Raw genomic sequence first — 57,468 nt, forward strand, 5'->3', positions numbered from 1 at the left:
GACTTTTTTTGGCTATTTTCGTAGCCATTGCCCGTTAATTCCCTGCACATACTCACCGTTTGCTGCACGATTCACCAGTTTTTCCCCGGCAATCCGTGCGACCTCAGTGGTGGTCAAATTGTTCTGCTGCGCCACACGCTGATACTGCTGGCTACGTCCCTCGTTAATACGTTTCACCAGCGCCAGCGTTTCACTATCCTGCTGACGAGCCGCAATATAACCGCTGAGCGTTTCCCCCACCCGTCCCTGTTGACGGGCCTGGTCGAGCGTTAACGCCCAGGCAGAAGGGATCAATAGCATCGCCAACAATAAGGCGATTCCTTTGCTTTTCATCGCCACCCTCCTCAAAATAAACCGCTTTGATTTTTCAGCAGTGCTTCCACATCTTTATCGACCTTGATATGGATTTCATGCTCAATTTTCACATTCATATTGATGGTGATCGGCTCTTTCGGCGCGGCGACTTCAATGCGCGGCACGCAGCCGATAAGTGGCAGCCCGGCTGCCAGCACCAGTAATGCCCTCAGGCTCATGGTTGGGGATCCTTCTTGGATGGCAGGGTGGCATTTTGCTCCACCCAGGATTGCAAATTATCGCCAAAACGCAGGCTGCGCCACAGCTGGAACAGGTTTTCCTGATGACGGTAGTTAAGATTGACTGACTGGCGGCGATTGCTGAACTGGCTGGTGCCCTTCACCTCGGATTGCATGGTCAAATTGCCGAAGTTATCCAGATCCAGCGTGGCCCACGACCGGGAAATCTCCATGTAGCGTAGCCAGTCCATCGCCGCCCCTGCGGCAATGTTGTTGCTGGTGATGGCATCGGCCATATCTTTATCCATGCGAAACGTCAGCGGACCGCTGTTGGCGATCCAGCCTTTTTCAATCAGCCAGCGCGGATTGTTCACCCACAACGGCAGCTCGCCATTTACCTTGCCGGACATGGCAAATTGCTTTGGTTTGATGGCGGTAATCAGGCGGCTGAGGTCGATGTCGCGCAGGGAAATCTGCGCCGCCTCATGCTGTGGCAAACGCAGTTCTGGCAGGCTGACGTGGCCGCCCAGCAGGTCAAGATTGACGTTTGATAGCGTCAGCGGCTTACGCTCCTGCCACGGATAATGCCCCTGCAAATCGGCGGTGATGTTCTGCAAGGCAAACTGGTTTTTCACCTCGGCAATACGCAGAGAAACCGGGCCGCGCCGCCCTAGCTGCCACTGGTGCGCCTTGAGGCGGAACGGTAGCGAAAAATCGATACCGTTGATTTCGCTATCCGGCATCCATACGCTGCCATTTTTCACCGTCCAGTGACCACCAGCCTCGAAACCCTGTTCGGCGGCGGCCGAGAACGCGACCTGCGCCTGAAGTTGACCAGACTGAATGCGCATCTTCAAATCGCGACTGAGCAGCGACTGAAATACCGTCAGCGATTGCGCTGGCCACCAGGCTTCGCCACGCAGACGCTCTCCATCCCAGCGTCCGTTGACGCGCAACGGGCCGATATCCCCTGCCTTGAGCTGCCCACGCCAGACAAACTGGCTGGGATCGCTGCCTTTGGCGGAAAACTCAAGTTCTGACGGCGGTAGCCAGCCGCCATAGCTGAATTGCGTCTGGCCGGATTTCAGCACAAAGCCACCCGCGAAACTGGGTTGTTGCGCATCGCGCTGCCAGCGCACTGGCGCGGTCAGGGTTAAGCGTGGTTTACCAACTTGCACCATGCCATACGCCAGTTGGTCGAAGCCGGTATCCAGCGTATCGAGGCTAATCAGGGTGTCCTGCCAACTGCCGGTGCCTTTGACATCCCATTTAGCGTTGAGCGGCACCATCCTACCCTCGCCCCAGTAGCGCCAGTTCCAGCGTCCGTTATCCGGCCAAAATTGACTGGCACGTCCATCAAGATGCAAACGTAAACGGCCAAAGCTGGGATCGTGCGCTTGCAGGATCGCCTGCAACCGTCCGTTAATGCCTTGGGTGCTGATCGTCACCCCCGCCAGCGGCCAGCGTGCCTCGTCCACCTCCAGCGTCGATAGCAACCGACCACGCAGACGTAGTAAGGCTCCGGGTTTCAGCACCAGTTGAGGATCGGTCAACATCCCCTGCAATTCGCCGGGGATCGCGCCATACAATTGCAGGCTGGCAAATTTGCTTTCACCCGTGAGTTGGAACGGCAAGGCGCTGTCGATCAAGCTGAGGGTGCCAGGTCCGACGCTCAGCACCAGGTTGCCTTTGCCCCCTTTGCCTTGCGTCAGCAGGTTGAATCGGCCGGCAATCTGGGTGTGCTCCACCCCCTGCTGCCAGCCGGTTAAGGTCAGCGCCAAACCACCCGACAGGGGTTGATCAGGTTGCGGCCAACGCCAGTGCCCCTGCGCAATCCGAATCTGTTGTTCATCAATCTGCCACGGCAGTTGCAGCAACGGTTGATCGTCGCCCTGTTGGCTTACCGTCAGCGTCCCTTGCTGCTGCTGCCAGTTCAGCGCCAGCCGCAGTGGCTGCGGCCATTGCGTCAGACTGAGATCGCCGTTCAACTCCCCGGCAATCGGCAGGCCATCGGCAAAAGTGGGTAACGTCAGCGTACCCTGTAAATCCAACGGTTTGGGAAGCAACGGCTGTGTCAGCGTCAGCCGCGAGATCTGGAGTTCCTGTCCTTGCAGACGGGCGTCAACGGTAAGATTCTCGCCCTGATAGCGCAGTTGCTGTGCTTTTTTATCAAGGGTGAGATCGAACTGCCCGGCATATTGTTGCCATGGCAGCAGAACCAGTTGATCGAGGTGGATGTCCGCGCCAGGCAGCATCGCCTGCCACTGTGCCAGCGTGCGTGGTGCATCACCTGGGGTGGTGTTTTGCGGCAGCGATTGCAGGCAGTTGCTGTCGAGTTGTACTTGCCGGGCATTCAGTTGCCAACGCTGTTGCTGCCAACCAAGGCTGACATCTCTGACTTTTGCCAGTTCGCAATCACCCGCGAGGTAACGCACTTCCGGGAAATGGAGGCCGCCCTGCTGCCAACCAGGCGCTCCGTTCAGCTCCACGCGGGTATTTTGTGGCAGCCAGATGCCCGCCAGCCGCGGCAGCCATTGTGTCACCGTCAGCAGCAATCCCAGTAGCAGCAGTATCAGCGCCAGTAGCGCAGCAAGTGTTCGGCGAAGGCCCCGCGTCATGGCAGCTAACGTTCCTGTTCCTTACAAAATCCTGACGAAGATGATGGCATGTTATGCCGGGTAAATGAAGGTTTTAGCCGGCAGCACGCGAGCATTGCGTGATAAATCGCGCTGTTTTGTGCAGAAAACGTTATCCTGTCCGCTGCCAACATTCCATTTTTCAGGAGCGAAACAATGAAAGTTGCCGTTTACAGTACCAAACAGTACGACCAGAAGTATCTTGAACATGTTAACGCCAGCTATGGATTCGAGCTGGTGTTCTTTGACTTTCTGCTGACTGAAACTACCGCCAAGAATGCCGTCGGCTGTGATGCGGTATGTATCTTCGTGAATGATGATGGCAGCAAAGTGGTGCTGGAAGAACTGGCCGCGCTGGGAGTGAAATATATCGCGCTGCGCTGTGCCGGTTTTAATAACGTCGATCTGGAGGCAGCAGCCGCCCTCGGTTTGCAGGTGGTGCGCGTTCCCGCCTATTCGCCAGAAGCCGTTGCTGAACATGCGGTTGGCCTGATGATGACGTTGAACCGGCGTATCCATCGTGCATATCAACGCACGCGTGATGCGAACTTCTCACTGGATGGCTTAACCGGTTTCAATATGCACGGTAAAACCGCCGGGGTGGTTGGCACCGGCAAGATTGGTGTGGCCGCGATGCGTATTCTGAAAGGATTTGGTATGCGCCTGCTGGCATTTGATCCTTATCCCAGCGCCCAGGCACTGGAACTGGGAGCCGAATATGTCGATCTTAAAACCCTGCTGGCAGAATCAGACGTCATTACCCTGCACTGCCCACTGACACCAGAAAACCACCATTTGCTCAATGCTGAGGCCTTCAGCCAGATGAAAGATGGTGTGATGATTATCAATACCAGCCGTGGCGGGTTGATTGATTCCCAGGCGGCGATCGATGCGTTGAAACAACAAAAAATCGGTGCACTCGGGATGGACGTGTATGAAAACGAACGCGACCTGTTCTTTGAAGATAAATCGAATGATGTGATTCAGGATGACGTGTTCCGTCGCCTGTCCGCCTGCCATAACGTTTTGTTCACCGGCCATCAGGCTTTCCTGACAGCAGAGGCGTTGACGGCCATCTCCGAAACCACGCTGGGCAATCTGGGCCAGCTTGAACGCGGCGAGAATTGCCCTAACCTGGTAAAAGCCTGATATGTAGCGCCTTGCGTTAGCGGGCGCAGCGTCCACCCATCAATGCCTGCTCGTCGCAGCGCCGACCATTGGCCATCTGGCACATACCGATGCGCGAACCATCTAACTGGCGTGAAAACGCCAGCGTTCCCCCGGCATTAGCGCAGTTGGTTTCCGCCAGGGACGACATCACTACCTGCGGTTGAATATGCGCGGCGGTCGCCTGTTGTGGCGGTTCATTATCACTATTGCTGCTGCAAGCGGAAAGTAACAGCGCAGCACCGGCCAGCAGGAAGGAAGCGGCTTTCATCGATCAGGCTCCGGGCGGTTGGGGGGAAAATTCGAACCAGCATATGTCAGGCGCAGCAAGGGGTCGAGAGGCGACACAGCTTTTTACAAAATTTTCTTTCACGCTTTGCAACCAGAATTATCCTGATTGCCACTTATTTTCCCCAGCCAGCGATGTAAAAAACAGCAATTTTAGTGAGCGGTGCGGCGGGCCACGGACATCACACGGATGAGAAAGTGATGCCTGGCTGCTTTGCTAGACTGAGATAATTAACCCCGGAAATTTCACGGGCATTCTCAGCGCAGCAAAGGACGATTTATGATTACCGTCGACGGCAATGGCGCAGTGGCTTCTGTCGCCTTCCGCACCAGCGAAGTTATCGCTATTTATCCCATCACCCCCAGCTCAACGATGGCTGAGTTAGCTGATGGCTGGTCCGGAGAAGGTCGCCACAATATCTGGGGCGATGTACCACGTGTGGTCGAAATGCAATCCGAAGGCGGTGCGATCGCCACCGTGCACGGTGCACTGCAAACCGGTTCACTATCCACCTCGTTCACCTCATCGCAGGGCTTACTGCTGATGATCCCCACCCTGTACAAACTGGCCGGGCAGTTGATGCCGTTTGTGCTGCATGTCGCAGCGCGTACCGTCGCCACCCATGCGTTATCCATCTTTGGCGACCACTCCGACGTGATGGCGGTGCGCCAGACCGGTTGTGCGCAGTTGTGTGCCTCCAGCGTACAGGAAGCGCAGGATTTCGCCCTAATTGCCCAGATGGCGTCACTTAATAGCCGCATCCCGTTTATTCATTTCTTCGATGGCTTCCGTACCTCACACGAAATCAACAAAATTGTGCCGATCAGTGACGAAACGCTGCTGGCGCTGATGCCGCAGGAAGCGATTGCACAACATCGCGCCCGTGCCCTGACGCCGGATCATCCCACCGTTCGTGGCACCTCCGCTAACCCGGATACGTATTTCCAGTCGCGTGAAGCGACCAACCGTTGGTATAACGCCTGCACCGGGCATGTCGAAAGCGCGATGGCAGCGTTTGCCGAACAAACGGGCCGCCATTATCAGCCGTTCGAGTTTTATGGGCATCCGCAGGCGGAACGGGTGATGGTAATGATGGGTTCCGCCTGTGGCACCGCTGAAGAAGCGATTGATGCGCTGCTGACGCGCGGTGAAAAAGTCGGGCTGGTGAAGGTGCGTCTGTATCGTCCTTTCGCCGCGCAGTATCTGTTAAGTGTGCTGCCGTCATCGGTGCAACGCGTGGCGGTGCTGGATCGCACCAAAGAACCTGGCGCGTTGGGCGAACCGCTGTTTCTGGATGTGATGACCGCGCTGGCAGAAGCCTTTAGCCGTGGCGAGCGCAGCACCCTGCCGCAGGTTTGTGGCGGTCGTTATGGCCTGTCGTCCAAAGAGTTTGCCCCCGATGCGGTGCTGGCAGTGTTCCGTGCTCTGCAACGCCCACAGCCGCCCGCGCGCTTTACCGTGGGGATTTACGACGACGTTACCCATCTCTCGCTGCCGCCCGAGGCTAACATTGTGCCGAATCGCGCCCATCTTGAAGCCTTGTTCTACGGGCTAGGCAGTGATGGCAGCGTCAGTGCGACCAAAAACAACCTGAAAATCATCGGCAATGCCACACCGTGGCAGGTGCAGGGTTATTTCGTTTACGATTCGAAAAAGGCGGGCGGCCTGACGGTGTCGCATCTGCGCGTCAGCCAGCAGCCGATTCAGTCCGCGTATCTGATCCAGCAGGCCGATTTTATTGGCTGCCACCAGTTACAATTCATCGACAAATATTCGATGCTCGATCAGCTGAAACCGGGCGGTATTTTTCTGCTGAACACGCCTTATGCTGCCGATGACGTGTGGCATCGCCTGCCGCAGGAGGTACAGACGCAGCTCAACGATAAACAGGCGCGTTTTTATGTGATCAATGCGGCGCGTATCGCACGGGAATGCCAGCTCGGCGCGCGCATCAATACCGTGATGCAGATGGCTTTCTTCCAACTGACGCAAATCCTGCCGGGCGACAGCGCCCTGAGCGAGCTGCAAAACGCCATCGCCCGTAGCTATCGCAGCAAAGGCGAAGAACTGGTGCAGCGCAATTGGCAGGCGCTGGCAATGGCGCAACAGGCGTTGGAAGCCGTACCGTTGCAGACGGTGGATGCAAGCAGTCCACATCGCCCACCGGTGGTGTCCGACAACGCGCCCGATTTTGTTAAAACCGTCACCGCCGCCATGCTGGCCGGGCTGGGCGATAAGCTACCGGTTTCTGCCCTGCCGCCGGATGGCAGCTGGCCCACCGGCACCACGCAATGGGAAAAAAGGAATATTGCCGAAGCGATCCCCATCTGGCAGCCCGACCTCTGTACCCAGTGCAACCATTGTGTGGCGGCCTGCCCGCATTCGGCGATTCGCGCCAAGGTGGTGGCCCCGGAAGCGCTGGCGGGCGCCCCTGCCAGCCTGGCATCGCTGGATGTCAAATCGCGTGATATGCGTGGACAAAAATATGTATTGCAGGTCGCGCCAGAGGATTGCACCGGCTGCAATTTGTGCGTCGAAGTCTGTCCGGCCAGCGATCGTCAGCACCCGGAAATCAAAGCCATCAATATGCAATCGCGGCTGGAACATGTCGAAACTGAAAAAATTAATTACGATGCGTTTCTCGCCCTGCCGGAAATCACCGCCGAGCAACTGGAACGCATTGATATTCGTACCTCACAGCTGATCACCCCGCTGTTCGAATATTCTGGTGCCTGTTCCGGCTGTGGTGAGACTCCGTATATCAAGCTGTTAACGCAGCTCTACGGCGATCGGCTGCTAATCGCCAATGCCACCGGCTGTTCCTCCATCTACGGCGGTAATCTGCCGTCCACGCCTTACACCACCAACGCGGAAGGGCGTGGTCCGGCGTGGGCCAATTCGTTGTTTGAAGATAACGCGGAATTCGGTCTGGGCTTCCGTTTGAGTGTGGATCAGCAGTGCCAGCGCGCCCTGCGTCTACTGGAGCAGTGCGCCGCTGAATTGCCAGAAACGCTGGTGGCGGCGCTTAAATGTGACAACGTCACCACATCGGTACGTCGCGAACAGATTAGCCAGCTACGCGCTGCATTGAAGAATGTGACGCACACTGCCGCGCAGGCGTTAATCTCTGCGGCCGATGCGCTAGTCGATAAATCGGTGTGGTTAATCGGCGGGGATGGCTGGGCCTATGACATCGGTTACGGTGGCCTCGATCATGTGATGAGCCTGAGTGAAAACGTCAATGTGCTGGTGCTGGATACCCAATGTTACTCCAACACCGGCGGTCAGGCATCGAAAGCCACCCCGCTTGGTGCAGTCACCAAATTTGGCGAACAGGGAAAACGCAAGGCACGTAAAGATCTCGGCATGGCGACCATGTTGTACGGACATGTTTATGTAGCGCAGATTTCCCTTGGCGCGCAGTTAAATCAAACCGTGAAGGCGATTCAGGAAGCCGAAGCCTGGCCTGGTCCTTCATTAATTATCGCCTACAGCCCGTGTGAAGAACATGGTTATGATCTCGCCTATAGCCATGAACAGATGCGTCTGCTGACCACCAGTGGATTCTGGCCATTATACCGTTTTGATCCAAGCCGGGCGGAACAGGGTAAAGCCGCGCTGGCGCTGGATTCGCGCCCGCCCACTTCCGAGCTGGAGCAGGCGCTGATGAATGAGCAACGTTTCCGCCAGTTGCAAACCGAGCAACCGGAAACCGCAGCACAGCTGTGGCGGGATGCCAGCGAGGCCGCTAACCAGCGTTATCAGCGGTTAGCGGAGCTGGCAGGAAAAGCAGAGAAGAACGAGTGATAAACAAAGCCCGGCGCAGAAGGCCGGGCTTAATAATAATTAACAGGGCTTGAGTTGGGTAATCGCCATCTCCACCGCCCGGTTGGGTGATCCGGTTAATTCACGGTAGCGGAGTTGCAGATTCTGTAACTCCGTCGCCAACACATCTTTTTCTGTTGCCACGCCACGCTGCGCCAGTTCCAGGTAACATTGACCGACTAACCGGCACGCTTCTTCAAAAACCATATCGTAAGTTTGCATCCGCCTCTCCTCACCCTTTAGAAACTAAAGTAACTCATGTCTTCATCCTGTCAGCGTGGAGCAAGCAAAATCTTCGCACAGATCAATAAATGCACGAATAATTCGGGTAAAGAATGCTGATCTTTATCCTGAGCGCCGATTAACCGGAAAAACGCGGTTTCTCCATGCGGAATCCCAGCCCGATCAGGCGGCCAAACACGAAACGTAAAAACGGGAAACGACGGATAATGGTCGGCATGTTGCTTTTCTTGCCGGGTTTGCGTTTATTGCTACTCATTTTAATTTGCAGGAACTGGGTCGCCACCGTCGGGAACTGACGCCGCTTCTGTACTTTCGCCAGGTCACGCAGGGTGACATCCCCTTTGCGCAACGGCTCGGTCAGATAATTGGCGGCAGCGACTGCGTCCTGTATCGCCAGGTTAACGCCGACACCGCCAATCGGCGACATGGCGTGCGCCGCGTCACCGATACACAGCACGCCGGGCTTCATCCAGCTATCGAGGCGGTCAATACGGATCGACAGCAGCTTAAATTGCTGCCAGTCGGTAAGAGAAGATAGACGCGACACGTCAAAGGGTGCAACCTGCGCAATCGCCGCTTTGAATTGATCGAGGCCCGCCGCTTGCAGCTCCTCAAACTCACCTTTGGGGATGGTGTAGCCACATTGCCAGTATTCACCCCGGTCAATAACGATAAAGTTTTGCCGTGGCCCTTTATGCCCCATGCCCCAGGTCGGATCGCCCTGCTGCTTATCCAGCCGGAACCAAACCACATCGCGTGAAGCACCAAACGCCCGGCTGGTTAACCCGGCTGCGGCACGTACCGCGGAGTTGCGGCCATCGGCCCCCACCACCAGCTGTGCCCGGATCTCCAGCGGCCCCTGTTCGGTGCTGGCGTGAATACCTGCGACGCGCCCCTGATGGTCGATAAAACGGTCAAACGTGGTGGATGGCAGCAAGGTAAATCCGGCATAGCCCGCGCTTTGTTGCGCGAGGAAGTTGAGGAAGTCCCATTGCGGCATAAAGGCGATAAAGCGGCACTGGACCGGAAGACGGGAAAAATCGGCCATCGTCACTTCCTGACCGGCGATTTCAGCCTGTAACTTTTCTGCCCGTTGATGCGGTAGTTGCAGCAGTTTCTCCAGTAAACCGAGTTGATGCATGATCTCCAGCGTCGAGGGATGAATGGTATCGCCACGAAAATCGCGCAGAAAATCGGCATGTTTTTCAATCACCACCACCCGCAAACCAGCACGCACCAGCAGATATCCCAGCATCAACCCGGCCGGACCGCCGCCTACAATGCAGCACTCGGTATTCAGGATCGCATTCGCTTCAGGCTTCATCATCGCTCCTTGGTCAGCACTAACTGAGTTTATGATAATAATTATCATTTGTGTATAGCGCTCAGTGCTGCAATAAGTGCTGGCGTTCGGCGCAGGTCTGGTCTGAATACCGTTTCGCAGCTCGCATAGAACGAGTTCACGTCCACCAGCGCGAACATCAGATGCCCCATTCGGGTTGAACACCTGGAATAGGCGTTCTTCCCCTTCGGCAGTAGAGATGTCGCGAAATGTCGTTGTGTGGGCCTCGATCCACTTGTTGGCAGCGCGCAGCGTGTAATGCCAGTTGAGCCGGTCGAGTTCACGCACAAAGTCGAGTGTGCTGATGGTGAAACGGCCAGCAGCATCGCGTTTTATCGCCTGCCTGAAGGCAATCATGATTTCATAGTCGCGGGGCATGGTTGGTAAACCTTAACAAGGCTGTATATAGATACAGTATTATTAATTGAGGTCATGGATCAAGATCAAATGAGGGGATTTCTGAGAAGGGATTGTGTGAAAAGGGATTTTAATTCAGGAACCTTCAAACTAAGCAACTTGAACTGACACGCTAGCGGCAGTAAAGTTGGTGAGATTTTTAAAGGCGCTGGTTAAGCTGGTAAAGAGAAGAGATATTATCACTTATTTAATCAGGCTATATGTCGAGAATTATTTTCGTGGCTTTTCCGAAGATAAAATAACAAAAATTGCAAGAGAACTGTCAGGCCTGGGTGCACACACTGCAAGCGGTGTTTTAACAAGTCGTTCAATCGTTTATGCTGTGACATCAGCTATTGCGCACTCTTTCGCTATATCTTCATTTTTTTCGCGGAAGAAAATCGGCAATTATACAAATTATGCTATTTGGCTCCTGACGGCTTACAGCTACGTGGACAAAGCAGCAAAGAAAGCCGACGAACCACATGCTATAAATCCGACTTATTACCGCATTTTGTATAGCCAGAATATTGAAATGCTCTGTTTCTAGTTGAACCAGTGCTTTATCGTAATAATCACTTCAGTACCTTGATGAAGTCAGAAAGAGAATTGGCTGAAGGATTATATAGGTTGATGCAATTACGCAATAAAATCAATTGGAATTTTCATCATATTCATTGGGATTGCGTATTTTTATGTTGTTAAAAAAACAAAGAGAATGAATAAATAAATTAAAACATTCTCGCTTATGCTCTTCAGTCTCATCTCAATCTCGATCTCAATCGTAGGGCATAAGGCCTGCCATCTCTAATTTTCAGAATGATAAAAGCCGGTCACAGACCGGCTTTTAGCGCGAAGAAAACCACCAACCAGAACAAACTACACAGCAGCATCACTATTAGCCACGTGTTACGACGAGACATTCCCTGTTTACCTTCCCTCTTAAATGGTGTTCAGAAATTAATCTTTTAAACCCACATTTTCAAAGCGGTTTTACAGATCAATTATCGCTGATTGATCGTTCAAAACGATCAATTACAAACACCATGCGCCTTCATTAACCAGAGAATATACAACCTAATAACCATCGCTCTACAACACAACCCAAATGACAATAACTATCTGGTTTTACGGTGTTTTCTCGGTTTTAAAGTTAAATTACCATGCTAAGTGGCTTAAACCGGTTAAGCCGAAAACAGGGAGATGCAGGGATGAAGATAGTCGGCTTACTTCTGTCACTCGGGTTAATGGCATGCACCTCAGCACATGCATCCGTACACCAGAGTGTGACTGTGGCTGAAGCAAAGAATATGCGTGATGACAGAAACGTTGTTGTCGAAGGGAAAATCACGGGGCGGGCCGGAGATGATGACTACTGGCTGGAAGATGCCACTGGCAAGATTCGCATTGATGCGGATGATGACGGCGACGATGAAGATGACGATGGAGGAAATTACAGACTGGTGGGAAAAACCGTTCGCGTAGCGGGTGAGATTGACCGTGATGACGGCCACGTCGAAATTGATTCAGACAGTATTCAGATACTGAATTAAATAGACTGCCCTGCATTCATTGATGTTTCGCAGGGCAGCATCATAATTAATCACTTTCGCGCATGCAGTTATGTGCTTTTAGCTGACTGATAAACCATCATCAGATAATTTTGCAATGCCAGCTCTGCCTCGTCTGCCGTGGGTTCCGTACTTTCATCCGACACGCCCAGTCGGTAAAACTTACTCAGCAGCACGCCATTCTCCGCCATAGTGAACCGGCACACAGCCTGGGCGTTTGACAGCTCCGCCACACACACAAACGTGAATGTCACATCGTAATATCCGGCGCTGTTCGCATCCCCGATATCGCCATAATCATCATCTGTAAACATGAGAAGTTTCTCATATATCACTTTAAAAAAAACCCGCTTGCGCGGGTTAACAGATACAGGAGTAGTCGCGGTTTCCCGCGTTTATTATCATTCAGAGAAATAACATTATTGCCACGATGCCGGGTGCCTCCCGGTGAGACAGATAGCCACTTCTGTCCCGTCGTTTGATCGTCGAGGTGCCTGGCTGACCCCGCCGCTGAGGGGGATTCATCGCTGCGGATTAGATATTTGACTAAGAAAGATTTAAAAGCAATAACAGAATACCCAGGATTGTAATAATAGGAATACCGGAACAACCGTTCAGAATTCATCAATAATTTATGGTCTGACATAGTTAACCTGATGTATTTATTTCTTCACACCCTGTTTTTCTTATCGCAAAAAAAACCTGCATACGCAGGTTTAAAATCTGGAGCCGATTAAGGGTATTTCAGAAATGCTTCTGTCCACCTGACTGAAGCAAGCTGTGTCACTAATCACGATTAATGCACAACAATCCTAATCAACCACCATTTTTTAAAGATGATTTATATCAATTTTGTCTTTCTCATTTAAAACCAATCAGCCTCAAATGAGTGTTGATGTTATTTATCAGATTTCCCTGGTGTCTGCTGATACGGTGCCGGATGCCTCCCGGTGGTTCAGGCAAGCCAATAACCTGAACCGCTCGTCTCACTTCGAGCCAATATGCCTTGCCCTGCAAACCAGATTTTCCCCTTCCCGCTTTGATTAAGGCCGTCAACAACTCGCATCAGAGCCTCACTGTTAGCCTGTGGCTGGAATTCATCAAACAAGTTGAGCTGCGCAACGCCCTGGCTGAAAAAGTCGCCCAACATGACTCCTGCTTTCATATAACGGTGTCCGGGAATCCAGATGCCATCCAGTGCCTCCATCGCCACCCGAATGATGTCCCTCGTATCGTTTGACGGCGTGAGCAATTTTCCCATCGCCTGGTTGCCGTAGAACACCTCATTTTCTGCGTGGGGGCTGGTGCGAAGGAACACAGCTATCTGCCGACAATACTGTTTCTCACCTCGCAGCTTCTCTGCTGCCCGTTCTGCATAGGCGCAAATCGCTTGGCGCATTTCTACATAATCCGTGATGCGGTGACCAAACGAACGCGAGCATACAATTTGCTGTTTTGTCGGAGCAAACTCTTCTATTGCCAGGCATGGCTCGCCGCGCTGCTCTCTCACCGTGCGTTCCAGCACCACATTGAAATGCTTCCTGATGATCCAGGTGCTTTGCTCTGAAAGGTCTTTAGCGGTCATTACACCCATAGCATTGAGCTTTTTACTGATGCGCCGACCAACGCCCCACACATCCTCGACCGGCACCAGCGCCATCAGTTTTCGCTTGCGGTCTACATTCGACAAATCGAGCACCCCACCAGTTTGCGTCCACTTTTTGGCGGCATGATTTGCCAGTTTCGCCAGCGTTTTAGTCTGTGCAATGCCAACGCCAACAGTAAGATGGGTATCACGTTTGATCCGTGCACGGCCCTGCCGCCCGAATTCCTCCAGTGAATGATTCCTCTCCATCCCCGAAAGATTCATAAAAGCCTCATCGATGGAGTAGATTTCCACAGCAGGAGCCATTTCCTCAAGGGTGGACATTACCCGGTTAGACATGTCGGCATACAACGAGTAATTCGAACTGAACACCTGCACTTTGTGGCGTCGTAGCTCATTCTTCATCTTGAAGTACGGATCGCCCATTTTGATACCCAGCACTTTAGCCTCGGCAGAACGGGCAATAACACAACCGTCATTGTTTGAAAGCACAACCACAGGCTTACCGCGCAGGTCTGGCCTGAACACCGTTTCGCAGCTCGCATAGAACGAATTCACGTCAACCAGCGCGAACATTAAATTCCCCCATTTGGGTTAAACACCTGGAACAGACGTTCTTCCCCTTCAGCTGTTGAGATATCGCGGAATGTCGTTGTGTGGGCTTCGATCCACCTGTTGGCAGCACGCAGCGTGTAATGCCAGTTAAGCCGGTCGAGTTCACGTACAAAATCGAGTGTACTTATGGTGAAACGACCTGCGGCATCTCGCTTTATCGCCTGCCGGAAGGCAATCATGATTTCGTAGTCGCGTGGCATTGAGATTACCCAAGAAAATTACTGTATATAAATACAGTACAATCGATCGATATGATCGATCAAGTCGGGTGTAAGAGGTTTCTGAGAAGGGATTGTGCTGAAAGGGAATTTTCTTTGGAGACCTATACAGACACATTCAGCACAAAAATTCTTTTTGGTGCCATAACCACCTCTTAACTTCTATTACTATTTGCTACCCATTAAGGATTTTCAACTATCACATCATTGATCCTGAACAGCATTGGTCGCTTTTAGAACAGTAAAAATCCCTTCTGTCTTCTCATGAAAAAAAGGGAACTTTATGCCTATTCCAGCTTACTTATGGTTAAAAGATGATGGCGGTGCTGACATCAAAGGGTCTGTGGATGTTCAAGATCGCGAAGGCAGCATAGAGATCATTGGCTTTAGCCACGGTTTAAACATCCCCGTTGACAGTGCGAACGGGAAAATTACAGGTAAGCGTTCACATTCACCAATGATGCTTGAGAAGGAGTTTGATTCATCTAGCCCCTATCTCTATCAGGCTGTGGCAAAAGGCCAGACACTTAAATCAGCTGAAATCCGTTGGTACCGCATCAATGATGCTGGTCAGGAAGTTGCTTATTTTATTATGACTCTGGAGGGAGTTAAGGTGACGGGCGTAAATCCGGGCATGCCTAACGCTAAGTTGCCGGGCAATTCTCAGTTCAACCACATGGAGTCAGTTGCCCTGATGTATGACAAAATCACGTGGCGCTATGTCGATGGCAACATTCAATACACCGACGACTGGAACGTCAGAACTTAGGATGCAATCTAATGGCACTGCATGGAAAATTAATTTTAAATGGTGCGGATTATGCCCCCTTTAATCTTTATGGCGTGGGCGTGTTCATGGCGTTCTCTGGTAACGGGGTTTACCGAAATAAAGGTGGATGCGGGGCCATCCCCAATGATGGACCCTTGCCTCCTGGTAAATATTGGATTGTAGAACGCGGCTCAGGCGGTATTGGTTCGTGGATTAAAGCAAAGTCTCAGGATCTGTTTAATAAACTATACTACGGTGCAGAGTTTGGCCGTGATGAATGGTTTGCATTGTATAAAGATGATTGGGCCATTGATGATAGTACCTGGATTAATGGTGTTCGTAGGGGATTATTCAGGCTTCATCCCGGCCATCTTTCTGAAGGTTGTATCACAATCGCTCACAACTCAGATTATGCACAGATCAGAAATGCATTGCTGAGAACACCACCGATGCAGGTTCCCTGCATGAAATCTCTGATGGCTCGTGGTTGGGTGGAGGTCGTAGCTAATGGCGATCGCAAAACTTGCCTGTAGGGTGTCGAAAATTATATTTTTCTTCCTCATATCACTTATTGTAGCCCGAAGCATTGGGAATCCTGAAGTATGGCTAAACGTTGATTTAGCCGTCCGGATAGGTCATTTCTTTTACCGCAATGATGATATAGGTGATGAGATTTTATATGATATTTATTTTTACATCTCTCTAATTACCGTATTCTCAATGACCACTGTGATTTATTTTTTTTCAATGTATATAATTAGAGAGTTGAAATCCATATTCAATTAACCCCTTACATTCATTAATTTCTTGCAAATAAAAGCCGGTCACAGACCGGCCACTTGCAGATGACTATTACGTGTAAAAATTGCTATGGATCAAATTACCCTCCGAAATCATTCCAGCTCACCACATCGCCCTTTCTCGTTTGGCGAATGTTTAACCAGGTGGATTTAAAGTCAGCCCCTTAAATTTTTCCGATCTGATATGAGCACTTCCGGAGGGTTGAAAATGAGATACTTAAGAGCAGATGTGTTTACCGCGATGATCCTGTTTTGCTTTTCATTCTGGGGGGTGGTGATATGGCATCTCTGTATTTTGTGGAAACACGTCTGATTTTCAGAGATAAAAAAGCCGGTCAGAAACCGGCTTTAAGCGCGAAGTAAACCACCAACCAGAACAAACTACACAGCAGCATTACCAACAACCAGGTGTTACGTCGAGACATTCCCTGTTTACCTTCCACTCTGAGCGGTGATCAAAAACAAATCGCTTTATCCCCTGATTTCAAAGTGGTTATACAGATCAGTTATCGCTGATTGATCGTTCAAAACGATCAATTACGCCGCAACAGTCGCGCTGCTGTACAGCGTCGAGAGGTACTTACTCAGTGCCGTTTCAGCCTCATCCGCCGTGGGTTCAGTACTTTCATACGCAACACCCAGTCGGTACAGCTTATTCAGCAGCACGCCATTCACCGTCATCGTGAACCGACACACCGCCTGCGCATTTGACAGCTCCTCCACGCACGCAAACGTGAATGTCACATCGTAATACCCGGCGCTGTCTGCCTCTCCGATGCCAGCCTGCGCTGGGAGGCAACCTCTTCATCGTGTGCCTTTGCCGCATCGCGCGCGGCTCTGGCTTCACCGTTTATTTCCTGCTTGGCCTGCGCCAGTGATTTGCTGTAGGCGTCGAACTGGCCGTTATCGATCTTGCCGTTTGCGAGGGCGGAGGCCAGCGCCTGCTGGTCACGCTCGATACTACGCAGCGCTGCCGATACCGGATCAATTTTGTCCAGCATGCGTTGTAAGGCTTGCGCCTCGGCTTCCTGCGCTGCCTGAAGCTGCTGCGCTGACTTCGCCGCATCACGCTGGGCCTGCGCCACCCCGGTTAACTCATCATCGAGCTTTTCACTTTTTTCAACGAGGCCGGAAAGGATATTGCTGTACGTCTGGTACTGGCTTTCGTTGATCAGCCCTTTAGAAAACGAGCGGGCCAGCTGTTTGTTCAGCGCATCAAGCTGGGCCAGCGATTTATTGGTGGGCCGGATGGTTTCCAGCAGGCTGTTAAGTTCATCGCTCTGCTTACGGGTCTGTGCGGTGTGCGTCCTGCTGGACGTTGTGGCGCGTCCTGTGGCGGCAGACACACCATCGATTGATTTTTCCGCCTCCAGCCCAACCTGCGTCATTTTATCCAGCACTGTCACCAACGACTCGCTGTTTTTCTGCGCGCCGGTGCTGTCGATAACCAGCGCAAGACGGGATTGTTGTTCAAGCATGGTTTTCTCCGGGCATAAAAAAACCCAGCAGATGCTGGGTTCTGATGAGAATCTTGTGAGGATTAGTTTTCTGAAGCCTTACCGCCTGTGCATTGATATTCAACGGTAACGTTAGTTTCTTCACATCCATACGCTCCCGACCGGGCACAGACTGAAGATTGCCCCCCAAATGCCTCGGCCCCCTCATATCCCCAGGTTTTACATTTCTTGGCAGCCAGATTTGCGGCCTGAGCAAGATCAACTTTGGGGGTCTCAAACATGCCGATTGTGTAACCCATTTTCACTGTTCCGTCAGCTTTGCTTCCTCCCATAGGCACCATATCCTTATGAGTGGCCGCGCAGCCCGAAAGAGTCAGCATCAATGCTATAAGTATGATTTTTTTCATTTCAGTTCCTTAAAATTAATCTCCGGACCGAAATGGTATCACTTACTTTTCCAGAAAAAATAATTACAGCAATATTTCGGATTTCATTTCCTCTGAATTTAAAATTATTTCTGATGCATGCTATTCAACGTATCGATGCATATATCAGACCTCACAACCCAATTAACATAAATTTCAACATCAGATAACTTTAGTGAGATGGTAATTATCATTTGAGCCTGTATAAATTTAAGTGCTGTAAGAATGTCAGGATTATCGGGCCTTTTCTGGGCGTATATTCAATGGAGCAAGAAACCCACACAAACTGTAAGGAAATTGTTAGTTATGAAGAAAGTTATTCTGGCTGTGGTATGTGCTGTCATCCTGCCACCCGCAATCACGTTTGCAAATGATAACCACCACGAAGGTGGGCAAGGTTCATCACATAAATTTGAGAAGAAAGGGAGACATGAGCATTCGGATAATAAAGGGCCGAATCGTGAGCATAGCTCAAAACATTCTGGCAGTGATGGAAACCGGCATGACGATCACCATAAACATGGTGAAAAGAAATTCGGTCAATCTGATGATCACCACGATGAAGATTAACAGAGGCAGAAAATACTGATTACGTAACCCGCAAATGCGGGTTACTTTTTTTTGACCTTGTATCTGTCCTCATTTTCCCGCTTTTTACCCCACTCTTCCCGATAAGCATTGTCCAGCGCAAAGATGCACGCCTCAAACTCAGCACGATCAATCAGCACCGGTTTTGATGACAGGTACAACGCGACATCACCGATGCCCAGCGGCAGCGGGACAGCACTCATACCGGCATACTGCCGCCCCAGAGATATCACCGCATAGGCATTCAGGACTTCGCGCACTACCGGATCGAATTCAGGTTGTTTAGCTGCTGGCAGCCCTAATTTTTCTCGCCGCCAGTGGGCCTTTTCTGCTGATTCGCCGCCGAACTCGTTGAACCACTTTTGCGCTTCAAGGGCTTTCCCACCGATCCCCGGATTTGTTCCTCCTTACCCTGCGCGATATCAGAGGCTACGCCCAGCACCTGCCAGTAAAGTTCCGGCTTCTGTTTCAGCATTGCCACGCCCTTCTCTGGCGTGTATTCAATGGCAACGGCTTTACCGTCCACCATTTCGCCCACACCCTCCCAGCCCAGCAGCAGAAACTGCGCACAGTTCTGCATCAGCAAATCATCCATCGAGTCAATATCACCGACGCTTTCAAGACTGAAACTTTCGGTACCGGCACCATACGTCATGTCCAGTTTGTCGATATGACGGCGGATCAGAGCATTGCGGCTGCGGTATTCATCATTTCCAATGCTGGCGACTTTGAGCCGCAGACCGGCTATCTCTTTTCCGTTCTCTTTCGGCGTGAACCAGCGCTCGCCATTCACATCGATGCGGGGTGCAATAATCAGCATGTTATCTCCAGAAGAAGGCCCGCCGGAACGGGCATAAAAGTTATGCGGTCACGTTAATTGCAGAGGTGGCGGTATATGCACCCTCCGTCGCTGTAATGGTGGCGTCACCTTCTGCAACGCCCGCCACGACGCCTGATGCATCGACGGTCGTAATGGATTCATCAGAGGATGACCAGGTCACGGCGGTATTTGCACCGGCAGGTGTGAGAGTGGCCGACAGCTCCGTCGTTGCGCCGACGGCGACAGACGCAGAATCCGGGTTAACGGTAATGCCGGTCGCATCGATGGCCGCAGCCGCGCGCGTAATGGTCGGCGATTCATCTGCCGCGGTGATATCGAGCTGCACCTGGATGATGTCGGTATTGCCGCCGTCGGGCCAGTCACCGGCCACCTGCACTTTGGGGAAATCGAAGGTATAGGAGCCTTCATCGTTCCCCACCATAAAGCTGAACGGCACGGTTTCCCCGGTAAGAGTCTTGTTCCACAGGTTCCAGGCTTCCTTTGACCAGGACAACGTAACGGAGCCGGACGGCGTGAACGTGGTCGGGATATTCGCCCCGGCAAACGCCGAGCCGGTCCCGATACAGCGTTGGGTTTGCAGGTTGTTATCGAAAGAGATATCGAACGAATCCACACAGAAACCCGTACCGCCATCGATACCGTTCAGCCGGATATTACTGACCTCCTTGAACGAGTAACGCAGATCACCGGCGTTATCGACGGGGTCAGAAAAATAACTGACATCGTTTGCCTGAGATGCCCAGTCCAGCCCTGCAACCGTCACCGTGGCGGTGATCTCGCCGTCGTTAGGAATGGATAATTTGAACGTGCCGACCTGGCAGCCGCGCGCGATCGAGGCCACGCCAATATCTGACGCATACGTGGCCATACTGAAGGCGATACGGTCATTACCCATTGTCAGCACGTCGTTCGCCCATTCCGTGCCGAAGCAGGACGCCAGAAAATCATCATGATGGCCCCAGCGGAATTTGGTTTCGACATCCCCGCCGACGTCGATGGTGCCGAGGCTTTTTCCCTGTGCCATGCGGGTGCCGCCGATTACATCGTTATCATCGGTACTCTGATCCGGGGCGATGCCCCAGCTTGTACGTTTTAACAGGCTCCAGCTACCGTCAACCGGCGTCACACCTGCTGTATTTTCCCGGATAAAGGCCGAGACTACCTTAGCGCCGCTCGACATGCGGGCACCTCCATTGTTATGCGCTACTGAGCGCGGTAAGGGACCTGAAGATTCATTTGCTGCCAGCCGTTGTTTTCACCCGCGTCGATCGCTGACACGGCGAAATAATCCAGGCGACCGTCGTGCTGAAACTCGAAAAGCTCACGGATTTGATCGGCGGTTTCGGTGATCAGCAGCGAACCGGCACCGACGGGAACAAATAACTGGATAATCACCACGCCCGTTCGGTGCACCACCGGGCCATTGCCGATTTCATTCGCCCCCGACTGGCCGGGAATGTTGGTTATCCCTGCCAAAATAGGAGGCTCTGATAATCGCCATCACCCCCGAAGTTGCGGCATAGCCAGCCTCGTTCTTGTGGGCATAAAGCCAGGCAAGAAGACTGGCCCAGAACCCAACATCATTTTCCGGCATTCGTTTCATCTCCATCTCCCGCATGCAGGGGCGGCTGCCAGTGTTAAAAGGAATTATTTGCGGAGTCGCAAAACGAAAAAGGTCGCCTTCAGGCGACCTATCGAAATTGATACGGAAACATTTATGGACAAAGTCAGTTGTTAAAATTTCTTAAAGTCACGTTACAATATGTATGTTCAGAATATCTACAGAACTGATGTGCTCAATGCTTTTTGAATGGATGGAAGTTTCAGTTAAATGGAGGAAATCATTCAATGTTTCGCATCACACCCGGTTTTTTATGGAAAATCGCTCAGCATTATCTTCATGAGAAAAGCCTTCTGAATTCTCAACAGCACAATGTCAGTGCCCTTGTCCCTTCACTCAACCAATGGTTACCGTTTTACAAGATCGACTCAGATCTCAGGCTCGCACACTTTCTGGCGCAGTTTTGTGTTGAAACTGCAAACTTTTCATCGCTGACGGAAAGAGCCAGAAACGGCGGTAAGGAGTACGAATACAACACCGCTGTTGGTCGGGCGCTCGGTAACAAATATCCTGGTGATGGTCCCAAATACATTGGTAGAGGCATGCTTCATCTCACTGGTCGCGAGAATTACGATAAATATGGACGTATTCTCCATGAAGATTTGGTTAATCGCCCTGGTCTGGTTTCATCCAATCCTGACATAGCCGTCAGGACTGCCTGTGAATTCTGGCATATGCGACACGTAAACATACCTGCCGACCGAGATGATTTCAGAGCCGTGACCTATGCCGTCAATGGTGGTTACAACGGACTTGTTGATAGAAAGCATGCTCTTGATCGAATCAAGAAAGAGATGGGAATTTGACAATGTTAAAATTTAAATTTGTTTTCTCTTTGGTGTTACTGCTCTCGGCTTTCAGCTCATATGCAGCCGGACAACAATCCTCAATGACGTGCAAAGATACAGCTCTTAAAGATGCCAAAAAACTCCTGTCTTTTTATAAGGATGACGATAACCGAATCTCTATTGACAGCAAAGTTACTCCGCTGGCGAAAATGAGCAACCCTCAAAATCCATCACAAAAATTCGATGTGTTAGAAACGTGGGGCTATATCTACAAGGGCAAATATAGAATGCGTTTCAGCTACTATTCTGACCTTGATTGCACCCTGATGGGCGAAGAAATCCTTGAGTTCGCAGACTTGTAACATTCAAAATTCCTGAGAAGTTTCTCCGAAATTATCCTAAAAAAACCCGCTCACGCGGGTTAACACTAATCAAGGAAGGATTTACAGCTTTTGTTTCTTCTTCTCATGCGAAACTAAATATGTTTCGCCGCGATGCCGGGTGCCTCCCGGTGCATCAGGAAAGCCATAACCTGATACGCCACATTCCTTGGGTAAAACGCAATTGGCTTGGCCCCGCCGCTGAGGGGGATTCATCGCTGCGGATTAAATATTTGACTAAGAAAGATTTAAAAGCAATAACAGAATACCCAGGATTGTAATAATAGGAATGCCGGAACAACCGGTCAGAATTCATCAATAATTTATGGTCTGACATAGTTAACCTGATGTATTTATTTCTTCACACCCTGTTTTTCTTATCGCAAAAAAAACCTGCATACGCAGGTTTAAAATCTGGAGCCGATTAAGGGTAATGCAGAAATGCTTCTGTCCACCTGACTGAAGCAAGCTGTGTCATTAATCACGATTAATGCACAACAATCCTAATCAACCACCATTTTTTAAAGATGATTTATATCAATTTTGTCTTTCTCATTTAAAACCAATCAGCCTCAAATGAGTGTTGATGTTATTTATCAGATTTCCCTGGTGTCTGCTGATACGGTGCCGGATGCCTCCCGGTGGTTCAGGCAAGCCAATAACCTGAACCGCTCGTCTCACTTCGAGCCAAATTACATGGCCTTTTGGAATGTGGGGAGCCGTTCCACCTTTCATAGTATCGTCCGACAGAGAAGCAGAAGATCCGGTTTGTTTTCATTCCAAGGCTCAGGAAAGGAGAACAAAAACCCGGCTATTCCCTTTCAAGCATCGGTGCACGATGGAATGCTGCTGTAAAACGTGCTGGAATTCGCCGCCGTAATCCGTACCATACGCGGCATACTTTTGCGTGCTGGCTTTTGTCGGCCGGAGCTAACCCCTCATTCATAGCGAATCAGATGGGGCACGAAAACGCGCAGATGGTTTATGAAATTTACGCCACCTGGATCGAAGAGTTGAACGGCGAGCAGGTAGATATGCTGAATAGCAAACTGGCGATTTAAAAAACCTTTGCCCCTTATATGCCCCTTTTGGCTTCCGAGACAGTAAATAATGCAAGAAAATCAAGAAGTAACAAAAAAAGAGCAGTACAACCTGAATAAACTGCAAAAGCGTCTGCGCCGCAACGTGGGCGAAGCCATTGCCGATTTCAACATGATTGAAGAAGGCGATCGCATCATGGTGTGCCTGTCTGGCGGTAAAGACAGCTATACCATGCTGGAAATTCTGCGCAATCTGCAACAAAGCGCACCGGTTAACTTCTCGCTGGTGGCGGTGAATCTCGACCAGAAACAACCAGGGTTTCCGGCGCACGTACTACCCGCCTATCTGGATACGCTGGGTGTTGAGTATAAAATTGTTAACGAAGACACCTACTCCATCGTTAAAGAGAAGATCCCGGAAGGCAAAACCACCTGCTCGCTGTGTTCACGCCTGCGTCGCGGCATTCTTTACCGTACGGCGACAGAACTGGGTTGCACCAAAATCGCACTGGGGCATCATCGTGATGACATCCTGCAAACCCTGTTCCTGAACATGTTCTACGGCGGCAAAATGAAAGGTATGCCACCGAAACTGATGAGCGATGATGGTAAGCATATCGTGATCCGCCCGCTGGCCTATTGCCGCGAGAAAGACATCATCCGTTTTGCCGAAGCGCGTCAGTACCCGATTATTCCGTGCAATCTGTGCGGCTCTCAGCCGAACCTGCAACGTCAGGTAGTGGCGGATATGCTGCGTGACTGGGATAAGCGCTATCCCGGCCGTATCGAAACCATGTTCAGTGCGATGCAAAACATCGTCCCGTCGCATATGGCCGATATTAACCTTTTTGATTTCAAAGGTATTCAGCATGGAGATGCGGTGATTGACGGTGGCGATCTGGCATTTGATCGCGAATCACTGCCGGTGCAGCCTGCGGGCTGGCAGCCGGAAGAGGAAGACGCCCCTGATTTGAGCGTACGTCTCGACGTGTTACAGATTAAGTAATTTCTCCCGGCACAAAAAAGGCGCGTCGCTTCGGCTACGCGCCTTTTTTATTAACGATGCGGAGGTGGATCGATAATCGGCGGATACTCGGGATCATACGGCGGATCAGGTTCCGGCAGCGGTTGTGGATGCGGAATCGGCTCCGGGATGGGAGGTGGATCGGTTGGAATGGGATCGGTGGCGCGAATCGGTTGCATGCCCTTCTCCTGGTTGCGAATGTCCTTTAAGCATAGGAAAAGTTAAGCGGCACTGGCAAACGGGCAAAAAAAAGCCGGCGGATAAGCCGGCGTCGTACGAATCAAATGTGCTATGCAGTAATTCAAAAAAAGGAAGTAAGACAATATGGAGCGCAACGCCCATCGCTTGACGTTGCATTCACCTGCGAGAGAGATTCTGCCCCTGTTGTCGGTTGCGGATATTGACGTCGATCAGTTTTTTTCCGCTTTTCTGTCCTTCTCGCCTTAATTAACAGCGAGTTACCTTCTGCTAACGCGTTATTAACAGCAGCGAAACGCTTATAACCACTTGCGCCGTCTCAACCACCAGGCAAGTCCCACCACTAACCCCAACAACATCAAACAAAACACGCTGAAGCCCATATGCCATTCTCCGCCGGGGATGCCGCCGAGGTTGACGCCGAACAGGCCGGTCAAAAAGGTGGTCGGCAGGAAAATCATTGCCAGCAGCGACATGGTATAGGTACGACGGTTCATCGCTTCCGCCATCACCGAAGCGATCTCATCGGTAAGCACGGCGGTACGTGCCACCCCAGCATCGAGGTCGTCCAACCCGCGTCCGAGACGATCGGCGATATCCTGCATCCGTCGCCGCTCATCATCATCCATCCAGCCCAGCTTCTCGCTCGCCAGCCGCGCATAGACATCGCGCTGCGGGGCCATATAGCGCCGCATCACAATCAACTGTTTGCGCAGCAGCGCCAGTTCACCACGTGCCGGAATCTGCTGATCCATCAGCGCATCTTCCAGCTCGATAATTTTGTCGTGCATCTCTTCAATAAATTCGCTGGCGTGATCGGTCAGCGCATCACAGACATCCACCAGCCAGCTACCACCGTCCACAGGACCGTTGCCGTTTTGCAGATCGGTGAGCACCTCATCAATCGCGTACACCTTGCGACGTCGCGTCGAGACAATCAGCTTGTCATTAATAAATACCCGCATCGCCACCAGTTGGTCCGGACGCGAATCGCTGTTGTGATTGACGCTGCGCAGCACGATCATAAACCCATCGCCAAGACGCGTGACGCGCGGGCGCATACTGTCACCGGCCAGCGCATCACGCACCGCATCGGGGATCAGCGGCGTTTTTTGCAACCATTCGGCGCTCTGCTGCTGAGTGTAATTCAGGTGCAACCAGCAGGGGCGCTCGCAATTAATGACGTCAGTATCTTCAATGGGGATTACGCCCCCTTTGCCATCCAGCTGACAAGCCACAATGGCATCCGAAACCTGCAACGCTTTACCTTCAATGACGTTCACGAACTCGCCTCTCTATCAAAATCAATACGATACAGTCTAGCGTGGCGGCGATGAGTTGCAATCTTCAGGCTGTGAGCAAACATGACAGGCGGCCGGGAAGGCCGCCACAGAGGTTAGTGTTTCTCGATCCACAGTTCGCGGCTGTAGGCCACATCTTCCGGATTGGTGATCGGGTAGCCTTTCACCCAGGGTTTAATCAGGCGACCGTTGGTGTACTGATAAATCGGCGCAATCGGTGCCTGCACCGCCAAAATTTGCTCGGCACGGTTATAGTCCTGATTACGCGCCTGTACGCTGGTCTCACTACTGGCTTTGGCGATCACCGCATCATAATCAGCGTTATGAAAACGTGCGATATTGCCGCTATGGCTGGAGGTCAACAGGCTCAGGAAGGTGGAGGGTTCGTTATAATCCCCCACCCACGAAGCGCGGATCACATCGAAGTTGCCGCTGTTGCGGCTGTCGATATAGGTTTTCCACTCCTGATTTTGCAACGTGACGTCGACACCCAGATTCTTTTTCCACATCGACGCCACCGCGATAGCAATCTTCTGGTGACTCTCCGAGGTGTTATACAGCAATGTCAGATGTAACGGTTTAGCCGGACCATAGCCTGCCGCACTCAGCAACGCTTTGGCCTGGGCATTCAGCTCCTGCTGGCTGTGTTGTTGCAGGTAGCTCTGCTGCGGCGTAAAGCCTGCGGTGACATCCGGGGTGAAGTGCCAGGCCGGTTTCTCGCCGGTGCCCAACACTTTTTCCGCGATGATGCGGCGATCGATGGTCCATGTCAGCGCTTTACGCACCCGCACATCCGCCGTCGGGCCTTTTTCGGTGTTAAAGGCGTAGTAATAAGTACCGAGCTGATCCGGGGTATACACCTGTCCCGGCAACTCTTTTTTCAACAGCGCAAACATATTTTTCGGGAAGGATTCAGTGATATCGATATCACCGGCGCGGTAGCGTTTGGTGGCGCTTGACTCTTCATTGATCGGGATAAAAGTGACTTTGGTCAGCACCGAATGCGCGTCATCCCAATAATGCGGGTTACGCACCAGCACAATTTTCTCGTTCACCACCCGTGACTGCAATTGATAAGCCCCATTGCCGACCAACTTGCCCGGTGTCGTCCAGCCATCGCCCGATTGTGCGATAACTTTTTCCGGCACCGGGAACAACGCCGCATTAGCGACCATACTCGGAAACCAGGGAAGTGGTCGTGACAATGTCACTTTAAGTCGATTACCATCCAGCACCGCCACGCCGAGTTTATCGGCGGTCATCTGGCCTTTGGTGATGGCCTCCGCATTCTCGATACCACTCAGAGCCGCGAACCAGGCGGAAGGAGAGCTGTTTTTCGGATCAACCAGGCGCTGCCAGCTGTAGACAAAATCCTGCGCGGTAACCGGATCGCCATTCGACCAGCGCGCGTCTTTGCGCAGGTTGAAAATCCAGGTTTTGTTATCGTTGCTGCTCCAGCTTTGCGCCACGCCCGGCACGATATGGCCCTGCGCATCCTGATTGGTCAGTCCTTCGAACAGATCGCGCATCACCTGGATTTCCGGCAGTCCGACGGCCTTCATCGGATCGAGCGACGCGGGTTCATCTTTAATGTGGCGCACGATTTCCTGTACCGGTGCCAACTGTGCCCCGGAAGGCACCGTGGCGGCCAACGCCGGTGCGCTGGCAGCGATAACCATTACGGCAGCCAGGGTCTTGCGAAACGCTATTTTCATCACCACTCCTTTAACCCGAAAAAAGGCGGCTGCAAAAAAGAACGGTGCCGCCAGCGACTTTTGGCACTTTATCGCAGATTGGTGATTGATAAATAGCTATTTTCTGGCGCGCTGTTTACCGTTATGTTGAGGCTGAATCCCCGGTCACACTTTGCGTCATGCCGGAAATTGTTGGCACATTAAAACATGCGCGATAAATCGCGCCGCTACGAGGAAGTTTGCTTATGTCGTCATTACACCCGCGCCCGTTGCGCGGCAAGCTGGATGCAGTCTGGCAACAATATGGGCAGTCAGTGCTGGGCGCCCCGCTGCTGTGGTTTCCTGCGCCTGCGGCAGACGCCGAGAGTGGCCTGATCATCGCCGGTACGCACGGCGATGAAAACGCAGCGATCGCCACCTTGTCTGGCGCGATGCGCACCCTGCCGGACGCACTGCGTCGTCATCACGTCATTCTGGCGGTGAATCCCGATGGCTGCCAGCTCGGCCTGCGCGCCAACGCGCGCGGCGTCGACCTCAACCGTAATTTCCCGGCCGCCAACTGGCAAAGCGGTGGCACCGTCTATCGCTGGAACAGCGTGGCGGATGAGCGCGATGTGGTGCTTTCCACCGGTGACCACCCTTCCTCAGAGCCGGAAACCCAGGCGTTGTGTCAGTTAATCCATAGCCTCAAGCCACGCTGGGTGGTGACCTGGCATGAACCACTCGCCTGTATTGACGATCCCCACCACAGCGAACTGGCGCAGTGGCTGTCGCAGCAAACCCAATTGCCGGTGGTGAGCAGCGTCGGTTACGCCACGCCTGGCTCGTTTGGTAGCTGGTGCGACGATATCGGCCTGCTGTGCATCACCGCCGAAATGCCGCCGATTTCGGTGGACGAAGCCACCGAAATTTATCTGGAAACTATGATTAATCTGCTGCGCTGGCAGCCGCAGGCATAAGCACGCCGTTGGCAAAATGCAGCGACGGTTCCACATCCGCAGCCAGCCAGGTGGGACCGTCGAGATCGGCGAATTGCGCCAGCGGAGTGAGCGGTAACGCTGCCCGAATGGCTCGCGAGGTGCACAGCATACAGCCGAGCATAATGGCAAAACCCTGCTGTCGTGCGCTCACCGCCAGCGCCAGCGCCTCCGTCAGGCCGCCGGTTTTATCCAGTTTAATATTCACCATATCATAACGTCCGCACAGGGCCGCCAGGCTGTCACGCGTATGGCAGCTTTCATCGGCGCAAATCGGCAACGGGTGAATAAAATTCGCTAACGCGGCGTCATGCGCGGCAGGCAATGGCTGCTCCAGCATCGCTACCCCGAGGTCGGCCAGCAGCTGGCAGCGCGCTGCCAGGCCCTCCGCCTGCCAGGATTCGTTAGCATCGACAATCAACGTCGCCTCTGGCACCGCACTACGAATCGCGACCAGACGTTCGCTGATAAAGTTGTTATCCAGTTTGATTTTCAACAATTGGGCACCATGCTGCCACAACGCCAACGCGCTACTGGCCATGGCTGCGGGGGTGTCGATGCTGACGGTATGAGCGGTAACGATACGCGATGCCAGGCTTACGCCACATAACTCTGCCAGGCTTTGCTGCTGTTGCTGACGCTCCAGATCCCACAAGGCGCAATCAAGCGCATTACGCGCCGCGCCAGCCGGCAGCGCCTGCTGTAGCGCCGCTCGCGTCAGCCCATTCTGCAAGAGCGTCAGCACCGAGGCGATCTGTGCCAGCACCGAGGCTTCGCTTTCGCCATAACGCGCGTAAGGCGTGGCCTCACCCACACCCCGCACGCCGTTTTCTTCAATCTCCACCACCACCACCTGCGCCTCGGTGCGGCTACCACGCGAAATCACGAAAGGGGAATGCAACGGCCAGGCCTCTGGATAACTCTTCACTGATCTCATTATTTCTCCTTAAATCCATCACTTAAATGCGAGCTGGCGCAGTTTCCGCTACGATTTGCCCTCGTAAACCCTTAAAAAATATGTCATAAACAACGGCTATACCTGTTCTGACCGAATAAAAGTCAGATTTTTTCATCGTTAAAAGGAAATCGTATGTCTCAGAATGTTCACTTCCAGGGTAATCCGGTGCCGGTTGCAGGCCAATTCCCGCAGCCAGGCGTACAGGCTAAACCGTTCTCTCTGGTGGCTAAAGATCTCGCTGATGTGACCCTTTCTCAGTATGCAGGCAAACGCAAAGTCCTGAATATTTTCCCGAGCATTGATACCGGCGTGTGTGCCGCTTCTGTGCGCAAGTTCAACGAACTGGCTGGCAAAGCTGACAACACCGTGGTGCTGTGCATCTCCGCTGACCTGCCGTTTGCCCAGTCACGCTTCTGTGGTGCTGAGAGCCTGAACAACGTGGTGACGTTGTCAACGCTGCGCGGTGCAGAATTTAAAGAAGATTACGGTGTCGCGATTGCCGATGGCGCGCTGAAAGGCCTGACCGCCCGTGCGGTGGTGGTGCTGGATGAGAACGATAAAGTGATTTACAGCGAGCTGGTAAACGAAATCACCAGCGAGCCGAACTACGATGCGGCGCTGGCTGCGCTGTAATCCTTCACAGATAAAAAAAACCGTAGCGGCGCGATTTATCGCGCGTCTGCAGAAACAACCGCGCGATAAATCGCGCCGCTACGGGATCAGACTGGGTTATTCATTGTCGTTACGCTTCTGACTTAACCCGTATTCACGCAACTTATTAGCAATCGCGGTATGCGACACGCCGAGGCGTTTCGCCAGCTTGCGCGTACTGGGATAAGAGAGATACAGCCGCGTCAGGATTGAACGCTCAAAACGGCTGGTGATCTCATCCAGCGTGCCTTCCATCGCCTCTTCCCCCATTGACACATCCAGCGCCTGTTCCGGCAGGACAATATCTTGCGGCCGCAGCTCGTAACCTTCCAGCTGCGTCATGGCGCGGTACAGCGCGTTTTTCAGCTGTCGCACATTACCCGGCCAACTGTAGCGCGTCAAAAAGGCAGTCAGTTGCGGTGACAGGCGCGGTCTTGGCAGCCCCTGTTCATCGGCAAAGCGCGCGACAAACATCTCGGTCAGCGGCAGGATATCCTGCGGACGCTCACGCAGTGGCGGCAGATTCAGGGTGAGTACATTCAGACGATAGAACAGGTCTTCACGAAACTCGCCGCGCTGCACCAGTTCCACCAGGTTTTTTTGCGTGGCGCAGATCACGCGAACATCCACGTGCACCTCATGTTCTTCACCCACACGGCGGAAGGTGCCATCGTTGAGGAAGCGCAGCAGTTTGGTCTGCATACGCGGTGACATCTCACCGATTTCATCCAGCAACACTGAACCGCCGTTAGCCTGTTCAAAGAAGCCTTTTTTGCCTTCCAACGCGTTAGGGTACGCGCCTGCGGCGTGACCGAACAATTCACTTTCCGCCACATCATCTGGCAGCGAGGCGCAGTTCAGTGCGAGGAACGGTTTTTTGCCGCGCGCGCTGCGCAGATGGCAGGCCCGCGCCAGCATATCTTTGCCGGTGCCGGTATCGCCGACGATCAGTAACGGCGCATCGTGCATCGCCAGCTTGCGCGCCTGGTCGAGCACCTGACGCATTTTCGGCGTCACCGCGACAATATGATCGAACTCCGATTCATCGGTCACGGTCAGGTTTTGCAACTGGCGGCCCATGCGGGCGGTAGATTTCAGGGTGATCATCGCGCCAACCGGCTGATCGCTCTGCCCCTCTTCTTCCGCCAGATAGATCGGTCGCGCTTCCAGCAGGAAATCACGCCCCTGAATCACCACGTGTTGAACTTCTGCATCCACCCGCTCGTTTTCAATCCAGCGCTGGAAGTTGAAGCCGCTGATCAGGGAACCGGCGTTCTGGTTGCGGATTTTTTGTTCGTCGAGATTAAACAGGTTTTGCGCCGCCGGGTTAGCCAACTCGACTTTGCACTTAAGATCGATAGACAGCACCGGCTCCGGCATCGCCACCAGCAACGCGCTGAGCGCGCGGTGCTCGCGTTCGGAGGGCATGTAAGCCACGGTACGAACATCTGTCACGCCAGGTGTACGGCGGATTTCCGCCATCAGCGAGCTGAAGGATTCGAATTCCAGGGCGGAAAAGTTGAGGTAGATACGGCCAAGCGGGGCAATTTCAATGCCGCGCAGGTCGATATTGCGTGCAACCAGCAGGTCGAGCAGCTCGCGCGCCAGACCGATACGGTCCTGGCAGAAAACTTCCAAACGCATTGCGATGGCCTTAATCAGGTTTTGATTTTAGTGATAATACGCTAACTTGCGACGCCTCAGAAGGGGCCTGTCAGGAAAAGTTGACAGTCAGAGGCAGGTGATGGGGAAAATTGTAACGGAACAACCACGATTAATCCCGTCAAAAATCACAATTAACAAAGAAAATCTCACCTTTCACAGACTTTTTAGTGTGAAAGGTGAGCAGTCAGCAATTATTTAGCACTCTGCCCTGCTTTGCCCTCACTTTTGCTCAGGGTTTCTTTTAACTGACCGATCAGTTCACGGCGGAAATCGCCGAGGCGCGGTTTATCATCTTCCAGCCACGGCAGCGGGCGGCACAACTCCATCGCTTTGATACCCAGACGCGCGGTCAACAGCCCGGCACCAATGCCTTGTGCGGCGCGGGCCGACAGGCGGGCGGCAATATCCTGTGACACCCAATCCATACCCACTTCGCGTACCAGTTCAGAGGCCCCGGCAAACGCCATATTCAGCAATACCAGGCGGAACAAACGCAGACGGCTAAAATAGCCCAGCTCAATACCGTAGATGGTCGCGATGCGGTTCACCAGCCGCAGGTTACGCCAGGCGATAAACGCCATATCCACCAGCGCCAGGGGGCTGACGGCGATCATCAGCGTGGCTTCGGCGGCATGGCGACTGATTTCACGCCGAGCCTGGCGGTCCAGCACCGGCTGCACCAGTTGGGCATACAACGTGACGATCTCGCGATCGTTATGGGTTTCATGTAACGCCGCATGCCAGCGTTGCAACGCCGGATGCGCCTGATCCAGTTGTGCCTGTTGCGCCAGTTTTTCACAGAACGGGCGGGCTTTGCCGATGCCGTGGCTATGCAGCAACTCGCGGCCCACATCGCGCTCCTCCGCCCGCTGGCGCAAGCGATACAAGCGACGCCACTCGCTGATCAACGCGCCCGCACCCGCAGCGACAATCAAACCACCGGCAACGCCGCTGCCCAGCGCAAACCAGTCGCGCGTCAGCCATGCATCGTGCATCCACTGCCCCCCCTGCGCCACCACGCTAACGCCAAAAATCGCCAGCCCCGCGCCCACCATTTTGCGCCACAGACTGCGTTTGGGACGCAGGGCGGCTTCCACCGCTTTTTCACCCGCCCCCTCTTCCAGCGGCTCCTCTTCACGCACCGCGAGAAAAGCCCCTTCGCTGTCGGCAGCAAAAGTTTGTGCGGCGCGCAGCGGTTTTTCCACGTTGCTCTCCAGCGGTCGGGCAAAATCAATACGCGGTTTTAACGGGGTTTCATCGTTCATCGCAATTTATCTCCCAATAAAAATTCCAGCGCCGCGTCCATACGAATATGCGGCAGCGGGCGATCGACATCGAGCTGCTGCGGCCGGAACTGTTCAAACTGAAATCCCTGCTGCTGCCAGAAGCTGTGAGCCGGCAGGCGGGGCGGCACTTCTCCGGGATAGAATGTCAGGGCTTCGCCATCGGCCAGACGATGTCCGCGCAGCGCAGGCAACTTTTCTCCCCGATGATCCACCAGTCCGCTCTCGGTCGCTTGTACCGAGGCCAGACCAAGACAATCCATGCTGATGCCTTCAAATGCCGCGTTTTGCCACGCATCCTGTACCAGTTGCTGCAACAGCGACACCATATTGGCGTGTTGATCGGCGGTGATATGATCAGCCTTGGTGGCCGCGAACAGCAGCTTATCAATCACCGGCGAAAACAAGCGGCGAAACAGCGTGCGCTGTCCGTAATGAAAACTCTGCATCAGCTGCGTCAGAGCCAGGCGCATATCGTTAAACGCCTGTGGCCCGCTGTTCAGCGGTTGCAGGCAATCGACCAGCACTATCTGGCGGTCAAAACGCAGAAAATGATTTTTATAGAAGCCCTTCACCACATGTTGGCAATAGTAGTTAAAACGCTGCTGCAACATGGCGTAGTTACTGCCTACCGGAGCCTGACGTTGAATATCTTCCTCATGTGGCCACGGGAAGAACTGTAACGCCGGAGCGCCCGCCATCTCACCCGGCAACACAAAGCGGCCTGGCTGGATGAAATGCAGCCCCTGGTTTTTGCATTGATGCAGGTAATCTGTCCAGGCAGCGGCAATCGCGGCCAGACGGTTTTCATCGGCAGGCGCATAGGGATCGAGATCGGCACACAGGCTACGCCAGTGCTGCGCCCATTCAGCACGATCGCCCTGCAATAACCCGAGCATCTGCCGTGACCAGCCCGCATAATCTTGCGCCAGCATCGGCAAATCGAGCAGCCATTCGCCCGGATAATCGACGATTTCCAGGTACAGGGTGGCGGTGTCTTTAAAATGGCGCAGCAGCGATTCATCCGGACGATAGCGTAACGCGAGACGCATTTCGCTGACGCCACGTGTCGGCGTCGGCCACATTGGCGGCGTGCCGTATAACTGCGCCAGACCTTCATCGTAAGTGAAGCGTGGTGTGCCGAGTTCGCGTTGTGGCACGCGTTTCACGCCGAGCAGGCGCTCTTCACGCACCACGCTGAACAGCGGCAAACGCGAGCCGCTGTGGACGTGGAGTAGCTGATTAACCAGCGAGGTGATAAAAGCGGTTTTGCCGCTACGGCTCAGGCCGGTCACGGCAAGGCGCAGGTGACGGTCAACACCGCGATTCACCAACGCCATCAATTCATTTTGCAGTCTTTTCATCGTTCTCCCTGATGAAGCGTGCTGACAGGCGGTTAAACACCTTGCTCAGCAACGGTTCCAGCGCGAACGCCAGCAACAGGCGTAACGGACGACGCGCCACCGATTTCACCGCCCAACCGGCGAGGCCGCCAGGCGCGTAAGTGACTGCACTGATAATGATAAATTTCCCCGCCGACTTCAACGCCGGTGCTGCGCGGCGACGCAGAGTAGTAAAACGTTGGGCAGACAAGGCAACCTCCAGTATCAGATTTGACGAAAACGACTGCGCACGCTGAACGTTTCCGAGGTGACGTAACGTTCAATATCCCGCACCTGGCGTTCATCGAACTTGAGCGCGTCATCCAGCTCGTCCAGCAACTGACTGGCGCTCGGCGCATGTTCACTCGGCACATCATCGGGTTTTACATCCAGTACAAAGCCCAGAATAAAGTAGATGATCAGGGTGAAGCCGAACAAACCAAAAAACATCGACAACACCACAATCACCCGCAGCAATGTCACCGGAATGTCGAGATACTCGGCCACACCGGCGCAGACACCGCGGACTTTACCCTGCTGAGGAATACGCCACAGCTTGCGCCCTTTCAGGCTGGTTCCGCTCATGGCTGCCTCCAGTTCGGGTGCTCCGCATCCAGAATCGCTTCCAACGCTTCGACACGTTCGCGCATCCGGCGTGCATCTTGCGTCAACTGCTGCAAACGCTGCATATCATTCGAAGATAGCTCCGCACCGCCGTTGCGTTTGTTGCTGTAGTGGAGCCATAACCAAATCGGTGCGACAAACAGCACGAAGATGGTCAGCGGTATGGCCAGAAAAAGTGCGCTCATTGACTCTCCTTAATCATTTAACCGGTAGCGGGTGCAGGCCAATTATTCGCCGCGATTCATTTTTTCTTTCAGCGCAGCCAGCTGTTGACTGATTTCGTCATCGGCCTTCAGCTCTGCAAATTCCTGATCGAGGCTTTTCGGTTTACCGAAACGCTGGCTCTCCGCTTCCGCTTCCATGTGGTCGATGCGGCGCTCAAAAGATTCGAAACGCGCCATTGCATCATCCAGTTTACCGCTGTCGAGCTGACGGCGCACATCACGGGATGAAGATGCCGCCTGATGGCGCAGTGTCAATGCCTGCTGGCGGGCGCGGGTTTCGCTGAGCTTTTTCTCCAGCTCGCCAATCTCGCCTTTCATACGTTCCAGCGTCTCTTCCACCTGCGTCACTTCCTGTTGCAGGGAAGCGATCAAATCCGTCAGTTTTTGTTTTTCAATCAGCGCTGAACGGGCCAGATCGTCTTTGTCTTTACGCAGCGCCAGTTCGGCTTTTTCCTGCCATTCGGCCTGCTGAATATCTGCCTGTTCAATACGACGCAGCAGCTGTTTCTTTTCTGCCAGCGACCGTGCTGAGGTGGAGCGGACTTCCACCAGCGTGTCTTCCATTTCCTGAATCATCAGGCGTACCAGTTTCTGCGGATCTTCGGCGCGCTCCAGCAGTGAGTTGATGTTGGCGTTCACGATGTCGGCAAAACGAGAAAAAATACCCATAATGATGTTCCTCTTAGTGTCATTGGTTGGCGCGAGGCGCTCATCACTTAATACAAAAGCCGTGCCAATTTTTATCTCACTGAATTTACTGGAATTGATTATTTTACACTCCGGCCTTTTTCCCTTAAGGTAGTGAAATTGATTAACTGATAGTGAAATTCATCATGGCCAACGGCAACGACAATCTCCTCGGCGAATCAAACAATTTTCTCGAAGTGCTGGAACAGGTTTCCCGCCTCGCCCCATTGGAAAAACCCGTTCTGGTGATTGGTGAGCGCGGCACCGGTAAGGAACTGATCGCCAGCCGCCTGCATTATCTCTCCGACCGTTGGCAAGGCCCGTTCATCTCGCTGAACTGTGCGGCGTTGAATGAAAACCTGCTCGACTCAGAACTGTTTGGTCATGAGGCGGGTGCCTTCACCGGCGCACAGAAACGCCATCTGGGTCGCTTTGAACGCGCCGACGGTGGCACGCTGTTTCTCGATGAACTGGCCACTGCCCCGATGCTGGTGCAGGAAAAGCTGCTGCGCGTGATTGAATACGGGCAACTGGAACGTGTGGGCGGCAACCAATCCTTGCAGGTCAACGTCCGTCTGGTGTGCGCGACGAATGAGGATCTCCCGGCGCTGGCGGCGGCAGGAAAATTCCGCGCCGACCTGCTGGACCGACTGGCGTTTGATGTGGTGCAGCTGCCGCCGCTGCGCGAAAGACGCAGCGATATTCTGGTGATGGCGGAACATTTCGCCATTCAAATGTGCCGTGAGCTGGGTTTACCGCTGTTCCCCGGTTTTACCGAACAGGCGCAGCAAACGTTGCTGAACTACGGCTGGCCGGGGAATGTACGTGAGCTGAAAAACGTGGTGGAACGTTCGGTCTATCGCCATCACAGCGTCGACGTGCAGCTGGGGAACATCATTATCAATCCGTTTGCGCCGCGCAGTGCGCCGGTGGTGGCAGAGACAGCGACTGAGACGTTACCTGCTTTGCCACTCGATCTGCGCCAGTGGCAGAATCAGCAGGAGCGCCAACTGGTGGATCGCAGCCTGGCAGAGGCGAAATACAACCAACGGCGAGCTGCTGATTTGCTGGGTGTGACTTATCACCAGTTGCGGGCGATGATGAAAAAGCACGGGATTCAGGTGCGGGATGAGGGGTAATGGCCGCTACGTTATTGTGAAATGCGCATTTTTTCGAAATATTTTGTGCTGTAGCAAGGCGGCAAGGGCGCGAATCCCCGGGAGCATACACAAGTATGTGACCGAGGTGAGCAACCGTAGCCAACGCCGCTACAGTGCAAAATATGAAGAAAAAAAAAAGCCCGCAGAAGCGGGCAACTTAATACTGGAAGCAATGTGAGCAATGTCGTGCTCTTCTTCGGTAGAGCCACCGTCGAAGCGCAGAAGAATAATAATCATTCTTATTATCATCTGTAAAGCCCTAATTGAGAATTTTTCTCATTTCCACACTAACCGTGTGATTACCTCGCCTGCACTTTGGTGAAAAAGACACCACATTTCGCCTTAATTTGGGGAGTGCCCGACGTTTGCGATACACTCACGTTATTGCCTCAGAATCGTTGAGTTCTATGCCAAAATTAATCCCCACGCTGTTGCTCGGCCTCAGCGTATTGAGTGCGTCCGCATGGGCAGCTCCCGCGAACGATATTCGTCAAAGCGGTTTTGTTTATTGCGTTAATGGCACGGTCAATACCTTCAATCCGCAGATGGCGAGTAGCGGTCTGGTGGTGGATACGCTGGCCGCGCAACTTTACGACCGGCTGCTGGACGTGGATCCTTACACCTACCGTCTGATGCCCGATCTCGCGCAAAGCTGGGAGGTACGTGATAATGGCGCGACTTACCGCTTTCACCTGCGTAAAGACGTGCCCTTCCAGCACACCAACTGGTTTACCCCCTCACGTAATATGAATGCCGACGATGTGGTGTTCAGTTTTGCCCGTATGTTTGATCGCCAGCACCCGTGGCATAACGTCAACGGTGGCAGCTACCCCTATTTCGACAGCCTGCAATTTGCCGACTCCGTGCAGAGCGTGAAAAAGATCGATAACAACACCGTCGAAATTCGCCTGAACAGCCCGGATGCGTCGTTCCTGTGGCATATCGCCACCCATTACGCCCCGGTGCTCTCCAAAGAGTATGCCGACCAACTGACCGCCAAAGGCCAGCAGGAGAAGCTGGATCGTGAGCCGGTCGGCACCGGCCCGTTCCAGCTCAGCGAATACCGCACCGGGCAATATCTGCGCCTGGCGCGCAATCCCCATTACTGGAAAGGCGTGCCGCGTTTGCAGCAGGTAGTCATTGACCTCGGCGTCGGCGGCACCGGTCGTTTGTCGAAATTGCTCACCGGAGAATGTGATGTGCTGGCCTATCCTGCCGCCAGCCAGCTCAGCATTCTGCGCGACGACCCGCGTCTGCGCATGACGCTGCGTCCCGGCATGAATATCGCCTATCTGGCGTTTAATACACGTAAACCGCCACTGGATCGGCCCGAAGTGCGCCACGCACTGGCACTGGCGATCAATAATGAACGTCTGATGGAGTCGATTTATTACGGCACCGCAGAAACTGCGGCATCGATCCTGCCGCGCGCTTCCTGGGCGTACGATAATGATGCACGTGTCACTGAATACAACCCGGCTAAAGCGCGAGAGCAGCTGAAAGCGTTGGGCGTGGAGAATCTCCATTTGCGGCTGGTGGTGCCGACGGCTTCTCAGGCGTGGAATCCCAGCCCGCTGAAAACGGCGGAGTTGCTACAGGCAGACTTGTCGCAGATTGGGGTGCGCGTCACCATCGTGCCGGTGGAAGGCCGCTTCCAGGAAGCGCAACTGATGGCGATGAATCACGATATCACCCTCACTGGCTGGGCGACCGACAGTAACGACCCCGATAGCTTCTTCCGCCCGTTACTGAGCTGCGCGGCGATTCGTTCGCAAACCAACTACGCGCACTGGTGCTCACCGGCCTTTGATGAGGTGCTGCAACGCGCTCTGCTGTCACAACAACTGGCAGCCCGTATCGAGAGTTATGATAATGCGCAGCAGATCCTGGCACAGGAGTTGCCGGTGTTGCCGCTGGCATCATCGTTGCGTTTGCAGGCGTATCGCCATGATATTAAAGGTCTGGTACTGAGTCCGTTTGGCAACGCCTCGTTCGCAGGCGTCTACCGCGATGAAGGCGGCGAGGAGTAAACATGATCATCTATATACTGCGTCGCCTGCTGCTGCTGATGATTACGCTGTTTTTGCTGTCGTTAGTGAGCTTTAGCCTCAGCTACTTTACGCCCAACGCGCCGCTTGAAGGCGCTTCGCTGTTTGATGCCTGGTGGTTCTGGTTTAAAGGCTTGTTGCAGCTCGATTTTGGCGTCTCCAGCACCAACGGTCAGTTGATTGATCTCCAGCTACGCGAGGTATTTCCCGCCACGCTTGAATTATGCATTCTGGCGTTTGTGCTGGCTCTGCTGGTCGGTATCCCTCTCGGTATCTGTGCCGGGGTGATGCGCAACAAGTGGCAGGACAAAGCCATCAGTGCACTGGCGCTGCTGGGTTTTTCCATGCCGGTGTTCTGGCTGGCGCTGCTGTTCACCCTGTTCTTCTCATTAACCCTCGGCTGGCTACCGGTCTCAGGGCGTTTTGATTTGCTCTATCCGGTGCAGAACGTCACCGGCTTTGCGCTGATTGACGCCTGGCTGAGTCATTCGCCCTGGCGTCACGAAATGTTGATAAGTGCCCTGACCCATATGGTGTTGCCAGTGATTGTGCTGGCGGTGGCCCCCACCACCGAAGTGATTCGCCTGTTACGCGGCAGTACCAGCGAGGTTATGGATAAAAACTATGTCAAAGCGGCGGCCACGCGTGGCTTGTCACGCTTTACGGTTATTCGCCGTCACGTGCTGCATAATGCGCTGCCGCCAGTGATCCCACGTCTGGGTTTGCAATTCTCCACCATGTTGACGCTGGCGATGATTACCGAAGTGGTCTTCAACTGGCCGGGACTGGGCCGTTGGTTGATTAACGCTATTCGCCAGCAGGATTATGCGGCGATTTCCGCTGGCGTGATGGTGGTGGGTAGCCTGGTGATTGTGGTTAACGTGTTGTCTGACATTATTGGCGCAGCGCTTAACCCATTGAAGCATAAGGAATGGTATGCCCTACGATAATATCTACGCCGAAAAACGGCAGCCGGGCACCTTCCGTCTCAGCTGGCAACGCTTTTACCACGATACCAGCGCGATGATTGGTTTGTACGGCTTCGGCGCGTTGCTGTTTCTGTGCCTGTTTGGCGGCTTGCTGGCCCCGTATGGCATTGACCAGCAGTTCCTCGGCTACCAACTGCTACCACCTTCGTGGTCGCGCTATGGCGATGTATCGTTCTTTCTCGGCACAGACGATCTGGGCCGTGATGTTTTGAGTCGTCTACTGAGCGGCGTGGCACCGACCGTGGGTTCTGCCATTCTGGTCACACTGCTGGCCAGCTTCTGCGCCCTGTTGCTCGGCGTGCTGGCGGGCATTACTCACGGCCTGCGGTCGGCGGTGATGAATCACGTGCTGGATACCCTGCTGTCGATTCCGTCGCTACTGCTGGCGATCATCGTGGTGGCCTTTCTCGGCCCGCGCCTCGAACATGCGATGCTGGCGGTATGGCTGGCGCTGATCCCGCGACTGGTGCGTGAGATCTACACTGCCGTACATGATGAAATGGAAAAAGAGTATGTGGTGGCGCTGCGCCTGGATGGTGCACGCAACCTGAATATTTTGTGGAGCGCGGTGCTGCCTAATGTGCTGCCGCTGCTGGTGGGCGAATTTACCCGTGCTCTGTCGATGGCGATCCTCGATATCGCCGCCCTCGGCTTTCTCGATCTTGGCGCACAGCTGCCTTCGCCCGAATGGGGCGCGATGCTGGGTGACTCGCTGGAACTGATTTATGTTGCGCCCTGGACGGTGATGCTGCCCGGCGCGGCGCTGATGGTGAGCGTGTTGATTGTTAACCTGCTGGGCGATGGCATCCGTCGCGCCGTAGAAGCGGGAGCTGAATAATGCCGTTACTCGATATCCGCAATCTGACCATCGAATTTATGACCGCCGACGGGCCGGTGAAAGCCGTCGACCGTATCAACCTGACCCTGACCGAAGGCGAAGTGCGCGGTCTGGTGGGGGAATCCGGCTCCGGCAAAAGTCTGGTGGCGAAAGCCATCTGTGGCGTCACCAAAGACAACTGGCGCATCACCGCCGACCGTATGCGTTTCGATGATATCGATTTGCTACGCCTTTCACCGCGTGAGCGCCGACGCATTGTAGGCCATAACGTGTCGATGATTTTCCAGGAGCCGCAATCCTGTCTTGATCCGTCAGAAAGTATAGGCCGTCAGTTGATGCAGGCGATACCGCGCTGGACCTTTAAAGGCCACTGGTATCAACGGCTGTGGTTCTGGCGTAAAGCGCGCGCCATTGAGCTGCTGCACCGTGTCGGTATCAAAGATCACAAAGACATCATGCGCAGCTTCCCTTATGAGTTAACCGAAGGTGAGTGTCAGAAAGTGATGATCGCCATCGCACTGGCGAATCAGCCGCGTCTGTTGATCGCCGATGAACCAACCAACGCGATGGAACCAACCACCCAGGCGCAGATATTCCGCCTGTTAAGCCGCCTAAACCAGAACAACAACACCACCATTTTGCTGATCAGCCACGACTTGCGCACCATGAGCCAGTGGGCCGACCGCATCAACGTGATGTATTGCGGCCAGACGGTGGAAACCGCCCAGAGTGAAGACCTGATGGGGACGCCCCACCATCCTTACACCCAGGCGTTGATCCGGGCAATGCCTGATTTCGGCAGCGCACTGCCGCATAAAAGCCGTCTGAATACCCTGACCGGCGCCATACCTTCGCTGGAACATCTGCCGATAGGCTGTCGCCTCGGTCCTCGCTGCCCCTATGCGCAGCGCAAATGCATTGAGACACCGCGCCTTAGCGGCAACAAAACGCATCTGTACGCCTGCCATTTCCCGCTGAATATGGAGGGCCAATAAGCATGGAGACGCTGCTTGAAGTGCGCAATCTGAGCAAAACCTTCCGTTATCGAACTGGCTTGTTCCGTCGCCAGCATGTGGAAGCGGTGAAAGATGTGAGTTTTACCCTGCGTGATAAGCAAACGCTGGCGATTATCGGCGAGAACGGCTCCGGTAAATCCACGCTGGCGAAGATGCTGAGCGGCATGGTGCCACCGACTGAAGGGCAGATTCTGATTGACGATCATCCGCTGGAATATGGTGACTACGGCTATCGCAGCCAGCGCATCCGTATGATTTTCCAGGACCCGTCAACGTCGCTCAATCCACGGCAGCGCGTCAGTCAGATTCTTGATTTTCCGCTGCGCCTGAATACCGAGCTGGATGATGCCGAACGCGAGAAGCGGATTATCGCCACGCTGCGCCAGGTCGGTTTGCTGCGCGATCATGCCGGCTACTACCCGCATATGCTGGCACCGGGCCAGAAGCAACGCCTGGCGCTGGCGCGTGCGCTGATCCTGCAACCAAAGGTGATTATCGCCGATGAAGCACTGGCATCGCTGGATATGACCATGCGCTCACAGCTGGTCAATTTGATGCTGGAACTACAGGAGAAGCACGGCATCTCCTATATTTATGTCACGCAGCACATCGGGATGATGAAGCACATCAGCGATCAGGTGCTGGTAATGCATCAGGGTGAGGTGGTGGAGCGCGGTGGTACAGCCGATGTGTTAGCCTCCCCGCTGCACGAGTTGACCAAACGGTTAATTGCCAGCCATTTTGGTGAAGCACTCACCGCCGAAGCCTGGCGGCGTGAACGTTGATTGTTCACTGCATCGCGGAAAACGCGGTGCGATTTACCGCATTTAACAGAGACGTGCTAGAATCCGCACGTCGATTAACGTCGGTCGCACACTTTTTAATCATTGCGGCCGCCAACAACAATGACCATAAGGATTACAGCTATGGGTTTTCTTTCCGGTAAGCGCATTCTGATTACTGGCGTTGCCAGTAAACTTTCCATTGCCTACGGTATTGCGCAGGCGATGCATAAACAGGGCGCAGAGCTGGCTTTCACCTACCAGAACGACAAACTGAAAGGTCGTGTGGAAGAGTTTGCTAAAGATTTGGGTTCAGACATTGTTCTGCCGTGCGATGTGGCAGAAGACGAGAGCATCACTGCGCTGTTCACCGAACTGGCAAAAACCTGGCCGAAATTTGACGGTTTCGTTCACTCCATCGGTTTCGCCCCTGGCGACCAGTTGGATGGCGACTATGTAAACGCCGTTACCCGTGAAGGCTTCAAAATTGCTCACGACATCAGCGCCTACAGCTTTGTTGCGATGGCCAAAGAGTGCCGTGCGATGCTGAACCCGAACTCAGCGCTGCTGACCCTGTCTTACCTGGGTGCTGAGCGTGCTATCCCTAACTACAACGTGATGGGTCTGGCGAAAGCCTCTCTGGAAGCCAACGTTCGTTATATGGCGAACGCGATGGGTCCGGAAGGCGTGCGTGTTAACGCCGTGTCAGCCGGTCCGATCCGTACTCTGGCCGCGTCAGGCATCAAAGACTTCCGTAAGATGCTGGCACACTGCGAAGCGGTCACCCCGATTCGTCGTACCGTGACCATTGAGGACGTGGGTAACTCTGCGGCCTTCCTGTGTTCCGACCTGGCCGGTGGTATCACCGGTGAAGTGGTCCACGTTGATGGCGGCTTCAGCATTGCCGCGATGAACGAGCTGGAACTGAAATAAGTTCCTGAGGGCGAGCCTGGCTCGCCCTTTTTATTTTAAATAACCGCGCGACAAATCGCGCCGCTACCCCCCCCTTATACATTCTTGCTATTAATTATCACCGATCATTCTTTTGCCCCGGACCGCCCTTCGGCGACGATAAGCTAGCCCTTTAGTGCGCCCACAATATTCAGATTGTGGCGACCGGCACTGAGTCCGTTTTTTGCAAAAGGAATGACCATGGAACAACGCCGTTCTCAAGGCCATGACCAGTGGTTTTACGAAAGCCAGACCCGTCCGCAGCATAGCGCAGCGGCCCCACTGGTCCCCGAAGCTGCACATATTGACGATCGTTTTCTGCTGGGTTTGCAGCAGGAGGCCAGCGCATTGCAGCCGCTGTTGCAGCGTTTTCAGCCTGCTTTGCTGGCAGCACGCGATCTGAGCCAGATCCTGTTTCCCGATTCATTAACCCCCACCCTGACACACACATTGACGTTGTACGATCGCCTCAGCACCGCGTTAACCGTGGCGCAAGTGGCTGGCGTGCAGCGGTTATGCAATCACTATGCGGCACGGTTGAATCCACTGCCTGGCCCGGATTCGTCACGCGAAAGTAATAACCGGCTGACGCAAATCACCCAATATGCCCGCCAGCTGGCGATGCAACCGGCGTTAATCACCGCCAGCAGCATCAGCGCGCTGGACGCCGTTGGCCTGACCGAACCGGATATTGTCACCCTGAATCAGTTGGTGGGATTTGTCAGCTATCAGGCGCGCGTGGTGGCCTCCTTGCAGGCGATAATGGGCCTGCCGGTACGTTGGATCCCCGGCGTATCACCACCCGCCGATGCCGATGCGGCGTTATTTCAACCTTCCCCGGTCTGGCAGCCTGCGCTGAAACCGGTCGAATTGCGTTATGCCACAGCCGAACAACTGGCAGCGGTCACCTTCTGTCAGGGTATCGAAGGTCTGGAAGATGCGGTCTGGTTGTTGGTGCATGACGCCCAGGCGTTGTATGGCTGGGCAACGTTACAGCAACGACTCAGCGAACATTTTGCGGATGATGAAGCTGTGGTTCAGGCGGTAAGCGCGCGTATTCTCGGCTGCCAGCGTCAGTTTGAACGCTTTGCCGGGACGGCACGCCAGACACTGCTCAGGGAGGTTGCCGACGACGATCCGCTGATGGTGTTGAGCGCGCAGCTGACCCGTTTACCCGAACGTTTCAGTGCCGCCCATCTGCAACCGCTGTTGAATGCAGGCTGGGATAGCGAGCGGATCTTTACCCTGCTTCAGGCGGTGGCGCTGGCAAACTGGCAGGACCGCGTGCTGATGGCTCTGGGTGAAACCCGTTAATCGGGCAAGTGCCCGCGCGCCTCATCGAAGAAGTGCTGGGCCAACGGCGTCGCCCTGCCCGGCTCAGCGATCACCAACGCCGCCTGGCGTCCCATCGGGGCAATGTTAATCGGTCGGCGTTGCAAATTTTGCAGCATCTGCGGTAACAGATGCCCACACGGCGACACCATTACCCCCAATCCCACCTCGGCGCTTTGCAGTAACTGCATAATTGACGCGCTTTCGACAATCACCCGTGGCATTAATTCTGCCGCACGCAGCTGGCTGTCGAGGTAGCGACGGAAATAACGGGTCGGCTCAGCGAGACATAAAGGCTGGCTGGCGAGCAACGTCAGATCCAGGGTCTGATGATCCAGCAACGCAGGAAAAAAGTCGGGGTTGAACACCGCCTCCACGCCACTGTCCTTCAGCAGTGCAGTCTGGAAATGCAGCTCACGCAGGGCGTTAAGTTCAAAAAAACCAATGCCTCCATCCACGGTATGGCTATTGAGCGCATCCAGCAGTTGATCGGCGCTCATCGCTGACACGCGATAATCGAGCTGCGGATAACGGGCTTCTACCGCTTTCAGCAAGGCGGGTAACGCCACGCTACATTGCGGCATCACGCCAAGTCGCAGGGTGCCATTCACCCCGTGCTTGAGCGATTCCACTTCCAGCTTCAGTCCCTGATAGACGGAAACAATCTCACGCGCCCACGCCAGCACCCGTTCGCCTTCCGGGGTGAAGCCATCAAAATTGTTGCTGCGATTGATTAGCGATAGACCCAGCTCACGCTCCAGGTTTTTCAGACGCATTGATAGCGTCGGCTGGCTGACAAAGCTGGCCTCCGCCGCGCGGCCAAAGTGGCGTTCGCGCTCAAGATTGCATAAATAGATTAACTGTTTGATATCCATATATTTTCACAAGGATTATCGTGCCGTCTGGCGGGCACGATTTAGGGCGGTCAGTGACATCATCGTCAACATCAGGCCAATCATTAGTAACAATTTAAAACTGATGGCTTTTAACAGCACGATGCCCACCACGCCACCACCAAGAAATGCCAGCACCGTGAACAGATGCAGCTTCAATCGTTCAATATACAACGGGGCATCTTTTGGCGATTCTTTACGACGCAAAACATCCAGCAACATCGCCAGCTCAATACCGATATCCGTGGAGGTGCCTGACACATGCGTAGTCCTGACGCGCGCATTGGAAATCCGTGTCACCACCGCATTCTGCAATCCCAGCAAGAAACTCAGGCTGAAAATCAACTGCACGCCGGAATCGTTATTAGGAAACCAGCTCTCCAGCACGCCAAGCACCAGCAAAGCGATGCCCTCGATAAAAATGTTGATGGCATAGATGCCACGGATTTCACGTCGTCTTCCGGCGTTGATAATCAGGGTGGAGACCGATGATCCGGCGATAAACAGCAGGATAATCACCAGGAAAAACAGGCCAATATGTAAATCGACTTTTGCCAAATGATCCGACAATAGAGAGACGTTGCCGGTCATATTGGCGGAGAAAAAGCCCACGGTTTCAAACGCAGCGGTATTCAGCGCTCCTGCCACCGCCGCCAGGGTACAGGCGAGGCGTCGGTCGGTATTGTAAGTTCTGGAACTTTCAGTGCTTAACAGCATGGTATATCCCTGACTACCCTAAACCCGGATATCATCCTGCCAGTGCTGAATATTCTCAAGTGCTTCCGCCATTTTCCTGTCAGGCAACACCCAGAGCGCTTTTCACCTCGTTGGCGATCTTCTCCACCTGAGGGCCGTAAATCACCTGTACATCATGCTCGCTGACGCGATTCACGCCATTGGCACCGGTGGTCATCAGCGTCTGATCCACCACTTCATTCATCTGTTTGACGCGGACGCGCAACCGGGTAAAGCAGCAATCGACGTCCTCGATATTGGCCTCTCCGCCCAGCCCGCTGATGATCACCCTGGTGCGTTCATCCGCAGCCACCTGCTGAGGTTTTTGCTCATCGTCGGATTCACGTCCCGGCGTTTCCACTCCCATACGGGTGATAACAAAACGGAAGCCGTAGTAATAAATCGGTACATAAATGATCCCCAACACCAGTGTCCACCACCAGTGAGTTTTACTGCCGCCGAGTATGCCGAACACCACCAGGTCAATGGCCCCCCCCTGCACATTGCCAATCATCAGATGCAGCATCGACATCAACATAAACGACAGCCCCATCAACAACGCGTGCAGGACGTAGAGCACCGGCGAGACGAAGATAAAGCAAAACTCCAGCGGCTCGGTGATACCGGTAGTGAAGGAGGTTAATGCACCCGCCAGCATCAACGCTTTGACACGCTGCTTATGCTCCGGGCGTGCGGTGTGGTAGATCGCCAGCGCCGCAGCGGGCAGGCCGAACATCATCACCGGAATTTTGCCCTGCGCGAGGAATTGTGTAGCGCTGCGTACCGTGTCATCCGGGATCGCTCCCGGATTGGTCAGCGAGGTATTAAAGATGTTCAGCGCACCAACGATGGTTTGTCCATCCACCGTTGCCATGCCGCCAATCGGCGTGAAACGCACGGTTTCATTGAGGATATGGTGCAAACCTGTCGGGATCAGCAGTCGTTCACAGGCACCCAGCAAAAACGCGCCATACTGGCCGCTTTTACCAATCATCTGCCCCACCCAGGCGATAGCGGCACCGATAGTCGGCCAAATTAACGCCAACAGCACGCCGATCAACGGCAGCACCACCACGGTAACAATCGGCACAAAGCGCCGCCCGCCAAAAAAGCTGATGGCGGTAGGCAGTTGCTGAGTATAGAAACGGTTGTGTAGCGCTACGGTAATCAATCCCGCAATCACCCCACCGAGTACGCTCATGTTGTAGGTGAAAATTCCCAGCATCTCGATATATTCCGCTGAGGTCATCATTGCGGTGGTCTGATCCATCCCCGCCGCTTGCAGCGCCTGCGGCGTAGTGGTGGCAGCCGTCAGCCCTTTGGCAGCGAGCGTACTGCTGATCCCGACATTCATCGCGATATAGCCAATCACGGCGGCAAAGGCGGCGGTGGGTTTCTCTGCTTTTGCCAGTCCAATCGCACTGGCAACAGCAAAGAACACCGGCAGGTTGGCGAATAACGCACCCGCGACTTTACGGATAAAACCAATGATCAGCTGCGGCACCTGCATTTGCGCGAAGGCATCCCCGGTGATCGCCGGGTTTTGCATCGCCGCGGCGAGGCCGAGAAAGATCCCGGCCGCAGCAATCACCGAGATAGGCATCATCAAGGCTTTACCGAAGGCGTGAATTTGACTGGCCAGATTCTTCATGGTTCAGACCCTTGTAATCATTGAAAGTACAATTATTAGCCAGTTATCCACATTGCACGTAATCACGCCCCACCAGCGATCCGCCAAAGTTTGAACTGGCTCACGCTTCTGTCAGTTTTGCGCGATAAACGCCACCTATCGCACCATTAAGTCAATCAATTAGACAACTTTTGCTGTCAGTCGCAAACTTCTCACCAACAGTCGTCATATCCTGATAACAACTCCTAAACAATAAGCCTGCATTTACTATGAAATTTAAACGTAAAATTCAGCCCTACCGCGCTGCTGCGGGTGGATGGGGCTCTTTGGAAGCAACCACCCGTTTTGTCCTCGACAGCAAAGCTGCACTGAAAAACATGCGTAACCTGTTGCGTATGAACAAGGCTCGCGGCTTTGACTGCCCGGGTTGCGCGTGGGGCGATGACAACAAAAGTACTTTTAGTTTCTGCGAAAACGGTGCCAAAGCGGTGACCTGGGAAGCAACGCGTCGCGTGGTGGAACCGGCGTTCTTCGCCCAGCACAGCGTCAGCACGCTGTATCAACAAAGTGACTATTTCCTCGAATATCAGGGCCGCCTGACCCATCCGTTGCGCTACAACCGTGAAACCGATCATTACGAGCCAATCAGCTGGGATGAGGCTTTCGCGCTGATCGCCAGCCATTTACAGGCGATGGATCATCCCGACCAGATGGAGCTGTACACCTCCGGTCGCGCCAGCAACGAGGCCTCGTGGCTGTATCAATTGTTTGGCCGCCTGATGGGCACCAACAACTTCCCGGATTGTTCCAACATGTGCCATGAAGCCAGTGGCTCCGGCCTGAAACGCAGCATCGGCGTAGGCAAAGGCACCATCCGTCTCGACGATTTTGACCACGCAGATGCGATTTTCGTCTTCGGCCAGAATCCCGGCACTAACCACCCGCGTATGCTGCACAGCCTGCGCCACGCCGCCGATCATGGTGCGCGTATCGTCACCTTCAATACCTTGCGTGAACGTGGTCTGGAGCGTTTTGCCGACCCACAAAAACCGCTGGAAGTGGTGACCTCAATGGCAGGCACCATCAGCTCCGCCTATTACCAGCCGAATCTCGGTGGCGATATGGCGGCGATTCGCGGCATGGTAAAAACACTGCTGGAAACCCATCGTGCATTGATTGCGGCTGGAGAAAAAGGCCTGTTCGACGAGACCTTTATCAACGCGGCCACTCAGGGCGTGGAAGCCTATCTGACGGCAGTCGATAATACGCGCTGGGATGATATCGTGCGCCAGTCTGGCCTGAGCGAAGCGCAAATCCGTGAAGCTGCTGCCATTTACCAAAGCGCTGACCGGGTGATTTGTACCTGGGCGATGGGCATCACCCAGCACAAGCATTCGGTGGATACGGTACGTGAAATCGTTAACCTGCAATTGTTGTTTGGTCAGCTCGGCAAGAAAGGCGCGGGCCTTTGTCCGGTGCGCGGTCACAGTAACGTGCAGGGCAACCGCACCATGGGCATCGACGAGAAGCCGAATAAACCGTTCCTCGATGCGCTAGGTAAGCACTTTAATTTCGAACCACCGCGTGAGCACGGCCACAACACCGTTGAAGCGCTGAACGCTATGCTGCGCGATGAAGTGAAGGTGCTGATCGCGCTGGGTGGCAACCTGGCGGCCGCAGCGCCGGACTCCCCGCTGACGGAAGAAGCGTTGCAACGTTGTGGTCTGACGGTGCACATCAGCACCAAACTCAACCGCAGCCATCTGGTGCCGGGTCATGAAGGTTTGATTCTGCCGACGCTGGGCCGCACCGAACGCGATCGTCAGGCGACCGGCAACCAGTTTATCACCGTGGAAGACTCCTTCAGCATGGTGCACGCCTCCGAGGGCGTGGGCATTCCGCTGGCGGATACCCAACGTTCAGAAACCGCGATTGTCGCCGGTATCGCCCACGCCACCCTCGGCAGCGAGAAAGTAGACTGGCTGGCGCTGGCCGGGGATTACAATCTGATCCGCGATCACATCGGTGCCACCATTCCGGGCTTTGCGGATTTCAACACCAAATGCGATATCCCTGGTGGTTTCTACCTGGGTAACGCTGCCGCCGAGTTGCGTTTCAATACGCCGTCGCAGAAAGCGGAGTTCAGCAATGCTACCCTGCCCACTTCCCTGTTCCCACAGTTAGGTGACGTGGAAGTGCCGTTTACGCTGCAAACCCTGCGCTCGCATGACCAGTACAACACCACCATTTATGGCCTCGATGACCGTTATCGTGGTGTGTACGGCCAGCGTGAGGTGGTATTTATTCACCCGGATGATATGCAGGCGCTGGGCTTTAGTGAAGGCCAACTGGTGGATATCGAAACATTGTGGAACGACGGTCTGACCCGTCGTGTCAGCGGTTTCAAACTGGTGCCGTATAATATTCCGCGTGGCAATCTGGCGGCGTATTACCCGGAAACTAACCCCCTTGTCCCACTTTCCAGCTACGGTGACGGCAGTGGCACACCGACCTCAAAATCGGTGCCGGTCAAACTGGCGTTAACTGCCGCCGTACCGACCCAACGTATTGCCTGATCTGAAGGTTATCAGAAGGTAAAAAGCCGCGTTAAGCGGCTTTTTACCCTGTTTTGGCCTTGCCGCGCGGGCATGATTCGCGTAAAACTGTCAGCCGCTCTTAGGCCACGAAACTAAAAAATTATGTTCCAGGATAACCCGCTGCTCGCGCAGCTGAAAGAGAAGCTCCACGCGCAGACGCCGCGCGCCGAAGGCGTGGTGAAAGGCACGGAAAAAGGTTTTGGCTTTCTGGAGGTTGATGCTCAGAAAAGCTACTTTATTCCACCGCCGCAAATGAAGAAAGTGATGCACGGCGACCGTATCGTTGCGGTGATCCACACCGATAAAGATCGCGAAAGTGCCGAGCCGGAAAGCCTGGTTGAGCCGTTCCTGACGCGTTTTGTCGGACGCGTGCAGAAGAAAGATGATCGCCTGTCTATCGTGCCAGATCATCCGCTGTTGAAAGAGGCGATTCAGTGCCGTGCTGCCCGTGATGTCACCCACGATTTCCAGACCGGTGACTGGGCCGTGGCCGAAATGCGTCGTCACCCGCTGAAAGGCGATCGCGGCTTTTATGCCGAACTGACCGAATTTATCACCACTGCGGATGACCATCTGGCACCGTGGTGGGTAACGCTGTCGCGCCACAATCTGGAACGCGAAGCACCGGAAGTTGGTTTTGGCGAGATGATTGATGAGCATCTGACGCGTGAAGACCTGACCGCGCTCGATTTCGTTACCATTGACAGCGCCAGCACCGAAGATATGGACGATGCGTTGTACGCAGAAGAGACTGCCGAAGGCAACCTGCTGCTGACCATCGCCATTGCCGATCCAACCGCTTATGTCGCGGAAGGCAGCGCGCTGGACAAACTGGCGGCAAAACGTGCGTTCACTAACTATCTGCCTGGCTTCAACATCCCGATGCTACCACGTGAGCTGTCTGATGACGTTTGCTCGCTGCGTCCAAATGTCCGTCGTCCGGTGCTGGCGTGCCGCGTCACCGTGCTGAAAGACGGTAGCCTCGCTGACGATATCCACTTCTTCTCAGCGTGGATCGAATCCAAAGCCAAGTTGGTATATGACGAAGTTTCGGACTGGTTGGAAAACAACGGCAGCTGGCAACCGACCAGTGACGCCATTGCCCAACAGATCCGTCTGCTGCATCGCTTGTGCCTGGCTCGTAGCGACTGGCGTCAGACCCATGCGTTGGTGTTTAAAGATCGCCCGGACTACCGCTTCGTGCTGGGTGAAAAAGGTGAAGTGCTGGATATCATCGCTGAGCCACGCCGTATCGCTAATCGTATCGTTGAAGAAGCGATGATCCTCGCCAACGTCTGTGCCGCCAGCGTGCTGCAACAGAAGTTGGGCTTCGGTATCTATAACGTGCATACCGGTTTTGACCTCGCCAACGCCGAACAGGCAGCAGGCGTGCTGGCCGGACACGGTATCACCGTTGATGCGCAGGCCATCACCACGCTGGACGGTTTCCGTCATTTGCGTCGTGAACTGGATGCCCAGCCGACCCAGTACCTCGACAGCCGCATCCGTCGTTTCCAGGCCTTTGCCGAAATCAGCACCGAGCCAGGCCCGCACTTTGGTCTTGGTCTTGATGCCTACGCCACCTGGACCTCACCGATTCGTAAGTTCGGCGATATGATTAACCATCGCCTGCTGAAAGCCATCATTCGCGGTGAAGCGATCAATCGCCCGCAGGATGATGTGACGGTAACCATGGGTGAACGTCGTCGCCTGAACCGCATGGCCGAGCGTGATGTCGGTGACTGGCTGTACGCGCGTTTTCTCGCACCGTTTGCCGGTGGCGATCGCAAGTTTAGCGCAGAGATCATCGACGTCTCCCGTGGGGGTATGCGTGTGCGTCTGCTGGAGAATGGCGCGGTGGCCTTTATCCCGGCTCCATTCATCCACGCGGTGCGTGATGAGCTGGTGTGCTCCCAGGAAAATGGCACCGTACAGATCAAAGGCGAAGTCGCTTATCGCGTCACCGATGTGATCGACGTAACCATCGCCGAAGTGCGTATGGAAACCCGCAGCGTAGTGGCACGTCCTGCCGTCTGAGCATGACCAACCGTAGCGGCGCGATTTATCGCGCGTTTTTTCCGACCCAATGACGGAATTGCGCGATAAATCGCGCCGCTACGGATTCCTGCTTTTAAGTAATTGTTAAATTTGCTCCCCGCTTCACACTTCTTCATCGATTCGCTGTCGCTTACATTCCATTACATTATTTTTAACTTGTTGTATTCGATCGTTTATTTTTCCCGGTCCCTACAAGGAGTTAACTCATGAACAACGTCAAAACCGGATTGATCTGGTTAGCGGTGGCGTTAATTGGTGCGGCGTCGTTCGCCATGCTGGCGCTAAGCCGTGGTGAACACGTCAATGCGGTCTGGTTGGTCATCGCTGCCGTGGCCTGCTACAGCATCGCTTATCGCTTTTACAGTCTGTTTATCGCCCGCCGTATTTTCGAGCTGGACGACCGCCGCCGTACCCCGGCGGAACGTTTTAACGATGGGCTGGATTATGTGCCCACCAACAAGTGGGTGCTGTTCGGCCACCACTTCGCCGCCATTGCCGGAGCCGGTCCGCTGGTCGGCCCAATCCTCGCGGCACAAATGGGTTTTCTCCCCGGCACCATCTGGATTCTGGTTGGCGTGATGCTGGCCGGTGCGGTGCAGGATTTCCTCGTGCTGTTTATCTCCACCCGCCGCGATGGCCGTTCGCTCGGCGAAATGGCGCGTCAGGAACTCGGCAACTTTGCCGGGGTGATCACCATGCTCGGCGCGTTGGGGGTGATGATCATTATTCTTTCCGCCCTGGCCTTGGTGGTGGTTAAAGCGCTGGCGAACAGCCCATGGGGCTTGTTTACCATCGCAGCGACTATCCCGATCGCGCTGTTTATGGGCGTGTATATGCGTTTTCTACGTCCGGGGAAAATCGCTGAGGTATCGATTATCGGTTTTGTGCTGATGATGGCAGCGATTATTTTTGGTGGTGATATTGCGCAGCATCCCTACTGGGGACCGTTCTTTACCCTGAAGGGCACTGAACTCACCTGGGTGCTGGTGATTTATGGTTTCGTGGCCTCGTCGCTGCCGGTATGGTTGTTGCTGGCACCGCGTGATTATCTCTCTACCTTCCTGAAAATTGGCGTGATTATCGGTCTGGCAATCGGCATTTTGTTTGCCATGCCAGAACTGAAAATGCCCGCAGTGACCAAATTTATTGATGGCACCGGCCCGGTATTCTCCGGTGCGCTGTTCCCATTCCTGTTTATCACCATCGCCTGTGGCGCGATCTCCGGCTTCCATGCGCTGGTCTCCAGCGGCACCACGCCGAAACTGATCGAACGTGAAAGCCATATTCGCTTTATTGGCTACGGTGCCATGCTGATGGAGTCCTTTGTCGCTATCATGGCGCTAATCTGCGCCTCGGTGCTGGATCCGGGGGTCTATTTTGCTATGAACTCGCCGGCAGCGCTAATTGGCACCACCGTTGAAAACGCCTCACAAGTGATTAACGGCTGGGGCTTTGTCGTCACACCAGAAATGCTGATTTCCATCGCCTCGGAAGTGGGTGAAAATACCATTCTGTCACGCGCCGGTGGTGCACCGACCTTTGCCGTTGGCATGGCACACATCATCACCGATGTGTTCAACAGCCGCGCCATGATGGCGTTCTGGTATCACTTCGCCATTCTGTTTGAAGCGCTGTTTATCCTGACCGCAGTGGATGCCGGAACGCGTGCCTGTCGTTTTATGGTGCAGGATCTGGTCGGTACCGTGGTGCCGTCACTGGCGAACAACCGTTCCTGGTTCGGCAATATGGCGGGAACCACCGTGGCGGTGGCCGGTTGGGGTTTCTTTGTTTATCAGGGCGTGGTCGATCCGCTGGGCGGCATTAATACCTTGTGGCCGTTGTTCGGCATCGGTAACCAGATGCTGGCGTCAATGGCGCTGATTCTCGGCACCGTGGTGCTGTTTAAGATGAAGAAACAGCGTTACGCCTGGGTGACAATTCTGCCTACTGCGTGGTTGTTTATCACTTCAATGACCGCCGGATGGCAGAAAATTTTCCATGAAAAACCGTCGATTGGCTTCCTCGCCCAAGCCAACAAGTTCCGTAAAGGGCTGGATGAGGGCGTGATTATCGCACCAGCGAAAACCGTCGCCGATATGCAAACCATTGTATTCAGCAACCAGATTAACGCCGTGCTGTGCGGTTTCTTTATGCTGGTGGCCGTCACCATGTTGATCGCGGCGTTCTTTGTCATTCGTCGCGCCCTGCGCAGTGAAGTGCCTACCGTGCATGAATCGCCAGTTTCGCTGCGTAAGGAGGTGCGTAATGTCTGAAGCAATTTTAGCCTGGCGTAAACCGGCCGGGAGTTGGCAGATCAATCAGTGCCTGCCACTGGGCGATCCGCCACGCACCCGTTGGCAAAAACTCTGGCATGGATTACAGCAAAGTTTTCGCTTAATGGTCGGCGTGCATGATTATCAAAATTATTTGCAGCATATACGTCGGCACCATCCCGGACAGACGCCGATGAGCGAGCGCGAATTTTATCGTTACTGCCTCGACGCTCGTTTCCCCAGTCAGCCCGGAAAATTGGGTAAGTGTCCGTGTTAATCCTGTTTAGCCCCAAATTTTTGGGGCTTTTTCGTGCCATTCATTTATCTAAACAAAAATATATTTGGATTGCATCTTGTGCTTGTGCAAGAGGATGAATACTGTTGCTAAAATAATGAGATACCGTCTGCTGAGTACTCCCTGGAGGAAGTTTCCATGACCGATGAACAAGGGCAAACGTTGCTATACACCTTGTTTGGCACCACCAGCCCTCATTGGCGTCTGACTGCGGACAGCGATGCTTTACATTTTGCCGAAGAGGAAAATGCCCATACTAATCTGGCAGTTCCGCTTACCCCTGCGCAGGCAAGTTTACTGCGCGCTATGACCGTTATCACCTCCAGCATCAATCTGACGCTATCACTGCATGGCGTGCCGGTGCCTATGCATTTTGTTGGCCGTAAAGTGAATCAGGCGACATGGGCTGGCACTGCCTCAGCCTGGGGTGACACCTCGTCGGTCGCACGTGATTTGACCCTCGGCCTGTCGTTTGCCGAGCAGGTGGTATCGGAGGCCAACTCGGTGATTGTCATCCTTGATCAGCGAGGAAACATACAACGTTTCAATCGATTAAGTGAAGAATATACTGGCCTGAAAGAACATGAAGTAATTGGCCGGAATGTGTTCCAGCTGTTTATGACCAAACAGGAAGCACAAGCCTCCCGCCGCAACATCGCCGGATTCTTCCGCGATGGCAGCTCTTATGAAGTGGAACGCTGGATCAAAACCAAAAAAGGTCAACGACTGTTTCTGTTTCGTAATAAGTTCGTGCATAGCGGCAGTGGGAAAAATGAAATTTTCCTCATCTGTTCAGGAACCGATATCACCGAGGAGCGACGCGCCCAGGAACGTCTGCGCGTACTGGCCAACACCGATACGGTGACCGGTTTACCCAATCGCAACGCTATCCATCAGCAGATTAGTCTGGCACTGGAGACGACGAAAAACGCTCAGACCGGCGTGGTCTACCTCGATTTAGACAATTTCAAAAAGGTCAATGACGCCTACGGTCATATGTTTGGTGACCAGTTGCTCCAGGCAGTCTCGCTGGCGATCCTGAGTTGTCTCGGCAAAGACCAAACCCTGGCGCGCCTTGGCGGTGACGAGTTTGTGGTGTTGGCGGAAAACACCAGCCAGGCGGCACTGGAGGCGATGTCTTCCCGTATCCTTGAACGACTGCGTCAACCGTTTCGCATCGGTTTGATTGAGGTGTACAGCGGCTGCTCGCTCGGTATCGCCCTCGCCCCACTGCACGGTGAAGATCGGGAAAGCCTGATCCGCAATGCCGATACCGCCATGTACCACGCTAAAGAGAATGGGCGCGGCAAATTTTGCGTGTTCGCCAGCGAGATGAATCAACGCGTGTTTGAGTATCTGTGGCTGGATACCAATCTGCGCAAAGCGCTGGAGCAGGATCATTTGGTGGTGTACTACCAGCCGAAAATTGATCACGACGGCGAGGTGCGCAGTGCCGAAGCGCTGGTGCGCTGGAATTCACCAGAGCGTGGGCTGGTGCCACCGGGCGACTTTATCGCTTACGCGGAGGAGTCTGGCCTGATTGTCCCGCTGGGCCGCTGGGTGATGTTGAACGTGTTACAGCAGATAATCGCCTGGCGTCAGGCGGGTATTTGGCTACGGGTGGCGGTAAATGTATCGGCCAAGCAATTGATTGATCAAAGTATTTACAGCGATCTGAAGCAGGCACTGATTGAGGGTGGCATAACGGATTGTCCGATTGATATCGAACTGACCGAAAGTTGCCTGATCGAGAACGAAGCCGACGCGCTGAAGCTGATGAAACAGTTCCAGGAATTAGGTGCGCAGGTGCATCTCGACGATTTCGGGACCGGTTACTCTTCGTTGTCACAGCTGGCGCGTGTACCGATCGACGCCATCAAGCTGGATCAAAGTTTTATTCGTAATATCAATAAGCAACCGGTGGCACAGTCACTGGTACGTGCGATTATGGCTGTGGCCAAGGCCCTGGAGTTGCAGGTGATTGCCGAGGGTATTGAAACCAAAGCCGAAGAAAAATTTGTTATGGCTAACGGTGTCGATGGGCGTCAAGGTT

At 53.9% G+C, this 57,468-nt stretch carries 53 protein-coding genes and 4 pseudogenes (1 of these 57 running past the window's edge); 26 read left to right on the forward strand and 31 right to left on the reverse strand.

The features are described from left to right. Positions 1 to 12: 12 nt before the first annotated feature. Genes AC6I8W_RS11215 through AC6I8W_RS11225 form a run of 3 tightly spaced genes read right to left on the reverse strand, consistent with a single transcriptional unit; the run spans position 13 to position 3,151 of the window. Positions 13 to 333 (reverse strand): YdbL family probable chaperone protein, encoded by a 321-nt coding sequence (locus AC6I8W_RS11215; protein ID WP_497835077.1) that lies wholly within the window; start codon positions 331 to 333, stop codon positions 13 to 15. Positions 334 to 344: 11 nt separating this feature from the next. Continuing rightward, positions 345 to 533: a YnbE family lipoprotein gene (locus AC6I8W_RS11220; protein ID WP_013509194.1), complete on the reverse strand. Its 189-nt coding sequence runs from the start codon at positions 531 to 533 to the stop codon at positions 345 to 347. Further along, entirely contained in the window at positions 530 to 3,151 is a 2,622-nt protein-coding gene (locus tag AC6I8W_RS11225) for a YdbH family protein (protein ID WP_497835078.1), read from the reverse strand. The genes AC6I8W_RS11220 and AC6I8W_RS11225 overlap by 4 nt, the downstream gene beginning before the upstream one ends. A gap of 174 nt (positions 3,152 to 3,325) precedes the next feature. Between AC6I8W_RS11225 and AC6I8W_RS11230 the strand changes: the two genes are divergently transcribed. Then, positions 3,326 to 4,318: a 2-hydroxyacid dehydrogenase gene (locus tag AC6I8W_RS11230; protein WP_497835079.1), complete on the forward strand. Its 993-nt coding sequence runs from the start codon at positions 3,326 to 3,328 to the stop codon at positions 4,316 to 4,318. Positions 4,319 to 4,334: 16 nt separating this feature from the next. On the opposite strand, the gene AC6I8W_RS11235 is transcribed toward AC6I8W_RS11230, so the two are convergent. Continuing rightward, positions 4,335 to 4,607, reverse strand: a complete 273-nt coding sequence (locus AC6I8W_RS11235; RefSeq protein WP_497835080.1) for a putative hemolysin — start codon at positions 4,605 to 4,607, stop codon at positions 4,335 to 4,337. A 297-nt stretch (positions 4,608 to 4,904) separates the two neighbouring features. On the opposite strand from AC6I8W_RS11235, the gene nifJ reads away from it, so the two are divergent. Beyond that, entirely contained in the window at positions 4,905 to 8,432 is a 3,528-nt protein-coding gene (gene nifJ / locus AC6I8W_RS11240) for a pyruvate:ferredoxin (flavodoxin) oxidoreductase (RefSeq protein ID WP_497835081.1), read from the forward strand. A gap of 39 nt (positions 8,433 to 8,471) precedes the next feature. On the opposite strand, the gene AC6I8W_RS11245 is transcribed toward nifJ, so the two are convergent. The 3 genes and pseudogenes from AC6I8W_RS11245 to AC6I8W_RS11255 form a co-directional block, all read right to left on the reverse strand. Next, positions 8,472 to 8,672 (reverse strand): DUF2767 family protein, encoded by a 201-nt coding sequence (locus tag AC6I8W_RS11245; protein ID WP_013509199.1) that lies wholly within the window; start codon positions 8,670 to 8,672, stop codon positions 8,472 to 8,474. 139 nt (positions 8,673 to 8,811) lie between these two features. Next, positions 8,812 to 10,017, reverse strand: a complete 1,206-nt coding sequence (locus AC6I8W_RS11250) for an FAD-dependent oxidoreductase (RefSeq protein ID WP_497838172.1) — start codon at positions 10,015 to 10,017, stop codon at positions 8,812 to 8,814. A gap of 165 nt (positions 10,018 to 10,182) precedes the next feature. Then, a pseudogene (locus AC6I8W_RS11255) lies at positions 10,183 to 10,413 on the reverse strand (DNA polymerase V); the annotation flags it as partial. Between the two features lie 169 nt (positions 10,414 to 10,582). Between AC6I8W_RS11255 and AC6I8W_RS11260 the strand changes: the two are divergent. Then, on the forward strand, positions 10,583 to 10,981 hold the full coding sequence (locus AC6I8W_RS11260; protein ID WP_497835082.1) for a hypothetical protein: 399 nt from the start codon (positions 10,583 to 10,585) through the stop codon (positions 10,979 to 10,981). Positions 10,982 to 11,642: 661 nt separating this feature from the next. Beyond that, entirely contained in the window at positions 11,643 to 11,984 is a 342-nt protein-coding gene (locus AC6I8W_RS11265) for a NirD/YgiW/YdeI family stress tolerance protein (protein ID WP_497835083.1), read from the forward strand. A 68-nt stretch (positions 11,985 to 12,052) separates the two neighbouring features. On the opposite strand, the gene AC6I8W_RS11270 is transcribed toward AC6I8W_RS11265, so the two are convergent. The 3 genes from AC6I8W_RS11270 to AC6I8W_RS11280 all read right to left on the reverse strand — a co-directional run bounded on the left by AC6I8W_RS11270 (position 12,053) and on the right by AC6I8W_RS11280 (position 14,423). Further along, positions 12,053 to 12,316, reverse strand: coding sequence for a hypothetical protein (locus AC6I8W_RS11270; protein WP_497835084.1), 264 nt, complete (start codon positions 12,314 to 12,316; stop codon positions 12,053 to 12,055). A 641-nt stretch (positions 12,317 to 12,957) separates the two neighbouring features. Continuing rightward, on the reverse strand, positions 12,958 to 14,184 hold the full coding sequence (umuC, locus tag AC6I8W_RS11275; RefSeq protein ID WP_497835085.1) for a translesion error-prone DNA polymerase V subunit UmuC: 1,227 nt from the start codon (positions 14,182 to 14,184) through the stop codon (positions 12,958 to 12,960). Beyond that, the gene (locus tag AC6I8W_RS11280; RefSeq protein ID WP_497835086.1) at positions 14,184 to 14,423 is read right to left on the reverse strand and encodes a DNA polymerase V; all 240 of its coding nucleotides are present in this window, start codon (positions 14,421 to 14,423) and stop codon (positions 14,184 to 14,186) included. The genes umuC and AC6I8W_RS11280 overlap by 1 nt, the downstream gene beginning before the upstream one ends. 301 nt (positions 14,424 to 14,724) lie before the next feature. Here AC6I8W_RS11280 and AC6I8W_RS11285 point away from each other — a divergent pair, with 301 nt between their 5' ends. Together AC6I8W_RS11285 and AC6I8W_RS11290 are read left to right on the forward strand one after the other, a co-directional pair. Continuing rightward, a complete protein-coding gene (locus AC6I8W_RS11285; protein WP_497835087.1) occupies positions 14,725 to 15,210 on the forward strand; it encodes an Hcp family type VI secretion system effector in 486 nt (161 codons plus the stop codon). Between the two features lie 11 nt (positions 15,211 to 15,221). Beyond that, the gene (locus AC6I8W_RS11290; RefSeq protein ID WP_497835088.1) at positions 15,222 to 15,743 is read left to right on the forward strand and encodes a DUF2778 domain-containing protein; all 522 of its coding nucleotides are present in this window, start codon (positions 15,222 to 15,224) and stop codon (positions 15,741 to 15,743) included. Between the two features lie 804 nt (positions 15,744 to 16,547). Here the strand turns inward: AC6I8W_RS11290 and AC6I8W_RS11295 are convergent. The 3 genes from AC6I8W_RS11295 to yecR all read right to left on the reverse strand — a co-directional run bounded on the left by AC6I8W_RS11295 (position 16,548) and on the right by yecR (position 17,874). Then, entirely contained in the window at positions 16,548 to 16,754 is a 207-nt protein-coding gene (locus AC6I8W_RS11295) for a hypothetical protein (RefSeq protein ID WP_497835089.1), read from the reverse strand. Then, positions 16,751 to 17,488 (reverse strand): hypothetical protein, encoded by a 738-nt coding sequence (locus AC6I8W_RS11300; protein ID WP_497835090.1) that lies wholly within the window; start codon positions 17,486 to 17,488, stop codon positions 16,751 to 16,753. Before AC6I8W_RS11300 ends, AC6I8W_RS11295 begins: the two co-directional genes overlap by 4 nt. A gap of 62 nt (positions 17,489 to 17,550) precedes the next feature. Beyond that, positions 17,551 to 17,874 (reverse strand): YecR family lipoprotein, encoded by a 324-nt coding sequence (gene yecR, locus AC6I8W_RS11305; protein ID WP_497835091.1) that lies wholly within the window; start codon positions 17,872 to 17,874, stop codon positions 17,551 to 17,553. A 324-nt stretch (positions 17,875 to 18,198) separates the two neighbouring features. On the opposite strand from yecR, the gene AC6I8W_RS11310 reads away from it, so the two are divergent. Continuing rightward, a complete protein-coding gene (locus tag AC6I8W_RS11310) occupies positions 18,199 to 18,462 on the forward strand; it encodes a hypothetical protein (RefSeq protein WP_497835092.1) in 264 nt (87 codons plus the stop codon). Positions 18,463 to 18,503: 41 nt separating this feature from the next. Here AC6I8W_RS11310 and AC6I8W_RS11315 read toward each other — a convergent pair whose 3' ends face one another. The 4 genes and pseudogenes from AC6I8W_RS11315 to AC6I8W_RS11330 all read right to left on the reverse strand — a co-directional run. Continuing rightward, positions 18,504 to 18,740: a hypothetical protein gene (locus AC6I8W_RS11315; protein WP_497835093.1), complete on the reverse strand. Its 237-nt coding sequence runs from the start codon at positions 18,738 to 18,740 to the stop codon at positions 18,504 to 18,506. A 113-nt stretch (positions 18,741 to 18,853) separates the two neighbouring features. Continuing rightward, positions 18,854 to 19,300: pseudogene (locus AC6I8W_RS11320) on the reverse strand (phage-derived protein YdaY family protein); the annotation flags it as partial. A gap of 40 nt (positions 19,301 to 19,340) precedes the next feature. Further along, a complete protein-coding gene (locus tag AC6I8W_RS11325) occupies positions 19,341 to 20,501 on the reverse strand; it encodes a phage tail tube protein (RefSeq protein WP_497835094.1) in 1,161 nt (386 codons plus the stop codon). Positions 20,502 to 20,524: 23 nt separating this feature from the next. Further along, positions 20,525 to 20,800, reverse strand: a pseudogene (locus AC6I8W_RS11330) (phage tail terminator-like protein); the annotation flags it as partial. 369 nt (positions 20,801 to 21,169) lie between these two features. Between AC6I8W_RS11330 and AC6I8W_RS11335 the strand changes: the two are divergent. The 4 genes and pseudogenes from AC6I8W_RS11335 (at position 21,170) to ttcA (ending at position 24,156) form a co-directional block, all read left to right on the forward strand. Then, a complete protein-coding gene (locus AC6I8W_RS11335; RefSeq protein WP_497835095.1) occupies positions 21,170 to 21,748 on the forward strand; it encodes a glycoside hydrolase family 19 protein in 579 nt (192 codons plus the stop codon). A 2-nt stretch (positions 21,749 to 21,750) separates the two neighbouring features. Next, entirely contained in the window at positions 21,751 to 22,092 is a 342-nt protein-coding gene (locus AC6I8W_RS11340; RefSeq protein ID WP_497835096.1) for a hypothetical protein, read from the forward strand. Positions 22,093 to 22,847: 755 nt separating this feature from the next. Beyond that, positions 22,848 to 23,171 (forward strand): annotated as a pseudogene (locus tag AC6I8W_RS11345) (tyrosine-type recombinase/integrase); the annotation flags it as partial. Between the two features lie 49 nt (positions 23,172 to 23,220). Continuing rightward, entirely contained in the window at positions 23,221 to 24,156 is a 936-nt protein-coding gene (gene ttcA, locus AC6I8W_RS11350) for a tRNA 2-thiocytidine(32) synthetase TtcA (protein ID WP_497835097.1), read from the forward strand. Between the two features lie 50 nt (positions 24,157 to 24,206). Here ttcA and AC6I8W_RS11355 read toward each other — a convergent pair whose 3' ends face one another. From AC6I8W_RS11355 to AC6I8W_RS11365, 3 genes are all read right to left on the reverse strand, one after another. Continuing rightward, a complete protein-coding gene (locus AC6I8W_RS11355) occupies positions 24,207 to 24,353 on the reverse strand; it encodes a hypothetical protein (protein WP_497835098.1) in 147 nt (48 codons plus the stop codon). Between the two features lie 318 nt (positions 24,354 to 24,671). Then, on the reverse strand, positions 24,672 to 25,655 hold the full coding sequence (gene zntB, locus AC6I8W_RS11360; protein WP_497835099.1) for a zinc transporter ZntB: 984 nt from the start codon (positions 25,653 to 25,655) through the stop codon (positions 24,672 to 24,674). Positions 25,656 to 25,768: 113 nt separating this feature from the next. After that, complete coding sequence (locus AC6I8W_RS11365; protein WP_497835100.1) at positions 25,769 to 27,388, reverse strand: peptide ABC transporter substrate-binding protein; 1,620 nt, start codon at positions 27,386 to 27,388, stop codon at positions 25,769 to 25,771. 224 nt (positions 27,389 to 27,612) lie between these two features. On the opposite strand from AC6I8W_RS11365, the gene mpaA reads away from it, so the two are divergent. Continuing rightward, the gene (gene mpaA, locus AC6I8W_RS11370; RefSeq protein ID WP_497835101.1) at positions 27,613 to 28,326 is read left to right on the forward strand and encodes a murein tripeptide amidase MpaA; all 714 of its coding nucleotides are present in this window, start codon (positions 27,613 to 27,615) and stop codon (positions 28,324 to 28,326) included. Here the strand turns inward: mpaA and ycjG are convergent. Then, entirely contained in the window at positions 28,295 to 29,281 is a 987-nt protein-coding gene (gene ycjG, locus AC6I8W_RS11375; protein WP_497835102.1) for an L-Ala-D/L-Glu epimerase, read from the reverse strand. The two genes, mpaA and ycjG, sit on opposite strands and share 32 nt — an antisense overlap. A gap of 153 nt (positions 29,282 to 29,434) precedes the next feature. Between ycjG and tpx the strand changes: the two genes are divergently transcribed. Further along, the gene (gene tpx / locus AC6I8W_RS11380) at positions 29,435 to 29,935 is read left to right on the forward strand and encodes a thiol peroxidase (protein WP_497835103.1); all 501 of its coding nucleotides are present in this window, start codon (positions 29,435 to 29,437) and stop codon (positions 29,933 to 29,935) included. Positions 29,936 to 30,031: 96 nt separating this feature from the next. On the opposite strand, the gene tyrR is transcribed toward tpx, so the two are convergent. The 7 genes from tyrR to pspA form a co-directional block, all read right to left on the reverse strand. Then, a complete protein-coding gene (gene tyrR / locus AC6I8W_RS11385; protein ID WP_497835104.1) occupies positions 30,032 to 31,597 on the reverse strand; it encodes a transcriptional regulator TyrR in 1,566 nt (521 codons plus the stop codon). 212 nt (positions 31,598 to 31,809) lie between these two features. Next, on the reverse strand, positions 31,810 to 32,883 hold the full coding sequence (locus tag AC6I8W_RS11390) for a YcjF family protein (protein ID WP_480371020.1): 1,074 nt from the start codon (positions 32,881 to 32,883) through the stop codon (positions 31,810 to 31,812). After that, positions 32,880 to 34,265 (reverse strand): YcjX family GTP-binding protein, encoded by a 1,386-nt coding sequence (locus AC6I8W_RS11395; protein WP_497835105.1) that lies wholly within the window; start codon positions 34,263 to 34,265, stop codon positions 32,880 to 32,882. The genes AC6I8W_RS11390 and AC6I8W_RS11395 overlap by 4 nt, the downstream gene beginning before the upstream one ends. Continuing rightward, positions 34,246 to 34,494 (reverse strand): phage shock protein PspD, encoded by a 249-nt coding sequence (pspD, locus tag AC6I8W_RS11400; RefSeq protein WP_480371015.1) that lies wholly within the window; start codon positions 34,492 to 34,494, stop codon positions 34,246 to 34,248. Before pspD ends, AC6I8W_RS11395 begins: the two co-directional genes overlap by 20 nt. 14 nt (positions 34,495 to 34,508) lie before the next feature. Next, a complete protein-coding gene (gene pspC / locus AC6I8W_RS11405; protein WP_497835106.1) occupies positions 34,509 to 34,868 on the reverse strand; it encodes an envelope stress response membrane protein PspC in 360 nt (119 codons plus the stop codon). Beyond that, entirely contained in the window at positions 34,865 to 35,092 is a 228-nt protein-coding gene (gene pspB, locus AC6I8W_RS11410; RefSeq protein WP_013509216.1) for an envelope stress response membrane protein PspB, read from the reverse strand. Before pspB ends, pspC begins: the two co-directional genes overlap by 4 nt. 42 nt (positions 35,093 to 35,134) lie before the next feature. Beyond that, positions 35,135 to 35,800, reverse strand: a complete 666-nt coding sequence (gene pspA, locus AC6I8W_RS11415; RefSeq protein ID WP_480371008.1) for a phage shock protein PspA — start codon at positions 35,798 to 35,800, stop codon at positions 35,135 to 35,137. A 164-nt stretch (positions 35,801 to 35,964) separates the two neighbouring features. On the opposite strand from pspA, the gene pspF reads away from it, so the two are divergent. From pspF to AC6I8W_RS11455, 8 genes are all read left to right on the forward strand, one after another. Further along, entirely contained in the window at positions 35,965 to 36,957 is a 993-nt protein-coding gene (gene pspF / locus AC6I8W_RS11420; RefSeq protein ID WP_497835107.1) for a phage shock protein operon transcriptional activator, read from the forward strand. A 428-nt stretch (positions 36,958 to 37,385) separates the two neighbouring features. Next, positions 37,386 to 39,008 (forward strand): ABC transporter substrate-binding protein SapA, encoded by a 1,623-nt coding sequence (sapA, locus tag AC6I8W_RS11425; RefSeq protein ID WP_497835108.1) that lies wholly within the window; start codon positions 37,386 to 37,388, stop codon positions 39,006 to 39,008. Positions 39,009 to 39,010: 2 nt separating this feature from the next. After that, entirely contained in the window at positions 39,011 to 39,976 is a 966-nt protein-coding gene (gene sapB, locus AC6I8W_RS11430) for a putrescine export ABC transporter permease SapB (protein WP_497835109.1), read from the forward strand. Beyond that, complete coding sequence (gene sapC, locus AC6I8W_RS11435; RefSeq protein ID WP_497832237.1) at positions 39,963 to 40,853, forward strand: putrescine export ABC transporter permease SapC; 891 nt, start codon at positions 39,963 to 39,965, stop codon at positions 40,851 to 40,853. Before sapB ends, sapC begins: the two co-directional genes overlap by 14 nt. Further along, a complete protein-coding gene (gene sapD, locus AC6I8W_RS11440) occupies positions 40,853 to 41,848 on the forward strand; it encodes a putrescine export ABC transporter ATP-binding protein SapD (RefSeq protein ID WP_497835110.1) in 996 nt (331 codons plus the stop codon). The genes sapC and sapD overlap by 1 nt, the downstream gene beginning before the upstream one ends. Before the next feature lie 2 nt (positions 41,849 to 41,850). Further along, a complete protein-coding gene (gene sapF, locus AC6I8W_RS11445) occupies positions 41,851 to 42,654 on the forward strand; it encodes a putrescine export ABC transporter ATP-binding protein SapF (RefSeq protein ID WP_497835111.1) in 804 nt (267 codons plus the stop codon). Positions 42,655 to 42,795: 141 nt separating this feature from the next. Further along, positions 42,796 to 43,584, forward strand: coding sequence for an enoyl-ACP reductase FabI (gene fabI / locus AC6I8W_RS11450; RefSeq protein WP_013509224.1), 789 nt, complete (start codon positions 42,796 to 42,798; stop codon positions 43,582 to 43,584). A 219-nt stretch (positions 43,585 to 43,803) separates the two neighbouring features. Beyond that, positions 43,804 to 44,916: a CMD domain-containing protein gene (locus AC6I8W_RS11455; protein WP_497835112.1), complete on the forward strand. Its 1,113-nt coding sequence runs from the start codon at positions 43,804 to 43,806 to the stop codon at positions 44,914 to 44,916. On the opposite strand, the gene AC6I8W_RS11460 is transcribed toward AC6I8W_RS11455, so the two are convergent. The 3 genes from AC6I8W_RS11460 to AC6I8W_RS11470 form a co-directional block, all read right to left on the reverse strand. Then, positions 44,913 to 45,809: a LysR family transcriptional regulator gene (locus AC6I8W_RS11460; RefSeq protein ID WP_497835113.1), complete on the reverse strand. Its 897-nt coding sequence runs from the start codon at positions 45,807 to 45,809 to the stop codon at positions 44,913 to 44,915. The two genes, AC6I8W_RS11455 and AC6I8W_RS11460, sit on opposite strands and share 4 nt — an antisense overlap. Before the next feature lie 15 nt (positions 45,810 to 45,824). Further along, positions 45,825 to 46,544 (reverse strand): YoaK family protein, encoded by a 720-nt coding sequence (locus AC6I8W_RS11465; RefSeq protein ID WP_497835114.1) that lies wholly within the window; start codon positions 46,542 to 46,544, stop codon positions 45,825 to 45,827. Positions 46,545 to 46,623: 79 nt separating this feature from the next. After that, positions 46,624 to 48,213: a PTS transporter subunit EIIC gene (locus AC6I8W_RS11470; RefSeq protein ID WP_497835115.1), complete on the reverse strand. Its 1,590-nt coding sequence runs from the start codon at positions 48,211 to 48,213 to the stop codon at positions 46,624 to 46,626. Between the two features lie 248 nt (positions 48,214 to 48,461). Here AC6I8W_RS11470 and AC6I8W_RS11475 point away from each other — a divergent pair, with 248 nt between their 5' ends. The 5 genes from AC6I8W_RS11475 to pdeR all read left to right on the forward strand — a co-directional run. Beyond that, the gene (locus AC6I8W_RS11475) at positions 48,462 to 50,768 is read left to right on the forward strand and encodes an FdhF/YdeP family oxidoreductase (protein ID WP_497835116.1); all 2,307 of its coding nucleotides are present in this window, start codon (positions 48,462 to 48,464) and stop codon (positions 50,766 to 50,768) included. Between the two features lie 123 nt (positions 50,769 to 50,891). Next, complete coding sequence (locus tag AC6I8W_RS11480; RefSeq protein ID WP_497835117.1) at positions 50,892 to 52,826, forward strand: exoribonuclease II; 1,935 nt, start codon at positions 50,892 to 50,894, stop codon at positions 52,824 to 52,826. Positions 52,827 to 53,053: 227 nt separating this feature from the next. Next, positions 53,054 to 55,120, forward strand: coding sequence for a carbon starvation CstA family protein (locus AC6I8W_RS11485; RefSeq protein WP_497835118.1), 2,067 nt, complete (start codon positions 53,054 to 53,056; stop codon positions 55,118 to 55,120). Next, on the forward strand, positions 55,113 to 55,397 hold the full coding sequence (locus AC6I8W_RS11490; protein WP_497835119.1) for a YbdD/YjiX family protein: 285 nt from the start codon (positions 55,113 to 55,115) through the stop codon (positions 55,395 to 55,397). The genes AC6I8W_RS11485 and AC6I8W_RS11490 overlap by 8 nt, the downstream gene beginning before the upstream one ends. A gap of 156 nt (positions 55,398 to 55,553) precedes the next feature. After that, positions 55,554 to 57,468, forward strand: partial view of a cyclic di-GMP phosphodiesterase gene (gene pdeR / locus AC6I8W_RS11495; protein WP_497835120.1) — the 5' portion only. Its footprint extends 71 nt past the window's final position; 1,915 of the gene's 1,986 nt are visible here — the first part of the coding sequence; it begins with the start codon at positions 55,554 to 55,556; the stop codon falls past the right edge of the window.

Source organism: Pantoea sp. X-Soil-TKNS-1211 (assembly GCF_059730495.1).

Coding starts and splice junctions, on each gene's coding strand:
- AC6I8W_RS11215 (WP_497835077.1), bottom strand. CDS start 333: ATGAAAAGCAAAGGAATCGCCTTATTGTTGGCGATGCTATTGATCCCT.
- AC6I8W_RS11220 (WP_013509194.1), bottom strand. CDS start 533: ATGAGCCTGAGGGCATTACTGGTGCTGGCAGCCGGGCTGCCACTTATC.
- AC6I8W_RS11225 (WP_497835078.1), bottom strand. CDS start 3,151: ATGACGCGGGGCCTTCGCCGAACACTTGCTGCGCTACTGGCGCTGATA.
- AC6I8W_RS11230 (WP_497835079.1), top strand. CDS start 3,326: ATGAAAGTTGCCGTTTACAGTACCAAACAGTACGACCAGAAGTATCTT.
- AC6I8W_RS11235 (WP_497835080.1), bottom strand. CDS start 4,607: ATGAAAGCCGCTTCCTTCCTGCTGGCCGGTGCTGCGCTGTTACTTTCC.
- nifJ (WP_497835081.1), top strand. CDS start 4,905: ATGATTACCGTCGACGGCAATGGCGCAGTGGCTTCTGTCGCCTTCCGC.
- AC6I8W_RS11245 (WP_013509199.1), bottom strand. CDS start 8,672: ATGCAAACTTACGATATGGTTTTTGAAGAAGCGTGCCGGTTAGTCGGT.
- AC6I8W_RS11250 (WP_497838172.1), bottom strand. CDS start 10,017: ATGAAGCCTGAAGCGAATGCGATCCTGAATACCGAGTGCTGCATTGTA.
- AC6I8W_RS11265 (WP_497835083.1), top strand. CDS start 11,643: ATGAAGATAGTCGGCTTACTTCTGTCACTCGGGTTAATGGCATGCACC.
- AC6I8W_RS11270 (WP_497835084.1), bottom strand. CDS start 12,316: ATGTTTACAGATGATGATTATGGCGATATCGGGGATGCGAACAGCGCC.
- umuC (WP_497835085.1), bottom strand. CDS start 14,184: ATGTTCGCGCTGGTTGACGTGAATTCGTTCTATGCGAGCTGCGAAACG.
- AC6I8W_RS11280 (WP_497835086.1), bottom strand. CDS start 14,423: ATGCCACGCGACTACGAAATCATGATTGCCTTCCGGCAGGCGATAAAG.
- AC6I8W_RS11285 (WP_497835087.1), top strand. CDS start 14,725: ATGCCTATTCCAGCTTACTTATGGTTAAAAGATGATGGCGGTGCTGAC.
- AC6I8W_RS11290 (WP_497835088.1), top strand. CDS start 15,222: ATGGCACTGCATGGAAAATTAATTTTAAATGGTGCGGATTATGCCCCC.
- AC6I8W_RS11300 (WP_497835090.1), bottom strand. CDS start 17,488: ATGCTTGAACAACAATCCCGTCTTGCGCTGGTTATCGACAGCACCGGC.
- yecR (WP_497835091.1), bottom strand. CDS start 17,874: ATGAAAAAAATCATACTTATAGCATTGATGCTGACTCTTTCGGGCTGC.
- AC6I8W_RS11310 (WP_497835092.1), top strand. CDS start 18,199: ATGAAGAAAGTTATTCTGGCTGTGGTATGTGCTGTCATCCTGCCACCC.
- AC6I8W_RS11325 (WP_497835094.1), bottom strand. CDS start 20,501: ATGTCGAGCGGCGCTAAGGTAGTCTCGGCCTTTATCCGGGAAAATACA.
- AC6I8W_RS11335 (WP_497835095.1), top strand. CDS start 21,170: ATGTTTCGCATCACACCCGGTTTTTTATGGAAAATCGCTCAGCATTAT.
- AC6I8W_RS11340 (WP_497835096.1), top strand. CDS start 21,751: ATGTTAAAATTTAAATTTGTTTTCTCTTTGGTGTTACTGCTCTCGGCT.
- ttcA (WP_497835097.1), top strand. CDS start 23,221: ATGCAAGAAAATCAAGAAGTAACAAAAAAAGAGCAGTACAACCTGAAT.
- AC6I8W_RS11355 (WP_497835098.1), bottom strand. CDS start 24,353: ATGCAACCGATTCGCGCCACCGATCCCATTCCAACCGATCCACCTCCC.
- AC6I8W_RS11365 (WP_497835100.1), bottom strand. CDS start 27,388: ATGAAAATAGCGTTTCGCAAGACCCTGGCTGCCGTAATGGTTATCGCT.
- mpaA (WP_497835101.1), top strand. CDS start 27,613: ATGTCGTCATTACACCCGCGCCCGTTGCGCGGCAAGCTGGATGCAGTC.
- ycjG (WP_497835102.1), bottom strand. CDS start 29,281: ATGAGATCAGTGAAGAGTTATCCAGAGGCCTGGCCGTTGCATTCCCCT.
- tpx (WP_497835103.1), top strand. CDS start 29,435: ATGTCTCAGAATGTTCACTTCCAGGGTAATCCGGTGCCGGTTGCAGGC.
- tyrR (WP_497835104.1), bottom strand. CDS start 31,597: ATGCGTTTGGAAGTTTTCTGCCAGGACCGTATCGGTCTGGCGCGCGAG.
- AC6I8W_RS11390 (WP_480371020.1), bottom strand. CDS start 32,883: ATGAACGATGAAACCCCGTTAAAACCGCGTATTGATTTTGCCCGACCG.
- AC6I8W_RS11395 (WP_497835105.1), bottom strand. CDS start 34,265: ATGAAAAGACTGCAAAATGAATTGATGGCGTTGGTGAATCGCGGTGTT.
- pspC (WP_497835106.1), bottom strand. CDS start 34,868: ATGAGCGGAACCAGCCTGAAAGGGCGCAAGCTGTGGCGTATTCCTCAG.
- pspB (WP_013509216.1), bottom strand. CDS start 35,092: ATGAGCGCACTTTTTCTGGCCATACCGCTGACCATCTTCGTGCTGTTT.
- pspA (WP_480371008.1), bottom strand. CDS start 35,800: ATGGGTATTTTTTCTCGTTTTGCCGACATCGTGAACGCCAACATCAAC.
- pspF (WP_497835107.1), top strand. CDS start 35,965: ATGGCCAACGGCAACGACAATCTCCTCGGCGAATCAAACAATTTTCTC.
- sapA (WP_497835108.1), top strand. CDS start 37,386: ATGCCAAAATTAATCCCCACGCTGTTGCTCGGCCTCAGCGTATTGAGT.
- sapB (WP_497835109.1), top strand. CDS start 39,011: ATGATCATCTATATACTGCGTCGCCTGCTGCTGCTGATGATTACGCTG.
- sapC (WP_497832237.1), top strand. CDS start 39,963: ATGCCCTACGATAATATCTACGCCGAAAAACGGCAGCCGGGCACCTTC.
- sapD (WP_497835110.1), top strand. CDS start 40,853: ATGCCGTTACTCGATATCCGCAATCTGACCATCGAATTTATGACCGCC.
- sapF (WP_497835111.1), top strand. CDS start 41,851: ATGGAGACGCTGCTTGAAGTGCGCAATCTGAGCAAAACCTTCCGTTAT.
- fabI (WP_013509224.1), top strand. CDS start 42,796: ATGGGTTTTCTTTCCGGTAAGCGCATTCTGATTACTGGCGTTGCCAGT.
- AC6I8W_RS11455 (WP_497835112.1), top strand. CDS start 43,804: ATGGAACAACGCCGTTCTCAAGGCCATGACCAGTGGTTTTACGAAAGC.
- AC6I8W_RS11460 (WP_497835113.1), bottom strand. CDS start 45,809: ATGGATATCAAACAGTTAATCTATTTATGCAATCTTGAGCGCGAACGC.
- AC6I8W_RS11465 (WP_497835114.1), bottom strand. CDS start 46,544: ATGCTGTTAAGCACTGAAAGTTCCAGAACTTACAATACCGACCGACGC.
- AC6I8W_RS11470 (WP_497835115.1), bottom strand. CDS start 48,213: ATGAAGAATCTGGCCAGTCAAATTCACGCCTTCGGTAAAGCCTTGATG.
- AC6I8W_RS11475 (WP_497835116.1), top strand. CDS start 48,462: ATGAAATTTAAACGTAAAATTCAGCCCTACCGCGCTGCTGCGGGTGGA.
- AC6I8W_RS11480 (WP_497835117.1), top strand. CDS start 50,892: ATGTTCCAGGATAACCCGCTGCTCGCGCAGCTGAAAGAGAAGCTCCAC.
- AC6I8W_RS11485 (WP_497835118.1), top strand. CDS start 53,054: ATGAACAACGTCAAAACCGGATTGATCTGGTTAGCGGTGGCGTTAATT.
- AC6I8W_RS11490 (WP_497835119.1), top strand. CDS start 55,113: ATGTCTGAAGCAATTTTAGCCTGGCGTAAACCGGCCGGGAGTTGGCAG.